Source organism: Paenibacillus chartarius (assembly GCF_042432825.1).
GTDB classification, from domain to species: Bacteria; Bacillota; Bacilli; order Paenibacillales; family NBRC-103111; genus Gordoniibacillus; species Gordoniibacillus chartarius.
The window spans coordinates 1-57,671 of record NZ_JBHLWN010000008.1 but is presented as its reverse complement, the minus strand read 5'-3'; the positions used below and the strand labels follow the sequence as shown (position 1 = coordinate 57,671).

The window sequence follows — 57,671 nt, the reverse complement described above, 5'->3', positions numbered from 1 at the left end:
GGCCAGGGGCAGTATGTTACGAACCCCGACGTCTATGCCTTCGCGGGCAATAGCTCTTACTTCATTCTCAATAAATTCGAGAATAATCAGGTGCTTCGGAACGAGCTCTATGTTGTACAGGTCACTGCGGACAAAACTTCGCGGAAGATCGCAACGTTCAAAACGCCGAATGGCCAAACACCGGAACACCTCGTCGTCGGTACGGACGGCACCTTGTATCTTGCATTTTCAGGGTACGGGATTTGGAAGAAAGGAACCGCCGATGCGGATTGGACTTGTTTGATCCCCGGAGGTGTAGGCCCGGATGTCATCCCGGACGGCACGAAGGCGGCGGACACCAAGATCAATAATACACTGAACCTCAGCGTGGACCGGGAAGGAAATCTGTATTTCGACGCCAGGGGAGGCTCAACCTTTAGTCAGTATGTTTACTACAGGCTTGATACGAGCGGATATATCAATAAAGACATTCATCGCGAGTACAACGTCCCCGGCGGGCCCGACAGCGGTCCGGCTACCCCGGCGAATCTCGTCAACAGCAATCTGATCAGCAGTCCGAACGGAATCCTTTACGCCATAGACGGAGTATGGGATAACTTGGGCGCCAAGACCCGCATTCGGAGAATCACAGAGGACGGCAAGCTGGAGCTGGTTGCCGGCAGCATCGACCGCACTACGGTGGAAGGTGCCCTGGCAGACGGCAAGAGCGCCAAGAAGGCGCGGTTCTATTCGGATGAGAAGTCGGTATTTATCGATGATTATGAGAATATTTATGTGTTCGTCATGAGGTATGAAGAGAAGCGGGGCTATGTTTACAAAATCTCTTCGGACGGCGTGGCTCACTACATCGATAATACGGAAGCTCTGGAATACGTAAGGAAAAACGGGTTCGACATGGACTATCTCAAGTTGGTAGGAATTGGGACGAACGGACAGCTGGTTTTCCGTGCGAAGAAAGAGATTTATCCGCGGTATGGAGGGCAATTCATTCAAGTTGTCGCCGGCGGCGTGAAGGCAGATATTCCGGCAGATGACGGAGTCACCTCCACCCGAATCGACCGGAAGACGGGACGCCACACCGAAACCGTCCATGCGATCACCGGTGCGGTTCTCGAGCAATTTGGCCACGATGACGCAGGTCGTCTGACCAGCATCGCCGATACGAACGGCAACGTGACGACGATCGAGCGCGATGCGCTAGGCTTGCCGACGGCAATCGTAGCTTCGGGCGGGCAGAGAACCGTGCTTACCGTCGACGATGATCGTCAGCTAAGGGCAGTGGTCGGACCGGGTAACGTACGGTACGACATGACCTATGATGACAAAGGCTTGCTCAAGACGTTCACCGATCCGAATCGGCAGCAGTCCGAGTATAAGTACGATGCAGAGGGACTGTTGATCGAAGCGAAGAACGCCGCCGGCGGCGTGAAGACGCTGGAGCGGCAGGAGCTGAGCGACGGCATGTCCGTGACATTCACGGATGCGGAAGGCCTCAAGACCATCTATGAGACGCGTAAAATCGAATCCGATACCATACTGACGATCACTTATCCCGGCGGCGCCAAGTCGATGGTGACCCGCAAAGCGGACGGTTCCAAGGAAATCGTCTATGCCGACGGCAGCAAAGCGGTTCAGAAGCTCGGAAGCGATCCTCAATTCGGCATGGATGCCCCGGTGCTTAGCGAAATGAAGATAACGACACCGGACGGACGCACGGTTGATTACAAAGAAATGCGTACCATCGAAAAGGATGCCGAGGGCAAACTGAAGAAGCTGACACTGTCCACCACCGCCAATGGAGCGACCTCAAGCATCAAGTACGATGCGGCTGCCGGCACCTATACGGAAACGACCGCCGAAGGCTATGTCAAGGTGTCTTATCTGGATGCCAAAGGGCGCATTTACCGCGAGGAATACCCGGGACAGTCGATTGAGCCGCTAAACTATACCTTCGATGAACGCGGAAGACTGAAAACGGTCCAGCAAGGGGCTCACTCTTTGACCTATACGTACAATACGTTGAATCAGCGGGTTAAAGAAACCGATGAAGCGGGAAATGAGAAGGAGTACGGCTACGATGACGCCGGACTTGTTGCCTGGATTAAGCAGCCGGACGGACAGATTTACCGCAAGGAATACGACGGCAACGGCAAGCTGAAGAAGCTGACGATGCCGGACGGTACCGTATATAACCAAAACTTTTCGAAACTGAATCAATTCGAAAGCTTCGATCAAGAAGGACGCTCGCCTTGGGTTACGCACGAGCATAATTCGGCGGGAGTGCTGAGCCGCTCGACTCTCGCAAGCGGGCGAGTGCTGCAATACGGTTATGAGGACGGGGGCGCGAAACGGATCAGTTCCATGAATGACAATGACCTGCTGCGCACGTTCAGCTATGAGGACGTGACGGATCGGGTAAGTCAGATCGTGGCGGAGCAGGCCGGCCAGCCGTCGCTCCGGCAGTCGACAGAGTTCAAATATTCCGGTACCGAGGTTCGTCAAATGAAGATGCAGGGCGCCGTCAATGCAACCTTTGACTATACCTTCGATACTGCCAGAAACATTACGAATATCACCAATATCCGTACGACTGTTACCGGCGAGGTGTATGGACAGACGACAACCGTTACGCAGGACACCGCGCTCGGCTGGGACCGCGATGAGCAGCTGACCAGGTTCGGCCCGTTCCAGTTCGTCCGCAAGCCTACGGGACTGGTCGAGTCCGTTACGGACGGGAAATTCACGATTTCGAATCAATACGATGAGGCAGGCAAAATCAAGCGCCGCGAGTATTTGTGGAACGGCCAGCTCCGCTCGAGCAGCGACTACACGGTCAATGGCCGCGGCCTTCTGCAAGATGAAACGGTAACGGTAGTTGGGGGCGGGGCGCAGCTGACACATTACGAGTACGATAAGAACGGCCAACTGAAGTCTGCGGCTTCCAGCGGAATCGACGGTACATTCAGCGAGAGTTATGAATATGACGACAACAAGAACCGCAAGTCCTCGCAGGTGAACGGATCCGCTCCGGTTGCGAGCAGCTACGACGCTCAAGGCAATCTGCAATCGGTAGGCGGGACGGAGTACGTGTTCGATGCCGATGGCTTCCTGCAGAAGAGGGGCGGCAATACGTTCCGTTACGGCATCAAGGGTGAGCTGCTCTCGGCAACAGTAACGGAAAGCGCGTACGGTACGGATGCACCCGGCATGTACAGCTATGCCTACGACGCCCTTGGACGCAGGACGGCTAAAGTGGACAGTAACGGGAAATCGGAAAAATATTTATACGGGCATCCGGACTTCACGAACCTAATCACGGCTTCTATTGACACAAATGGTGTAGTAACGAACTACTACTACAACGACGAAGGTCTGCTTCTCGGCTTCGACCGCGGCGGAGCGCGCTATTATACGGTGACCGATTCGGTCGGCACGCCGAGAGAGGTGCTGGACGGGAACGGCAATGTGATGAAGAAGCTGCGCTACGACAGCTTCGGCAAGCTGCTCAGCGATTCCAACCCTGACTTCGCTCTCTTGATCGGCTATGCAGGGGGACTGGAGGACCGGGCGACCGGACTCGTGCGCTTCGGCGCCAGAGACTACGACCCGTTGTCAGGCAGGTGGACGGCGCGCGACCCGATTCTCCTGGACAGCGGGGAGCCGAATGTCTACGTGTACGTAGGCAACAACCCGGTCAATCTGCGCGACCCGTGCGGCTTGTTCTGTATCGGTGCATCGGCCTATGAAGGGCTCGGCCTCGGAGCCAAAGTATGTATCGATAAAGAAGGGGTATCCGCATGCGGGGAGGCAGGCGTCGGTGTCGGCGGCGGTCTGGAGATTGACCCGTTCGAGGCTATAGCCGAGGGCGGGATTACCACTGAAGCGGCATTGAAAGTGCAGTACGGTCCGATCAAGGGCGAGCTCGGCGCTAAATATTTCAAAGCCTGGGACCCGTGCGCACCGGGCGAAGGCAAGCCGATTGCCAAGCTCGGTGCAGGCCCGTTCCAAGCGGATGTGACGGATCTGTCGAAATCGGCGCTAAAGACGAAGTTCTCGGATTTGGATAAATTGTTGGAATCGACGAAAGGAAAGGACATGGACGGCCTGAAGAAAACGATAGCGGGCTTGTTCAAGCCTTCCGTCAAGCTGGAAGCGGCGGCGAAGATTAAAATATGCGGTGCTCATAAATTCTAATTTCAGGGCTGTCCCGAGTCATCCAATATGGCTTGGGCAGCTTCTTTTCGTTATGCGTCTTTTGCCCCGTGAAAAGAATACCTGCGGACAAGCCGATTGCCGTCGCCAACGCCGCCAAGTCTATACCTGTCACCGTGACGAGTCACGGTCCAATCGATGACCAGTCATGTCGTGATTTGCGCTTTCAGTCTCTATTCGCATGACGCGCTCCCTTTCATAATGGGGAGAGATACATTTTGTTGCATGAGATAGCGGAATCGAGGAGGCTTCTATGAAATCCCGTTGGTTAAGAAGACAATGGTCCATTTGGTTTACATTCGTACTGCTGCTGCAGACGGCGGCTGTGCCGCCTGCGGCAATCGCTGCGGAGGCGGTTCTTCCGCAAGCGGTTCCAGGGGAAGCCCTTTCGGCTTCGGCCGGAGAAGAGCTGCCCGACTGGGCAAAGGCGGAGATTGAGGAGCTGCTGCGTCAAGGTCTCATCGAGCCGGCGGCCGGGCAAGCCGCTTTCCGGCCGAACATGGCTTTAACGAGAGGCGATGCGGCGCTATGGCTGCTGCATCTGGCGGAGGCGGCGGGAAAAACGGTGGTGAAGGCGGACAGCGCCGTCTTCACGGACCTTCTTGAGCATCCGCGCAAGGAGGAGCTCGCCCGCGCATCCCGTCTGGGGCTGATCGAAGGCTATGCCGACGGCACGTTCCGGCCGGGCCTTACCGTCACCCGGAGCGAGCTTGCCGTCATGCTGCAGCGGGTGCTTTCGCTCGACACGGGCGGTCAGCTCGATTTTCAAGATCGGACTGAGGTCCCGGATTGGGCAGCTTCGGCAGTTGCGGCGATGAGCAGGGCGCAGGTGATCCAGGGCTACGAGGACAACACCTACCGGCCTTCGAACAACGTCACCCGGGCCGAGGCGGCCGTCATGCTGCACCGTTCCTTGAAGAAGCTCGATGAGCGGAAGCCTGCTCAGGAGAAGAAGGAGGGCGTACTGCAGCTGCGCGTTACGACGCCGGATGCGAAGCCGCTTGCAGGGGCTTCGGTGCAAATCCATGCCAAAGGCAAACGGAGCTATGCGGCCGCAGGCACGACGGATGCGAATGGCCGATTCGAAACGAAGCTGCCTTATGGCGCCTACGACATTAACGCTGTCGCAGACGGTGTAGTCGCCTATCAGCAGGTGGAATTCAACAAGAACAGCACTAATGCGGACATCCGTACGACGCAAGCGGCGACCATAACGGGCAAGGTTACCGGGAATGGGGGTAAGGAGGAGTCTGGCGTTATTTTGACGCTGACGACGAATCCGACCTTCTATGCAGTTACCGGGCTCGACGGGACGTTCAAGGCACAGGTGCTGCCGGAGCGTACCTATAGGCTGACGATGATCGAGCTGGACGATTCGGTTTCTGCCGGAAGCGGCAAGGAGACGAATGCCAAGCTTTTGGAAAATGGAGAGGTTCGAGCCGTGCTGGCTGCTTTGGATGAAGGTAACGGCATTAGCAACAGCAGCAGCAATAGCAACAGCAACGGCAACAGTAACAGTAACAGTAACAGCAACGGCAACGGCAACAGCGGCAGTGGGAACGGCAAGCCGGATTGCTCCTGCCGCATCATCGACATTAAGGAAACGGTTCAGGCTCCCGCTGCCGGACGGTTGGCCGCAATGGGCGAGCTGTCCGTGCTGGACGGCAAAGTCAACCATAGTCCCGGCGGCGGAGGTGGAGGCGGCGGAGGCTCGCAAACACCGGGAGATACGACACCTCCGTCCGTACCGGCGGGGCTGCAGGCTGCGGCAGGCGACAGTGAGGCGAGCCTCGGCTGGACGGCCAATGCCGACGCGGATTTGTCGGGCTACAAGGTGTATGTGTCCGAGGACCAGGGAACGAGCTGGCGGAGCGGCATCGACGTCGGCAAAGTGACGTCCTTCAAGCTGCAAGGGCTGACGAACGGCGTCAGCTACCGAGTCGCGATTACCGCATATGACCACGTCGGCAATGAATCCGCCCGTTCCCCGGCGGTTGACGTCACTCCGAGCGCCGCTCCGGACCAAACGCCTCCGGACGTGCCGGCCAATCTTGCGGCGGAAGCCGGGGACCAGGCAGTGACGCTGACCTGGGACGAGGTGACGAGCAGCGATCTCGCGGGCTATAACATCTATCTCTCCACGGACGGCGGTGCGTCCTGGACCACGGCTGCCGAGGGTATTGCAGCAACGACATATGTGGTCGTCAATTTGACCAATGGCACTGAATACACTTTTGCGGTGACCGCCTATGACGAAGCAGGCAACGAGTCGGCCAAGTCGACTTCGGTTTCGGCGCAGCCGCAAGGGGACACGGGACCTGACACGACGCCGCCGGCCGTACCTGCAGGCTTCACAGGCTCGACAAGCGCGAACCAAGCGGATCTCACTTGGCAGGCAAATACGGAGAACGATCTGGCCGGGTATAATTTGTATGTTTCTTTAGACGGTACGACATGGACGCCGACTCCAATCCAAATCGAGCCGCAGCTTACCGCATACTCGGTGTCGGGCCTCCAGTACGAAACGACGTATTGGTTCGCTTTGGCCGCTTATGACGCAAGCGGCAACGAATCCGCAAAATCGGCCGGCGTGGAGCTTACCCCGCATGAAGAGCCGGACACGGTTCCGCCGGCAGCGCCGACCGGACTGACGGCAGCGCCGGGCAATACGACGGCGCAGCTCAATTGGAACGCCAATACGGAAGGCGATCTCGCGGATTATAAGGTGTACGTATCCGCTAACGGCGGGACGACCTGGAATGCGGGCATCTCGGTAGGCACCGCCCGATCTTATCAAGCGACAGGCTTGACGAACGGTCAGGCTTACACGTTTGCGGTAACAGCCATCGACACGTCCGGCAACGAGTCGCCCAAGTCTGCATCGGCGAACGCAACGCCGAGCAGCGGCGATGTGACGCCGCCAAGCACACCGGCGGGCTTGACCGGCAGTGCCGTCGACGGCAGCGCCGCACTCATCTGGAATGCCAACGAGGACAGCGACTTGGCAGGCTACAAGGTGTACACGTCAACCGACGGCGGAACGACGTGGAATGCCGGGGCCAACGCTAACAAACTGACCGCGTATACCGCAGGAGGCCTTACGGACGGATCCTCCTACAGCTTTGCGGTAAGTGCATATGATACGAACGGGAACGAGTCGGGCAAATCGAATGTTGTTACGCTCACGCCGCAGAAGCAGGCTATACCGGCAGATCCGGCCGCATCCGCGCCGGAAATCCCGATTACGGGCCAGACGTCGTTCGGCGAGCAGACGGAATTCCTCTACACCGGGCCTGAAGCCGTTCAAGCCGGTGTTATCCCCGGAGCGATTCGTCCGGCGGTGTCCGCCGTCCTGCGGGGCAAAGTGCTGGATGCGGACGGTCAGCCGCTGGCCGGCGCCAAGGTGACGATTCTGAACCATCCCGAGTTCGGCCAAACGCTGAGCCGAAGCGACGGGGCCTACGATATGGTTGTGAACGGTACGGGTATGCTTACGGTGCAGTTCGGCAAAGAAGGCTATATGACGGTCCAGCGTTCCGAGCAGGTGAAGCTGGAGGGGTATACGGCCATCGAGGATGTCGTGCTCCGTCCTTATGATACGAAAATGACCGTGCTGAACCTGACGGACGCTCAGGAAATGCAGGTAGCTCAAGGCACGACCGTCAGCGACGAGGACGGGGCGAGAACGTCTACCCTGCTGGTGCCGAAGGGCACTAGCGCAACCATGAAGCTGCCGGACGGCACAGTTCGGCCGCTGCCGGAAATTCATTTCCGCGCGACGGAATACACCGTCGGTGCGAACGGGAAGGAAGCGATGCCGGGCGAGCTGCCGCAGAACGTCGGCTATACGTATGCCGTCGAGCTGTCCGCCGACGAGGCGATTGCGGCGGGCGCGACGGAAGTGACGTTCAACCAGCCGCTCTATCATTATGTCGATAACTTCCTGGAGTTCCCTGTCGGCACCGCAGTTCCGAATGCGTATTACGACCGCAAAGCGGGCATGTGGATTCCTGCGCTGGACGGCGTCGTAATCGGCATTGTGAGCGTCGACGGAGGAACGGCCCAAATCGATACGGACGGCGACGGAACGGCCGATGACGCAGCCAAGCTTGGCGTGTACGGCATCACGGCTGAAGAGCAGCAGAAGCTGGCGACGCTGTATACGGCAGGGAAGAGCTTGTGGCGAGTACCGATTCCGCATTTTACGCCGTGGGATCATAACTGGCCTTATGCGCCGCCGCCGGATGCGGTAAGTCCGCCGCGCTGGGCGCCGAAGAACACGCAGCCCGACCCGCGGGAGGAGCCGTGCAAGCAGAAGGGCTCCATCATCGGCTGCGAGGATCAGTCGCTGGGCGAGGAGATCCCGATTCCGGGCACGCCATACAAGCTTACGTATCAGAGCAGCCGTACGCCGGGCTACACGAGCCGTTCGACCGTTGAAGTTCCAGTCACCGGAGCCTCCTTGCCGGCGTCGCTGAAGAGCATTACGGTCTCGGTGGAAGTAGCCGGTAAAATGGTGTATCGCACCCTTCCCAAGACGCTGAATCAAACCTTTACCTTCTCATGGGACGGTTTGGATGGCTTCGGGCGCAAGCTGATCGGCGATCATAGGTACCGCATCTCGGTGCAGTATCATTACAAGGCCCAATATGTCGGTACGGGAAGCGGCTTCCAGTCCAGCTGGGCGCAGGTGCCGACCGATTTTACGAGCATTATTGGGAACCGCGAATCGGAGGAAATCTCCCTTGGTCAAGATTATGAAGGCGTCATTTCCAGCCCGGTTAATCCTTACGAGGAAGTGGGGATTGCGGGATGGAGCTTCCATACTCACCATATGTTCGACGGCACAACATCCAAGCTGGTGAGAGGCGACGGCGAGACAGTGAGGAAGGTGAGCGGACAGTTTTCACCGCTTACGCCACAGGGCAGCGGACCGTCTACGCAGTATACGATTAACACGAATCTGTTCGCCTTCGTCGGATCCGACAAATACTTCTTGATGACCAATCAGCTGAATCCGAGAGAGCTGGTCGTCGTACGGGTGACTCCGGACAACATTGCGCTGAAGTATGCCGTGTATCCAAACCCGACTGTCAGCGAGCCGAAAGGGTTCGCGATCAGTCCGGACGGTACCGTGTACCTTACTTTCTTGGGAGAAGGGATTCTGAAGAAAGGTCCTGCGGATTCCGACTGGCAGCGTGTGGTCGGCAAAGGCAATTACGGGGGTCCGAAAATTCCTGACGGCTCGAAGGGGACGGACGTAGGCCTCTTTGAAGCGACAGCATTAACGGCAGACGCCGACGGGAACCTGTATTTTGAAAGCACTCATGCCCTGACTTGGCCCAACTCCGAGATCGTGTATTACCGGCTCGATGCGCGCGGATACGTCTACGTCGCAGGAGGCAATTCGTTCGGTCCGGACAGCGGGCCGGCCACGAGTGCGAACATAGGTTATGGCCGTATGGTCGTAAGCCCGAACGGTACTTTGTATATTGTGGATAATGTATATGACTATTGGGGCGGTAAGTCCCGCGTTCGACGGGTCACGAAGCAAGGTACTACCGAGCTTGTCGCAGGAGATGCCAGTATGAGCACGCGCAATCCAGATATCGTAGACGGCATGGAAGCGACAAAAGCAAGGTTCAATGTCAGAAATGTATTTATTGACGCTCAGGAAAATGTTTACTTGCTTATTTGGGCCGGAAGCGGCTGGGGGGATATTTACAAGATCACTCAGGATGGTATCGCGCACTTAGTCGACCAGACGGAAGCGTTTGATTTTGTCAAGAGAAGAAACTTCCCGACATCGAATATCAAACCGGTTGGCGTTGATCCGCAAGGCCAGGTCATTTTCCGGGCATTGGATAATTTCAAGCCGCTCTTCTTCCATGTCGGCCCTGACAGCGATCAGTCCATTCTGCCGGAAGATGACGGGCTGACGCTGAACCGAATCGATTTGGAGACGGGCCGCCACAATGAGACGGTGCACGCGGTGACCGGCGCTGTGATGGAGCGTTTTGGCTACGACGCGGAGGGACGGCTTATCACCTTGACGGATGCCAGCGGCAACGTGACGACTGTCGAGCGGGATGCCGAAGGCAAGCCGACGGCTATCGTGGCGCCCGGCGGACAGCGTACGACACTGACGGTCGACGAGCACAATCAGCTGCGCGCCGTAGCCGGAGCGGGACAGTTCCGCTACGATATGACGTATGACGGCAAAGGGCTGCTGAAGTCCGTGACCGACCCGAACCGCCATGTATCCGAGTACAGCTATGACGCCAAAGGGCTGCTGATTGAGGCGAAGACGCCGACAGGCGGGCTGAAGACGATCGCAAGAACCGAGCTCAGCGACGGCGTGTCGGTTACCTTCACGGATGCGGCGGGACGCCAGACGGTGTACGAGACCCGCAAGGTCGGCAGCGACACGATCCGCACTGTGACGGAACCGGGCGGCGCCAAGTCGATCGTCGTCTACAAGTCAGACGGCTCGAAGGAAATAACGTATACGGACGGAACCAAGATTACGCAGAAGTTCCTCAGTGATCCGAGGTTCGGCATGGACGCTCCGGTGCTGACGCAGATGAAGATTACGACGCCGGACGGACGTATTGTGAACCACACGGAGAATCGGGAAGTCGTGAAGGATGCCGAAGGCAAACTTCAGTCCTTGACGGTGACCTACACGACCAACGGGGCGGTATCGAAGATCAAGTACGACGCCGCGGCAAGGACGTATACGGAAACGACGGCGGAAGGCACCGTGAAGGTGTCGACCATCGATACGCTGGGGCGGGTCGTCCGCGAGGAATATCCGAATGAGCCGATTGAACCGGTCATCTATACGTTCGACGAGCGTGGGCGAATTGGCGGAATGGCGCAAGGCGACCATTCGATGACGTATCGTTACAATACGCTCAACCAGCTGATCGCCGAAGAAGACGAGAACGGGAATAAGAAGGAGTACACGTATAACGACGATGGGCTGCTGCGGACGATTAAGCTGCCGGACGGCAAGACGTATACGAAGGATACGGATGGCAACGGCCAAGTCGTCAAGCTGACGATGCCGGACGGAACGGTTTACGACCAGCAGTTCAACAGCCTGAACCAGTTCCAGGGCTTCGGGCCGGAAGGACAGCAGCCATGGCTCATGTTAACGCACGATAACGCTGGCATGCTGGACCATACGACGCTCGCCAGCGGACGTGTGCTGCAGTATGGCTACGAAACCGACGGAGCACGGCGCATCACTTCGATGAATGATGACGATGTACAGCGTTCTTTCGGCTATTCGGATGCAACGGATCGCGTCGCCCAGATTGCCGCCGCGCAAGCGGGCCGGCCGACGCTGAGCCAAAGCATAGGCTACACTTATGCAGGCACGGAAGTGAAGAAGATGACGCTGGCGGGAGCCGTCAACGCCACATTCGATTACACCTTCGACACGGCGAAGAACGTGACGAACATTACGAATGTTCATACGACGGTTAGCGGACTCGTTTACGGGCAGCAGACGACGCAGGTTCACGACACGGCGATCGGCTGGGACCGCGACGAGCAGCTTACCCGATTCGGGCCGTTCCAGTTCGAACGAGAGAAGACGGGACTGATCGACACCGTCACGGACGGCAAGTTCACGATCGACAACGAATATGATGAACTCGGCAAAATCAAACGGCGCGACTATTTGTGGAACGGCCAGCTGGTTACGAGCAGCGAGTACACCTACAACTCCAGAGGATTGTTGGAGAATGAGACGGTAACCGCGTCCTCGGGAGCGTCGAACCAGGCGCACTATGAATACGATCTGGCCGGGCAGCTGGAATCCGCCGTTCGAACCGGAACGGAAGGCTCGCACAGCGAGAGCTATGTATACGACGACAATAAAAACCGCAAGTCGCGGCAGATCGGCGGCGGTGCAGCGGTGGCGAGCAGCTATACCGCACAGGGAGTCCTGCAGTCCGTAGGCGGTACCCCTTACGAATTTGATGCCGACGGCTTCCTCCAGAAGCGCGGCGAAGATACGTTCCGCTACGGGATCCGCGGCGAGCTGCTGGAAGCGACCGTAACGGGGCTGTCTTACGGAGGCTCGGTAACAAGCGCAACCTACCGCTACGCTTACGATGCGATCGGACGCCGGACCGCCCGTGAGGACGGCAGCGGCATCACGGAGAAGTACTTGTACGGGCACCCGGAATTCATCCATATGATTACAGCCTCGATCGATAAGAACGGGGTCATGACGAATTATTATTACAATGACGAAGGGCTGCTTGTCGGCTTTGAACGCGATGGTCAACGCTATTATGTAGTGACCGATAATGTCGGTACGCCGCGGGAAGTGCTGGACAGCAACGGAACCGTCGTGAAGAAGCTGCGCTACGACAGCTACGGCGTTCTGCTGAGCGATTCCAACCCGAGCTTCGAGCTGATCATCGGCTTTGCCGGCGGGCTGGAGGATCGGGCGATCGGACTCGTCCGCTTCGGAGCGAGGGATTACGACCCGGCTTCCGGCAGATGGACGGCACGCGATCCGCTGCTGCTCGAGAGCGGCGAACCTAACGTCTACGCGTACGTCGGCAACAATCCGGTCGTACTGCGCGACCCGTGCGGCTTGTTCTGTATCGGCGCATCGGCCTACGCGGGACCTGGTATCGGCGGCAAAGTGTGTATTACTTCGGAAGGCATATCCTCCTGCTTGGAGGCCGGTTTCGGCGCCGGCGGAGGCTTGGAAGTCGATCCTTTCGAGGACTTGGCCAAGAGCGGTTCGACCTTTGAGGCGGCAGCCAAAGTGCAGTACGGTCCGCTGAAGGGTGAGCTTGGCGGGAAATACTTCAAGGCGTTCGATCCTTGCCAGGAAGGCGAAGGCAAGCTCATCGCCAAGCTCGGCGCAGGTCCGATCCAGCTAGATTTGACCGACTTGTCCAAGTCGGCGGTCAAAGGGAAGGAAGCCGATCTGGGGAAAACGATGAAGGAGCTGTTCAAGCCGTCGGTGAAGCTGGAAGCCGCGGTGAAAGTGAAGCAGTGTCTGCAAGCCAAATGGTAAAGGCGAAACCGGGCAGGGGTCACAACCTTGTCCGGTTTTTTCTTTGTTGAATTAAGAGCTGCCCGTATCGGAACGATCCGGTACACGGCTTGGACGTGAAGGACGAACGGAAGACTGGGTAAGGCGGATGGCCAAATAGCTAGCGGGAATTGTTACGCTTACATCCGGGGAATTACGGCAATTGCGAAGATTAGCGGGAATGGCTCCGCTTACATTTGTGCTTTCCCGGGCAAACCGACGTTTTTAAAGAAATTAGGCGGAGCTTTTCCCGCTTAAGCACAGTAATTAGAGTTTTTTGCTGAATTTGGTGGAGAATTTCCGTTTAGCTATCGAGGGGGCTGCCGGGTTCCGGCAGTTCTGTAATTAGCTTGAATGCCGAGGACGGCCTGATCAGAACGATAAACAGGATGGCATCGAAGCAGCCCCGCGCGGCTAGAAGCGGCTTCCCAGCTAAGATGTTGACGTCATGATGCGCCGCCCCATGCGCAAGTATCAGCACGAATTGCTTTCCAACCATTAAAAGTAAAGAAATTACGAGGAATGTTGACCCTGCCGGGTACGTCCGGAGCAAATGCATGCGAAAGTCTACCACTCCTTCCTGCGCATTTGCTGGCTTTCTTCTACAAATGTCTTATTGCTTCAAGCTGTATGGCAAAGCCGCTGATTTTTTGAACCGTTAGGCCGGTTATTGGAGCGGATTTACGCCAAACTGAAGAGCGGCCAACGAGGGGGATGAGAGCGCTCGTTTCACTCCACCCCCCACCCGCACAATCCTGCTCATCCCACCGCAAAATTGTGCTCGCAAAATTGTGCTATGAAATGAAAACGTTCTGCAAATTTTTCTGAAAGCGCAAACAAGTCTAGCATCATAACAAAAACGTGCAGACGTTACCCCCCCACAAAACGCAATTCCAATGCTACGATATACATGTAAGCGATTCCTGAGCGAAAACATAGGAGGGTTTAACAGATGAAAAAGAAGCAAGTAGTGGCAGTGCTCGCATTGATCGCGATGATCGGGTTGACTGCATGCGGCGGCAAAGATTCCGGAACGGCTACAAATAACGCAGGCGGCTCGAGCAGCAGCGGCGGCACGGCAGCGGCGCCGGCGGCAACGGGCACTCCAAACATCGGGGTAGCGATCTACAAGTTCGACGATACATTCATGACCGGCGTTCGTAACGCCATCTCCGACGCAGCGAAGGATAAGGCGAAGGTCGACATCGTTGACAGCCAAAACTCCCAGCCTACACAGAACGATAAAGTTGACCTCTTCATTACGAAGAAAGTAAACGCACTGGCGATCAACGCGGTAGATAACACGGCTGCCGGCGTTCTGATCGACAAAGCGAAAGCGGCTAACCTTCCGGTCGTATTCTTTAACCGCGAGCCAAGCGCAGCGGACCTGAAGAAATACGACAAGGCTTACTATGTCGGCGCGAAAGGCTCCGAGTCCGGTACGATGCAGGGCCAGCTGCTGGTTGACTACTGGAAAGCTCATCCGGAAGCCGACAAGAACAAAGACGGCCAGATGCAGTACGTCATGCTGACCGGCGAGCCGGGGCATCCGGACGCGGTAGCCCGCACGAAGTATTCCATCGATGCGATCACAGGCGCCGGCATTAAGGTGCAGAAGCTTGCCGAAGATACGGCGATGTGGGACCGCGTAAAAGGTCAAGAGAAGATGGCGGCGTTCCTCGCAGCCAACAACGACAAGATCGAAGCCGTTCTGGCGAACAACGACGACATGGCTCTCGGCGCGATCGAAGCTTTGAAGGCAGCAGGCTACTTCAAAGGCGACAAGTACGTTCCGGTCGTTTCCGTTGACGCTACGGCTCCGGGCCAGAAGGCGCTGCAGGACGGCACGCTGCTCGGCACTGTTCTGAATGATGCGAAGAACCAGGGCAAGGCGACGCTGGACCTGGCTGTAGCGCTGGCGCAGGGCAAGACGCCGGATAAAGCTACAGTCGGCTACGACGTCACCGACGGCAAGTATATCTGGGTTCCTTACAAGAAGATCACGAAGGACAACATTGCAGACGCGAAGTAATGTAACGGCACTATAGACAAAGAGGTAGGCAAGGGAGCGGCCGAATTCGCCCGGCCCTTGCCTCTTTCTATTCATCGGAAGAGCAAGGGGGCATGACTGTGACCAGCAATCACCCATATTTGTTGGAGCTGAAAAATATTTCAAAGCAATTCCCGGGCGTCAAGGCGCTTGACGGCGTTACGCTTCAGATTCGCCCCGGCACGGTGCACGCGCTGATGGGAGAGAACGGCGCCGGCAAGTCGACGCTGATGAAATGCTTGTTCGGCATCTATACGCCGGACGAAGGCGAGATTTACATCAACGGTCAGAAAATGAACATCACGAATTCCAAGGATGCCCTGGACAGCGGCATTTCGATGATTCACCAGGAGCTTCATCCCGTACCTCACCGCAACGTCATGGAAAATATTTGGCTCGGCCGGTTCCCGCTCAAGGGCTTCGGACCGTTCAAGTTTATCGACCATAAGAAGATGCACGCCGATACCGTCAAGCTCTTCAAGGACCTGGACATGGATTTGCAGCCGAAGACGCTCGTTGGCTCGCTCTCCGTATCGAAAGTGCAGTCGATCGAGATTGCCAAAGCGGTATCCTTCAATTCGAAAGTAATCGTCATGGACGAACCGACCTCCTCCCTGACCGGGAACGAGGTCGAGCAGCTGTTCCGCATTATTAACGAGCTGCGCAGCCGTGGCGTTAGCATTATTTATATTTCGCACAAAATGGAAGAAATTCTTCGCATCTCCGATGACGTCACCATTATGCGCGACGGCAAGAAGATCGGCACATGGCCGGCCAAGGAGCTGACGATGGACCTGATCATCTCGCGGATGGTTGGGCGCGACCTGAAGGAGCGATTCCCGGAGCGCACGCATAAGCCGGGTGACGTGCTGATGAAGGTCGAAGGGCTGACCTCGCCGCTGCCGCGCTCCTTCCGGGATGTGAGCTTCGAGCTTCGCAGAGGGGAAATTCTCGGTGTCGGCGGCCTGGTCGGCGCGCAGCGGACGGAGCTGATCGAGGCGCTGTTCGGTTTGCGGGCGGTATCGTCGGGACGGATTCTCATCAACGGCAAGCAAGTTAGCATCAAATCGCCGGGCGACGCGAAGAAGCACAAGCTCGCCCTGCTCACCGAGGAGCGGCGGGCGACGGGCATTTTCCCCGTACTGTCGGTGAAGGAAAATACGGTAATTGCCAACCTCGGCCGCTACGAATCGAAGCTCGGTCTGATCGACGACGGCAAAGTTCGCGCCGAAGTCAAGGAGTACACCGAGAAGCTGCGGGTAAAGACGCCGAACATCTATGCGATGATCCGAAATTTGTCGGGAGGCAATCAGCAGAAGGTGCTGCTTGCGCGGTGGCTGCTTACGGACCCAGACATTCTCATGCTCGACGAGCCGACCCGCGGCATCGACGTCGGCGCCAAGTTCGAAATTTACTCGATTATCGCCGACCTCGCCAAGCAGGGGAAGAGCATTATTATGATCTCGTCGGAAATGCCGGAGCTGCTGGGCATGTCGGATCGGGTCATGGTCATGAGAGAAGGGCAGTTGTCCGGTATCGTGGACGGCCGCACGACGAACGAAGAAGAAATTATGCGTCTTGCAGCGCAGGTTTAGAAGAGGGGGCACGAACTACATGAATAACAGTTTGAATAGAGCAGGAAATTTTGTAACTCAGAACGCGATTTATTTCGTGTTAATCGCACTTATTGCTGTCATTGCCATTAAAGATCCGAACTTCTTATCGATAGGGATTCTTCGCGATATCCTGCTGCAGTCGTCCACGAAGGCGATCATTGCGCTGGGGATGGCCTTCATCCTCATTACCGGCGGCACCGACTTGTCCGCAGGCCGCGTTGTCGGTTTAACCGCAGTCTTGTCCGCCTCTATGCTGCAGCTGCAGGACTATCCGCGGCGCTTCTTCCCGGATATGCCGGACCTGCCGCTGTGGCTGCCGGTTGTGCTGGCCATCGTCGCCGGGCTCGTGGTTGGATTGATTAACGGTTTCATCGTCGCCAAGCTGAGCGTACCGCCGTTTATTGCGACGCTCGGCACGATGGTTGCCGTGTACGGTGCGAACTCGCTCTACTTCGATATGAAACCGAATCAGTCGCAGCCGATCGGCGGACTGCGCAGCGATTTTACCGAATGGTTCGGTACCGGTTACATCGGACCTAGCGGACCTTACTCCATACCGTACATCGTTGTCATTGCGATTGCGGTGGCGGGGCTCGTATGGGTGATTTTCAACAAGACGCGTCTCGGTAAAAACATGTATGCAATCGGCGGCAACATTCAAGCGGCAAAGGTATCGGGCATCAACGTCAGCCGCAACCTGATGGCGATCTACGCGATTGCCGGCGCGCTGTACGGCTTGGCCGGCGTTATGGAAGCGGGACGTACCGGCGGCGCTACGAACAACTACGGCAACATGTACGAGCTGGATGCGATCGCGGCTTGCGTTGTCGGCGGCGTGTCGACTGCAGGCGGTATCGGTACCGTGCCGGGCGTTCTGGCGGGCGTCTTGATCTTCGGCGTCATCAACTACGGCCTCACCTTCATCGGTGTCAGCCCGTACTGGCAGCTGATTATCAAAGGACTTATCATCGTCGCTGCGGTAGCGTTCGATATTCGGAAGTATTTGAGCAAGAAGTAATCTAGCGTAGCCTGCGGTGCTGCCGGTTCGATCCGGCGGCATCGCTTTTGGTGCATGATCAAACAGAAATATAGGGGGAGCATGCATGCGTATCGGCTTCAGGCTTGGACGATCACTCTCGTGGAAAATGATGGGTACTTTCGCGGTCATTTCACTTCTTGTCGGTGCAGTCAGTGCGCTTGCGGTTACCTATTTGCAGCGGGTGGACAGCTCTTACGGCACACTGCTGAACAAGAATGCGAGGACTGCCCTGCTGGCTTCCGAAATTCGGGGACAAACGCTGCTGCAGAACGGCATGCTGTTCTCTTACCTGGTCCAACCGGATGCGGACAAGGTGAAAATGATGGAGGAGGCGAACGACAGACTGCAATCGCAGATCGCGCAAGTGTCTGCGCTGTTTCCGGGCGAGCAGGGAGAAGAGATCGTCAAGCAGATGGATGAAGGTGCGGCGAATTATACGCGGCTGACGCAGAAGGTCGTTGATTACGTCAATCGCGGACAGGCCGGGCTCGCCAAGACAGAGGCGGAGGCATGGGCGATTCCCGCCACCGAGATGTTGATCAAGGCGGCCGATACGTTGGAAAATTCGGCGGTCCAGGCACTTGCTGCAGGCGAGCAGGACAATCGTCAGCTGGTGCGAATGACGATCCAGACTCTTGTTGGTGCGAGTGTTGCTGCCTTTATTTTGGCGATCGGCATCGGGTTCCTGTTGTCGCGCCTTATCGTGAGACCGGTCCGCAGCTTGTCGGTAACAGCCGGACGCATTGCGGCCTGCGACTTGACCGCTGACGATGTCCGGGTGCGCAACCGTGATGAAATCCGCGATGTGGCGGAAGCGTTTAACCGGATGAAGGCGAATCTCCGGGAGGTCATCGGCCGGATGGGGGAGAACGCCCATCAGGTGGCCGGTACGGCGAGCGCGCTCAATGAGCATGCCCGCGGCATGCGCGATTCCGCCGAACGGATTGCGGGAGTCGTGGAGGAAATCAGCGCCGGAGCGGATATGCAGGCCGATGGCGTGCAGGCGGGCGTTACCGAGATGGAACGGATGCAGCAGGATACCGCAGACATTGCGGAAGCGGCGGCCATTGCCCAATCGACGTCAGCAGTTGCCGTGGAAGCGGCGAGCGTCGGACAAACGGCCGTGGACAAGACCATTGCGCAGATGGAGGTCATTCAGGGCCAAATGCGCGAGCTGGCGTCGCGGGTACAGCAGCTAGGCAGCCATTCTGAGCGGATTGGGACAGCGGTGGAGCTCATCTCGCATATTGCCCGGCAGACGAATCTGCTTGCTCTGAACGCCTCGATTGAGGCGTCCCGGGCGGGGGAAGCCGGCCGGGGGTTCGCCGTCGTCGCCGGAGAGGTCCGCAAGCTGTCTCAGCAGACCGAGCAGGCGGCGGCGGAAGTGGCGCAATGGGCGGGTTCCCTGCAGGAAGAGACTGGCCGCGTGGCAGCATCGACGGAAGCCGGCGTACAGGAGGCGGCGAACGGGATCGAGGCTGTGCGCCGCGCAGGCGAAGCGTTCGAGCGGACGCTCGGCGCGGTAAGCACGGCGGCCGGCCAGTTCGCGGCCGTATCGGAGCGGACCGCGCTGATCGTACAGCGCACGGCGCAGGCTACTAGCGCGATCCGCTCCATCGACGAAGTCGCCAGCCAGACGGCCGCCGGCGCGCGGGAAGTGTCGGGCGAGGTTGTCTCGCAAGCGGAGCGCATGGATGACATCGCCCGCGCCGCTGCGGAGCTGTCGGCGATGGCGGATGAGCTGAACAGGATGATGCTCCAGTTCCGGTTGTAGCGATCCGCCGTCTCAATAGGATCGTGAAGAAGCTCTCGAAGTCGGGGTCCGACGACGAGGGCTTTTTCCGTATGCTTCTGGGACGATAGCGACTAGGTTAGCCCCTGCATGATTTCGAGAGGACCGAAGCTTCAGCTCGGCGTCGCTGCTCGGAATAGTCCGTTGGGTTGAAGGAGCGTAAAGTCGTTGTTTCGGCAGGAATACCGACGGTAACAATCGCTTCGGAGGGTCTGGCTCCCCAGGGAATAGTTCAGATTCCATTCCACAGATTTTGTTCGAAATTTCGTTCAATCCCATATTGATTCGTATGTAAATCGGACGACTTGAACGGAATTTCGTACAAACACATCTCAATCCGTAGAAAATAGGACGGCTTTCTATGATATTTCGTTCAAACGGATAACAATCGGTGGATAGCTCGTGGGGGTTATGCGAAATATTGATCAATATAGAGGGGATGCCAACGCATGAGTAAAAATAGGCAGCGTGTAACATGAATCGATCACGGCGCAGAAATCGATCTTGTCGTGGATCCGGAATTTTTCTATTTTACCTGTTAGTTCGCATGAAGAGAAAAAACATTTTCGCATGTGATTATTTTCACAACCCCATCCATCCATCCGCGCTATACTAAAGCCATCAAGAGAACAAGGAGATGGATCATAATGATGGATTTCCTAAGAACGAACAAGTACGCGACTATGATGCTGACGCTGCTGAGACTATACGTAGGTTACGAATGGCTGACATCGGGCTGGCACAAAATTACCGGACCGAAGGCGTTCGACGCGGCGGGCTTCCTGAACAACGCAATCGCTAAGCCGGTGCTGGAGACGGGGACAACGGACGCGCTGTATCCGACTTATGTAGGCGTTCCTGAAGAACTTTGCGCTACCTAATGTGGATATCTTTAATGTAGTGGTGCCATGGGGCGAGCTGCTGGTTGGCCTGGAACTTATCCTCGGCTGCTTGACGACAACGGCGATGTTCTTCGGGATGATGATGAACCTGATGTTCATGCTGGCTGGTACCGTAAGCACGAACCCGTGGTTGTTCTTCCTCGGTACGTTCATCATCGTGGCGGGTGCGAACGCCGGGAGGTTCGGTGTCGACTACGCGGCGCTGCCGTACCAGCACAAGGTGTTCGACAAGATACGCGATCGCTTCTTCCACAGACCGAAATGGCGGCTAACTCATTAAATGACTAGTTCCTGTGAGAAATCTCACCCCGGCCTCAACGAAACACCGATACAATGGAGACATAAACAACAAGGAGATGGTTCAAATGATGAACTTCCTAAGAACAAACAAGTACGCTGCAATGCTGCTGACGCTGTTGAGACTATATGTGGGTTACGAGTGGCTGACGGCGGGCTGGCACAAACTCACCGGGCCGAAGGCGTTCGATGCGGCGGGCTTCCTGAAGAACGCCATCGCTAAGCCGGTGCTGGAGACGGGGACGACGGACGCGCTGTATCCGACTTATGTAGCGTTCCTGAAGAACTTTGCGCTGCCGAATGTGGATATCTTTAACGTAGTGGTGCCATGGGGCGAGCTGCTGATCGGTCTGGGACTCATCCTCGGCTGCTTGACGACGGCGGCGATGTTCTTCGGGATGATGATGAACCTCATGTTCATGCTGGCCGGTACCGTAAGCACGAACCCTTGGTTGTTCTTCCTCGGTACGTTCATCATCGTGGCGGGTGCGAACGCCGGTAAGTTCGGCGTCGACTACGCGGCGCTGCCGTACCTGCACAAAGTGTTCGACAAGGTCCGCGACCGCTTCTTCCACAGACCGAAAGGCCGGCTGACCCATTAAGATCACCGTAACAAACAGAAAAGCTCCAGCCAGCCGGGATTGCCGGCGGCCGGAGCTTTTTCCTATGACTGACTCGGCTCAAAGAAAATATGCTCTAGCGTGATCTGTTCCCGCTGCACTCCATATATTGCTACTTGCAGGGCAGCCAGCTTAAAGATGAGCTGGGGAATATCTTGCTCATTCTTTACCGTACATGTCATCAATGATTGATCGATCGCGATGTCGGAGCACAAGGATGCTAGCTCCTTGCGGATCGTGAGCTCCAGCTCCCGGGAAACCGATTGAATACGCAGCTGAACGGATATGGATTGCTTGTATGGGCCTCTTAGCTCATCGATAGTACCGAGCTTGCTGATTTTGCCATTTTCCATTATGGAGATTCGGGTACATAGCCGTTCCGCTTCGTGAAGGTTGTGGGAGGTGAGAAAGATCGTCTTCCCTTGCCGATTCAAGCTTTGAATGAGGCGAATGAATATCGGCGGCGGATTCCGGATCAAGACCGGAAGTCGGCTCCCGGCACTTCTTCAGTTGTGCAAAGAACATCATATGCCCAATGGCCGACAAATCGTAATAATAGTTTGCTGCGTCGGGCATGACGCCGATTCGCCGCTGAATCTCTCGAAGTCGCGTATGGGGATATACCAGGATATGGTAATTTCCTGCCGTCGGACGGACGATACCTGTTAGCATGTGGATGGTCGTTGATTTGCCGGCGCCGTTCTTGCCGAGGAAGCCGAATATTTCCCCTTGCTTCACATCGAAAGAGACGCCTTTCACTGCAGCAAAGGAACCGAACTGTTTGGTTAACCCGTGTACTTCAATAGCCGTCATTACAAATCCTTCCTCCTAAACAAGTAGATTGACGTTAGAAGGAACACCAGCGAGAAGAGAAGGGGAACGGCAGTCAGTCCATTAGGCTGCAGGATGTAATAGTAGGGAAATAGATATGCCAGCACTTTTAGCCATGCCTGTGTGGAGAAAGCACTCCATATTCCGATAACAGGAATGAGAATTCCCCCGAATACACTAATAAACATGGAATAACCAGGCTTGCGGACAACTGTCGTTAGCAGCATATTGAATCCGACGATATATCCGGTAAAAACTAGAACTTGAACAGCAGATCGGGGTTACTTTTTACAAAGCTGGACATGGAGAAGGCTACGATCACGAAGAGCAAGATGACCGCAATCGAACGAAAGCTTCGAAACATGTTGAGGAATTCTTTCCTTGCGATGGCATACAAGACTCCACTACCTCCTGTTGTCATGATTTTTGTTCGGCTTAACAATAAACGATAAGACAAAGCCGATTATCGTAACGGCCATAAAGATGTGATTGTAGGGCGGGGAATTGTGCATGATCAATTAGCCAACGATCCCGTGCCGAAGCCGAAGGCAAAGAGAAATCCGCATAGATCCGCGACGGCTTGGGCGGTTTGAGGCGGGACGGCAAATCGATGAACCAGGGAATGCACTTCCAGTACTTCATTCATCCGGATTTCATTGAATATATACAAGCTGATCAACATAGACAAGGTTAGCAGTGGATACGTCGATGTACTTTGCAGGATAGCGGAACTGACAGCAGTGTGTGTACGCTAGAACATACATATTCTTTCATAAATTACCAAAAATATCAATACCAGGTTATGATAGAAAGAAAGCAGCAGCCGAAGGCCGCTCCTTCGACTGCTGCGTATACACTGTCTTGCAAGTTAGTTTCCCCATCACCGCAAAATAATGGTCTTCGTTGGTTACTTCCGAAGCTCCGCCAGACGCTCCTCCAACCGATCCCAAGTCTCGGTAATCCCCTGCAGCATGCCCATATCCATAACCATCTTCAAGTTATCGGCCGTTGCATACTCCGCGCGGTTGATCAGCCTCGTCTTGCCGTCTTCCTCTTCCTCAAACAGCAGCGTGCAAGCCGTAGCAGGCATCTCCGTATTCAGATTGCCTTCCGCATCCGAGAAGTAGTCGTCGTACACAATGCGCTCCGGCGATTCGATGTCGTGGTACAGGCCCTTGCCCCACGATTCCATGCCGTAGAAATCGCCCTGATTCCTATCCATACACTTAAAGCAGTAATGCCACGCTCCGCCCGGGCGAAAATCCACCACGCAATGCGTGACCTCCCAGCCGCGCGGCCCCCACCAGTGCCTCAGATGCTCCGCCTCCGAGAACATGCGGTACACCAGCTCCCGCGGCGCATCGAATACACGCTCCAGCACCAGTACCTTCTCGTCTTCCACTCTCGATAACATTTGGCTCGTCATTCTCATTCATCCTCCTTAGTAGGTTGGTTGGTCCGCTGCCAGTCTTGAAGATAAGCAGCCATGCGCCGCATACGGTCGTCCCAGATGCCGCGGTAAGACTTCAGCCATGCATTCATGTCCTCGAACGGCTCGGGCCTCAGCTTGTAGATGCGCCGGTTGGCCTCGGGCTTCAGCTCGACGATGCCTGCCTCCAGCAAAATGCGGAGATGCTTGGATGCTTGAGGCTGACGAAGCTGCAGCCGGCCGGCGATCTCTCCCACGGTCAACGGGCCGCCGCGCAGCAGCTCGACGATCCGCAGGCGGTTCGATTCGGCAAGCGCACTCCATATCGTCGTATCCATAGGCATCCATTCCTTCGTAAGCGATTCGCGATCGTGCCGCTCTTTGCATTTTGAATATACCATAATAGGAATATTCCCGTCAAGGAATTTAATTGCGCAAATTTAGAATGTCCTCAGCCTAATTGGTGAAAATAGTACCGTCAGCCTCTCCCGCCAGTTGCAACAAGCCCGGACGGGCGGTACACTTAGAAGGAGTCCGCTGGTTCAGCGGCGATTTTTGTTTTTCATATAGAAGGGAACTTAAGCGATGAGCAAATTGCGCAGAGAAGATATAGAGCTGCTGGCGCCGGCGGGCGATTGGGACTGCCTGCGGGCGGCGGTGGCGAACGGGGCGAATGCGGTATTTTTCGGGGTGGAGAAGTTCAACGCCCGGGCGCGCGCCCACAATTTCAAGATGGACGAGCTGGCGGACATTATGTCGTTCCTTCATATGTATGGGGTTAAAGGGTTCCTGACCTTTAACATTCTCGTGTTCGAGGAGGAGCTGGACGATGCGCGGCAGCTGATCGAGGCTTGCATCGACGCCGGGGTGGATGCGGTCATCGTGCAGGATCTCGGACTTGTGAAAATGATTCGCGAAATCTCTCCCGATTTCCCGATCCACGGCTCGACGCAGATGACAATTACGTCGCCGGAGGCAGTTGAGTTCACGAAGCCGTTCGATATCGAGCGGGTCGTGCTGGGTCGCGAAAACAACCTGAAGCAGATCAAGCAGATCGGGGATCAGGCGAAGCTGCCGATGGAAGTGTTCGTGCACGGCGCGCTGTGCGTGTCGTATTCAGGCCAGTGTCTGACGAGCGAAATGTGGGGCGGCCGGTCGGCGAACCGCGGCGAGTGCGCGCAGGCGTGCCGCCTGCCGTACGATCTGATGGTCGACGGGGTGCAGAAGCCGATGGGCGACGTGGCGTATTTGCTGTCGCCGAAGGATCTAGCGGCTGTGGAGCTGGTGCCGGAGCTGATCGAGGCGGGCGTTACGTCGTTCAAAATCGAGGGCCGTTTGAAAAGCCCGGAGTATGTGGCCAACGTCGTCAGCAAGTACCGGGCGGCGATTGACCGGTATTTTGCGGGTTCGAGCGAGGGGCCGAGCGAGGCGGAGATGCGCGAGCTGCAGCAGAGCTTCTCGCGCGGGTTCACGCACGGCTTCTTGAAGGGGACCAATAATAAGAAGCTGGTTGAAGGAACGTTCCCGAAGAGCCGGGGCGTGTTTCTCGGCCGCGTGAAGCAGGTGCTGAAGGATGCGGCCGTCGTGGAGCTGGAAGCGCCGGTGAAGCGCGGCGACGGCATCGTGTTCGACGCGGGCGACCCGACGAAGAAGGAAGAGGGCGGCCGCGTGTACGATTTGCGCCGCCGCGGGCAGAAGCTCGAGGGTGAAGCGGAGGGCGGCATCATCGAGCTCGTTCCGGGACGGAACGACGTCGATCTCAGCCGCGTCCGCGTTGGGGATCGGGTGTGGAAGACGAACGATCCGCACCTCGACAAGCGTCTCCGTCAGACGTTTGAGACGGACAAGCCGTACCGCACGTTCCCGGTGCGGGTGAAGGTGTTCGGTGCGGAAGGCGGGCCGCTGCGCACCGTGTGGACCGACGTCGCCGGCGGACATACGGTGACGGTGGAGTCCGAGCTGCACCTCGTTCGGGCGGAGAAGCGGCCGATGGACGCGGCGCTGTTCGAGGAGCAGCTCGGCCGCCTCGGCGGCACGATCTTCGAGCTGGACAGCGTCGAGGTGCACCTGCAGGGCGAGCTGATCGTGCCGATGCGCGAGCTGAACGCGCTGCGCCGCCGCGCAGTGGAGCTGCTCGAGCAAGAGCGGCAAAAGCCGCCGGTGTACGTGAAGCGGGACGTCGACATCTACGCCGACGTTCCGGCGGAGGCCGGCGACAATGCGGCGTTCGTGCCGGTCAGCGAGCGCCGTCAGCAGGCGCGGCTGACCGCGCTGTGCCGGTCGCTGGAGCAAGTGCTGGCCGTGCTGAAGCATGCGCCTGATGTCGACCTGATCTACGCGGATTTCGAGTTTATTAAGCAGTTCCCGGCGGCCGTCGAAGCCGTACATGCGGCGGGGAAGAAGATCGCATTGGTGACGCCGCGCATTCATATGCCGGGGGAGACGGGATATTTCCGCAACATCCTGAAGCTGGGGCCGGACGCGGTGCTGGTTCGCAATACGGGGGCGCTGTACTTCTTCATGAAGCATTTCAGCGAGAACCCGGGAGAACCGCGCCCGCAGCTGATCGGCGACTTCTCGCTGAACATCGCCAACCATAAGACGGCGGCGCTGTTCCTGGACGCCGGCTGCTCGCTCGTGACGCCGTCGTACGACCTCAACATCCAGCAGATGGTCGATTTGCTGCGCCGCACCGACACGTCGAAGCTTGAGATCGTCCTGCACCAGCACTTGCCGATGTTCCATACGGAGCACTGCGTGTACTGCACGTTCCTGAGCGAAGGCACGGACTACACGAACTGCGGCCGCCCGTGCGAGGAGAAGCGGGTGTCGCTGCAGGACCGGATCGGCATGTCGCACCCGGTGCGCGTCGACGAAGGCTGCCGCAACACGGTGTACAACGCGATCGAGCAGTCGGGGGCGGAGTACCTGCAGCATTTTCTCGAGCTGGGCGTGACGTCGTATCGGATCGAGTTCCTCGAGGAAACCGAAGAAAAGGTTGCTGAGGTGCTCGGATTGTACTCGAAGGCGCTGCGCGGCGAGGTCAGCGGGTCACAGGTATGGAAGTCGCTGAAAGCGACGAACCAGCTCGGCGTGACGCGCGGACAGCTGGTGAAATAAAAATGAACGGTCTGCCGGGAGGCAGGCCGTTTTGCTTTGCCGGAACGGACTTTATTTGAAAGGCGCATTTGATCGGAGGATTCATGCGAAAGTGCAGGTATTGAGTTCATTAACCGGCTATCGGCGGCAAATGCCTGCAAAAGTGCAGCGATATACAGAAAAATGGCATGCGATTTCAGATGTCAAATCGCATGCCATTTGCTTGGCCGTTTTGAAGTTCCTGCTCCAGAATGGAGCCCATTAGCTCGATCCAGGACCCCTCCCCGTCTATTAAACGTATCCGCCGTTGACTCGAACCGTCTGGCCTGTAATCCAGCGGGCTTCCTCGCTAGCCAAGAACAGCACGGTGCCGGTGATGTCGTTCGTCTCGCCTAACCGCCCGAATGCGTTCATGTTCACGATCGCTTGAATTTGAGCCTCCGACTTCCCTTCCGTAAACAATTCCGTATTGACGGGGCCGGGAGCGACGGCGTTAATCGTAATGCCCTTCGGCCCGAACTCTTTGGACAGCTGGCGGGTGAACTGCTCGACCGCGCCCTTGGATCCGGCATATAGGCTGTAATTCGGGAAGATCGAGCCGGCTACGGAAGTGGAGAAGTTGATGATGCGTCCCCCCGGCTGCATATGCCGCGCAGCTTGCTGGCAGGCAAAGAACGTCCCTTTCACATTAATCGTAAACAATCGGTCAAAATCTTCCTCCGTAAACGCTTCGATCGACTTGGTCATCATGATCCCGGCGTTGTTCACCAGCACGTCGAGACGGCCGTACGTGTCCAGCGTGTCCCGGAAGAGCCGCTCCACTTCGGCAGGGCTGCCGATGTCGGCTTTGATGGCGACGGCCTCTCCGCCGCTGGCTTGGATGGCGGCGGCAGCCTCCTTCGCCATATCGGCGCTGCTGGAATAATTGATGACGACCTTCGCTCCCTGTTCCGCAAAGCTTTCTGCAATCGCGCGTCCGATCCCGCGGGAGGCGCCCGTAACGAGCACTGCTTTGTCTTTAAACTTGGTTTCCATTCGCCGCTTCCTCCTTGTCATTCCCGATTCGGAATTCGTTTTCCGATCTCATGCTCTAACGATAACCGCTGCGGATGTCATCGAACAAGAAGGCACTTTATTTTCGGATAGTTACTTTTTTGTTAGCTGGCAAGGCTGTATGAAAGTGCGTGTGTGTTATAAAATGGAATTGTTTCGGCAGCGAGGGATCGCGGCCGATTGTGCCGGGTGGAGCCGGCAAAATGGCGGAGGAGGAACGACCGATGTTCTTGGAATCGCTGCAAGCCGACCCGGCGTATGACGCGGAGGATATTGACTGTTATATCCACGTAACTACGACGATTCAAGCGATCGGCGGAAGGTGGAAAATGCTGATCCTATGGCATCTGCATGAAGGAGGACGGCGCTATAACGAACTTCGCAGGCTCATTCCCGGCATCTCGCAAAAGATGCTGGCGCAGCAGCTCAAAGAGCTGGAAGCGGACGGCCTGATTGAGCGCCGGGTATTTCCGGAGAAGCCGCCGCGCGTGGAATACGAGATGACCGAATACGGGAAGACGCTGGAGCCGATTTTTGACATCATGTACGAATGGGGCGTCCGGCATCGCACGCGGCAATCGGACCGTCCTGCTGCCGTCGAATAGACGTGCTCCCTATGGCGGTCTGCGCATTTTCCGACTAGCGCCGGGGTGCTTGTCGGTCTTGAGAATGATGACGAAGCGGCTGCGGTGCGGTAAGATGACCTCAGCAGAGTAAAAATATGGAGCGAAGGCGGTAATGGGATTACGATGAATAGAAACGCGTTATTGGGATTAGGGCTGATAGCCCTTGGGATTATTTTGTTTACGGTTCGAGGCGAGACGTACAGCGTCGGCACCTTGTTCGGCCTGTTCTGGCCCAGTATGTTCGTCCTGCCGCTTGGGGTGTTTTTCCACTGGCTGTATTTCGGCATGACGGGCCGGCGCGGAGCGGGGCTGCTTGTACCGGGCGGGATTTTGCTCGTATCGGGGGTCGTATGCCAGATTGCGATGCTCTTCGATCTGTGGAGCGTGATGTGGCCGGGCTTCCTGTTTGCCGTGTCGGTCGGCCTATTCGAGCTCTACTGGTTTGGCGGGCGCAACCGCTGGCTGTTGATCCCGATTAATATTTTGCTCGTCTTATCGCTGCTGTTCTTCGCCTTATTCTCGCTGGGGGCGCTTTGGAACGGGCTGTCCGCCGGCCAGCCGATTATCGCTGTCGTGCTGATCGCTGCGGGCGTGCTGCTCTTCTTCCGCACCGGAAGCAGCAGGAACGCTTAAGGAATGGCTTACGCTAATGTCCGCCTATGCTTGAAGCATTGGGCGGACGTTGCTATTTCATAAAGGAGAAGCGGGAGGGATATGGATGAAGCGGATTGTAGCGGTTGTAGGCGACTATTATCACGACGCGGCGTTGATTAAGGAATCGCTCGAGGCGGCTCAGCGGGAGCAGGACGTGCGGTGGCAGGTCGAATATGCGACGGTAGAGCAGCTGACGGGAAAACTAAGCGAAAATCCGGAAGCCGTTCTTCTCTTCAAGGAAGACCGTATTCAGCCGCAGGATGCGCCGGACCGGCTCTGGATGTCGGCGGACCTCGCGGCGCGCATTGTGAGCTATGTGGAGAGCGGAGGCGGCTGGCTTGCCTGGCATTCCGGACTTGCTTCCTATGCGGTTGAGGGGGCATACGTCCAAATGCTGCGGGGCTACTTCAAGTATCATCCCAGCGAGCATCAGACAGTTACCTACGTGGGCGGATATCCGGGGGACACTGCCGCCGGCGGTGCGGAGTGCAGGGAGCGTGCGGAGGACGGGAATAGGCGCGTGCAGTTCGCTATCGTTGACGAGCATTATTTTGTGCATTGCGATACGGAGCGGACGAACGTATTCCTTCGCTCCCGCTCGGTTGACGGCGAGTCGATTGCCGGCTGGTCGCACAGCTTCGGCAAAGGCCGCGTCTGCTGCCTGACCCCGGCTCACCTGCGGGACGGACTTCTCCATCCGGAGCAGCTCGGGCTGCTGCGGCAGTGCATTAGCTGGCTGGCCGGCTAGAACATTCCCGGGATGCACATCCTTGCTGCGGCTTACTGATCTTAAGACCGGAATTGATTCCGGGCTGTGAATGTCCAGGAAAATATCGATGAGGATGAGGGCTCTTCTAACGGGATACTGTTGGGAGGGCTTTTGATTTATGCTGCGGCGGCGGAAAAAATATTTTACACTATCAAGAAAATTCGACAAACTTTCTGCTTTCATAGAGTTATAGTGTAGACAAGCAGAAGTTACACATATTGTTAAGTATCTCGGTGATCCTATCCAATATCCACAGTTTCTGGCGGCTCCAATCAACCACTACGCTTCAGCTTTGAGGAGGCATGGGGATGGTTCTATTAGTCGAGATCATCATTGAAGAAATCGGGAGTCTTCGCAAGAATATGCATGACCGGTCGGATCAGCTGAACAGCCTATGCGACCCCGCTGTCGTGAAAGCGAGCACGAAGCTCGACGAGAAGCTGAATCGGTTTCAACGGCTCGTTCAGCTGTCTTCGGCGAAAGGTGTTGACCAATTGTATTTGCTGGCGAAGCTGTCGCCGGAGGGGCGTCGAGCCCAACATGGCGGGGCGAGGCGAAAGGAGGAGGACAATGATTCGGTTGGATGACGGAGAGACGGAACAGACGGTGAATGCGGCGGCAATGGAGTTTATTCTGGAGCTGAATAGGCAGGATGACGAGCTGCTGCGGCGATTTGTCCTCACTTACGAAGGCAGGGAGCTTAGTCTCGACGAGGCAAGGAGCTTCATTGCGTTCGTCCGGGAGCAGCGGTAAGACAAAGCCGCTTGAGGAAGCGGAAATCTCCATGCACCCCCGGCGAATCGAACAAGCCGGCGGCAAGCGGGAACGGATGCGAAGCAATCCAGCCACTCCGGTTACGGAGTGGCTTTACTCGTTTGAAAGGCCATGATGGTGCGGTACATGCGGCGGTCCTTCAACTGGCGGAACAGGCCGAGCATAGGGGTAAAATTCGCCTCAATCAGCCACACGCCTCCGTCCGTGCCGATCCCCATATCGAGTCCCATCGTACGAATGCCGGGGTAAGCAAGCTGCAGCTTGCGGGCGATCCGAAGCGCGTAATCATCGAGCTCCTTCTCGAGGTGTTCGAACGATACGGTATCGTTGACGGAAGAACGGCCGAAGGCCGACTTGACCGTGGCGACCGTGCCGCGGCTGCGCCTCGCATTGGTCACTTGATAGCCGCTGCCGGCGATTTTGGCCAGCTTGCCGGTGACGGTCCAGCTCCCGCCGCCGTGCCGGCGCTGCACCATCACGCGGATGTCGAAAGGCCGCTTATCGACGGTGGCGAGCGGAATGTACTGCTGAACAATATACCAGGGCGAGAGCTTGACCTTGTTGATATAGGCGTACGTCGCCTGCAGCGTACTCAGCTTCTTCGTTTTGTTATCGGTCTGCACCTCATAGCTGCCGTCATCGAGACGCGAGACGAATAAAATCCCTTGTCCGCCCCATTTGTGCGTCGGCTTGATGACGACCTTCGGGTACTTGCCCAGCATGCGGCGCAGCGAAGCCTCCTTCATCCACTCCGTTTCCGGCAGTACCGGACGAAGCTCGGCATGGCGCCGCAGCGCTTTATATTTGCTCCATTTGCTTGTATTCGGCATCGTGCGTCTCCTTTACGCAGGGGTTTTCCCCTACAAGATACGTTCATCACGGCAAAATGGTCCGTACACCTGCCCATCGGAGCCTGCGGTGTAGGTAGCTGCCGTCGCCGTTCTCTCCGGTTCTTATACAATGAAGAGATGCCTTGTTGCCGAAATGGCATAATCTCTGAAGGAACGGAGGCTCGTTATGGAGGCTTATGTGCTGCGTTGCTCCCGCTGCGGGTGCTCCCGGCCGTTTGAGACAATCGGCAGGTGCGATTGTGGAGGCACACTGCTTGTGGAGTACGATATCGAGCGGATCGGTGCCGGATTGCGGCGGGAGGATCTGCTGTCAAGAGCTTGGACGATGTGGCGGTATCGCGAGCTTCTGCCGGTTCGGGATCCGTTCAAGATCGTCACGCTCGGGGAGGGCGGAACGCCGCTCCTGAGGCTGAAGAGCCTGGAGCGGGAGCTGGGCCTGGGCGGACTGTACAGCAAGCGGGAGGAGCTGAATCCGACAGGCAGCTTTAAAGCGCGCGGCTTCTCGGCGGCGGTGACGCTGCTGCATGAGCGCGGCGTGCGGAGGGTTGCGGTCAATTCCAACGGGAACGCGGCCACCGCGCTTGCCGCTTATGCGGCAAGATGCGGGATGGAAGCGCATGTATTCGTGCCGCGCGATTGTCCCGGACTCATCCTCGAAGAGTGCCTGCTGTACGGAGCGCATACGTATCTGGTGGATGGCTTGATCCAGGATGCAGGTGCAATCATTAGCGAGGGCGTGCAGGAGCAAGGCTGGTTTCATGTCGGCACCTTGAAGGAGCCGGGTCGCGCGGAAGGGAAGAAGACGATGGGCCTGGAGGCGGCCGAACAGCTGGGCTGGGTGCTGCCGGACGTGATCGTGTACCCGACCGGCGGAGGCTCCGGTGTTATCGGGCTGTGGCGGGCGTTCGAGCAGCTCAAAGCGCTGGGCTGGGTGCAGGGCGAACTGCCGCGGTTCGTCTCCGTGCAGGAGATCGGCTGTGAGCCGGTTGTTCACGGCATGTCAAGCGAAGCGGGGGCCGGAATGCCGGAAGCGGAGGCGGAGATGCCGAAGAGAGACCGGTGCGCCGCTGACTCGCCACCGGATGTCGGCAGGGCTGCGGCGCTTCGGCCGGGTGAGGCTGCTCCCGGCAAGCCTGCCGTGACGTCGCAGCCGACCGGACTGCGCGTGCCGAAGCCGCCGGACTTGCAGCTGCTGCTAGATATATTGCGTACTACGGGCGGTACGGCCGTGGCGGTGTCCGCCGCCGACATTCGGGAAGCCGCCGGGCGGCTGGCGCGGCACGGCCTGTCCGCTTCGCCGGAGGGCGCCGCAGCGTGGGCGGGTCTCGTGCAGCTGCACGAGCAAGGCTGGCTGAGACCGGGCGAGACCGTCGTCATATTCAACACATCGCATGCGGCGAAATATTGGCCATGGAAGGTTACGAAGCCGGTGCCGGGCGTGCGGACGTATGAGGATTTTGTCCGGCTGCGGGGGCGGCCCGGGGGCTGACCAATAAACGCCGCTAGCCCGTAAAAATTGGGCTAGCGGCGTTTGAGCGAAGCGGCCTTGCAGAGTCATTAACGGTTTCGTGAGGGTGACCCTGACAGACCGTTATTTCCCGAGAAGTCTTGTTTCAGACCTAATTAGGTCCTTGGAGACCGCTATGGTTGGTCGGATAGCTGGTCAGCGGGAGCACTTGACCCCGCAGGAGCCCGAAGCCGTACATTGTATCGGAGAAGCTGTTTTACACTGCCCGAGATCCCCGTCCTCGTCAATGCAGCTGCAGCCGCTCCATAATCCGCCGCTTCCGGTACAGCATCTTCCCGGCTTCGGCTACTTGCGCCAAGGACTCGCGGTTGGAGAAGGCGCCGAAGACCGCGCCGGCGATCGGGACAAGCTGGAACAGCTTCTTCCACCCGTAGCTGTCGCGGTAAGCGGCCGCAACTTCCCGCCACCCTTGCAGCTGGCTCATCACCTGCACGTTCTTGTGCGGGTTGTCGTAATCGGCGAGCTCCTCGAGGATCGCCTTCTTGCCGACGATGTCGGAGGAAGCGAACTGCAAGCATTTTACGATGAACTTGCGCTCCCGTTCCTCCTTCGGATCGAAGCCGTAGCAGATGGCCGTCTCCTGCAGCACCTTCAAGGACAAGCCCAGCAGCGCCGGAATGTCGACCGCAAGCGTAAACATGCCGCCGAAGCCGGTCGTCGCCCCTTGAACCGTCGCGATATCGGTACGGCTGCTGCCCAAGTCGTCCGCCACCTTGTCCATGACGGCTAGCGGGAGCTCCCGCAAGGCAACCGTCCTTGAAAGAGTCTGTATTTCAGCATTTGCCGGGTCCTCGACATGGCCGCCGTCCTCCGCTTGTGACGTTTCGTCGGATTCCGTATCGTTCGTCCGGTTATTCCGCGTCAGGCTCAGCTCGACATGTTCACCGGTCGCCTCGCCAGCCGCCTTCTCCAGCCTCCGCACAATCGCTCTTTCGGAAACAAGGTAATCCCCGCCGTTTTGCAGGAACTTGCCGATTTCATCGAGCGCTGCGCCGATTTTGTCCTGAACGATTCGAGGCGTGAGCCGGTCCAGAAGCATGAAGGGCAGGCGGCCAAGCTTCTCCCAGAACCATAGGTCTTTCTGTTCCTTTTCCCATTTGGTAATGGTCTGCAGCTCCTGCAGCAGCGCTTCTCTCGATTCCGTCAAGCGTCACCACTCCTTTTTGCAGCACTATACGGGAAAGGCCGCCTGACGGTTTCGGACATTACCTGTATGGGGCCGGCAGCCCTGGCATCCCCGGTCTATTCCCTGCCCCTCACCAGCGGTAAGCTGAGCCGGACCGTCGTCCCTCGGCCCAGCTCGCTCTCCAGCGCAATGTCACCGGCAAAATGATCGGCCAGCTTCTTCACCATGAACAAGCCGATCCCCTGCCCGCTCTTCTCCGAGTTATCTTCCGGTACTTCCTAAACGGAATGCTGCGATCGGGATAAGGCTGCACGGCATGAACGAAGTTGTTGTAAATGGTTTCAAAGTGGAATGTCTCGCCGATCCTGTACAAGTCGTGCAATTCGAGAAAATAAATGAGGTGCAGCTGCTCCGCGAAGCCACGCTCCCGCAGCGCCTCGTCAATTCGTTGAAACCGTTCCTTGCTGTCTAATATTCGTTATACGACAAGGGGCTCCTTTGAGGATTGTCACAATTTAGACACATTTTTTTAATGGAAAATTCAGCTTTGCTTAAGGTTGCGTTATTGTTGGGCGGGTATGCTGAGGATGGTTTTCGGGGCTAAGGCCGAGGTTTCCCATCCATCATCATCTCATGAAACGGAGGAGCCGGTGTGCTCGAAGTGAAGCAAGTCAGCAAGCTGTACGAGAACAAGCGAGGGGTTCATAATATTGAGTTTTCGATGAGCCGCGGCGAGATCGTCGGCTTTCTCGGACCGAACGGGGCCGGGAAAACGACGACGATGCGCATGATTACCGGCTATTTGAACCCGACCAAAGGAAGCATTACCGTCGACGGCCTGTCGATGGCCGACCATCCGCGCAAGGCGCGCCGCAAGATCGGCTATTTGCCGGAGACGCCGCCGCTCTATCCGGAGCTGTCGGTGGAAGCGTATTTGAAGTTCATCGCCAATCTGCGCGATGTGCCGGCCCGCGAGCAGAAGGCGCGCATCGCCGAGACGATCGGGAAGCTCGGCCTGCAGGGGCGGGAGAAGCAGATCATCCGCTCGCTGTCGAAGGGCTATAAGCAGCGTGTCGGCTTGGCGCAGGCGATCTTGCATAAGCCGGATCTGCTTATCTTGGATGAGCCTACGTCGGGCCTCGATCCGAAGCAAATTATCGAGATTCGCGATTTGATCCGGGAGCTCGGCGAAAATCATACGGTGCTGCTCAGCACGCACATCCTGCCAGAGGTGAACGCGATCTGCAACCGCGTGCTGATCATCAATCAGGGACGCGTCGTGCTCGACGAGAAGCCGGAAAATCTCGGCAGCGCCATGGGCCAGCAATTCGAGCTGCGGCTGGAGGTAAAAGGCCCGGCGCACGAGGTGCGGACGGAGCTGAAGCGGATCGACGCCGTTGCGGAGATCAAGCTGGTGAACGAGGAAGCTCCGGCAGGACTGCCGGGCCTCCTGCTGGAGGAGCCGGAGGCTGCGGGCGCCGGGGCAATCGGCGCGGGCGGCGAGGCTGCCGGTGCCGACCGGGCGGATGCCGGCGGCTTCGGCGGAACGGCTGCGGCTGACGCCGACGGCGCGGGCGACGCCGCACAGCACGCAATAGCGGCCGACGCCGCACAGCGTGCAGCCGTCGCGCATGGCGCAGCCGGCACGTCGACAGCAGCAAGCGCATCGACAACCAAGCTGCTTGTCACCGCCAAGGACCGCACTGACATCCGTGAGGACGTGTTCTTTACGCTGGCGCGTGCGGGGTACCCGATTCTCGAGATGAAGCGCGAGTCGCTGAGCCTCGAGGACATTTTCCTCAAGCTGACGACGGAGGAACCGGGCGCGGCCGAACGAGCGGCGGGCGAAGACGAGGAGGTGGAAGACGATGCGTAGAGCGCTGGCCATGTACCGCAAGGAGCTGCAGCTGTTTTTCTATTCGCCGACGTCCTATGTGGCGTTCGCCGTTTATGTGCTCATGTCGAGCATCTTCTTCTGCTTGGCGTTCGTTCTGTCGCAGCCGAGCATCGTCGATATCCGGGGGATCGTCGGCAATACGACGTTCATCTACCTGTTCATCGTGCCGCTGCTGACGATGCGACTCGTTGCGGACGAATTCCGTCACGGCACGGACGAGCTGCTGCTCACGTCGCCGGCGTCGCTGACCGAGATCATCCTCGGCAAATACGCAGCGGCGGTCACCGTATTGTTCATGCTAGTGGTCACTTCGCTCGTGTATCCGCTCATTATGTCGCAGTACGGCACGCTCGATCAGCCGGTGCTCTGGCTGTCCTATCTCAGCATGTTCCTGCTCGGCGCTGCGATGATGGCCGTCGGTTTGTTCGCTTCGTCGCTGTCGTCCAACCAGATGGTGTCGGGGATCGTGGCGTTCGTCCTGCTGCTGGTGCTGTGGCTCGTGGAGTGGGTAGGCGAAGCGTTTGGCGGCAATGTGAAGGACATTTTCGCCCAATTCTCGCTGAATGCCCGCGTCATCAACCTGCAGAAGGGCGTCCTGAATTTTGCCGACGTGCTCTTCTACGTGACGCTCGCGGCGCTGTTCCTGCTGCTGAGCATTCAGACGCTCGAACGGAAGCGGTGGAGGTAAGCATATGAAAATGAACAAGTGGATTCGAGGCACCAACGCCGCTGTCGTATCGATCGCCGCCATCGGGATTTTCATCGTGCTGACGCTGTTCCTGAACTCGCTCAAAGGGTTTCAGGTCGATATGACCAAGAACAAGAACTACTCCTTGTCGGACCAGACGATTACGACGCTGGCCGGTTTGAAGGAGGATGTCAAAATCGTCGCCTTCACGAATCCGCAGACCGCGGATCCGGTCATTACCCGCCAGGTGAACGATCTGGTGCAGGAATATAAGAAGCGCAGCAGCCACATTACGTATGAGGAGTACGACATTCTCCGCAACCCGTCGGCGGCGCAGCAGTATCAGATTAGCGACGGCAGCGGCGTCGTGCTGTTCTTGAGCGGCGACAACCGCAAGGAAGTGAGCTTCTATGAGATTTTCAACGTGCAGCAGGACGGTTCGTATACGTTCAGCGGCGAGGAGAAATTCACGCAGGCGCTTGTGTCGCTGTCAAGCAAGACGAAGCACACCGTCTACTTCCTGTCGGGGCATAACGAGATTCCGCTGTCGCAGATGTATACGTTCCAGACGGCGCTGACGAATCAGAACTACGATGTGAAGGAGCTCAACCTGCTGCGCGAGGGCAAAATCCCGGACGACGCCGAGGTGCTCTTCATCGTCGGCCCGACGACCGACCTGACGGAGAAGGAAGCGGCGCTGATCGGCGACTATGTGAAGGGGAAGGGCAAGCTGTATTTTGCCTTCGGCTTCAATAAGGACATGGCGACCGGCTGGAAAAATATCGACGGCTTGCTGGCGGCGTACGGCATCCAGGACCAGCATGCGATTGCGATCGAGACGAAGCAGACGACGCTGTTCGATCCGCTGACGATCGTACCGGAGTTCGGGAGCCATCCGATTACGGATAAGCTGAGGTCAAAAAACCTGCTGACTCAAATTACGCAAGCGATCCCGATGACGAGCGACTCGGCGAATGCGGCGTACGATGCCAGCGTATTGCTGAAGTCGACGGACAAGGCGTACGGGGAGACGAACATTGCCGACTTGCTTCGCAGCCGGACGGCGAACGATGCGAACGACATCAAGGGGCCGCTCAATCTGGCTTACGCCGTAACCGCGAAGGACGGCGGCAAGCCGAAGGCGATCGTGCTCGGCGGCTTCTCGCTGCTTGATGACCGCGTTATCGGCCAGCAGGGCAACCGCGATTTCGCCCTGAACTCCGTAAGCTGGCTGAACGAGCAGCAGGATCAGCTGACGATTCGACCGCGCCAGGGCGACGCTTATCAGCAAGCGATGCTGATGCCGGGGCAGGCGAATACGATCTTTATTTTCACCGTGATTCTTATGCCTCTGCTCTTCCTGCTCGTGGGCGGCTGGATCTGGTGGAGGAGGAGAAAAGGATGAAGCGCCTGATTCCGACCTTGTTGCTGTTGATCGTTTGTATCGGCGGGTTCTGGTACGCGAAGAGCCAAGACTTCTTCCGCGAGAAGCAGGATGATGCCGTGAAGACGCTCGCCGCTTCGGTGAAGGCGGAAGACGTGCAGACCGTGTCGCTCCTCGGTGCGGACGGCAAGGTGACGGAGCTGCAGCGGAATGCGGACGGGAAGTCATGGACGATGACGAAGCCGGGTGCGCTGCCGGTTGAAGGGGGCCTCGTGGACGGCTGGATATCCAGCTACAGCCTGCTGACGTACGAGGCGAAGGTCGAGGACAATGCCGATCTTGCCAAGTATGGGCTCGATAAGCCGAAGCAGCAGTATAAGATTACGCTGAAGGATGGTACGGCTCGTTCGGTGACGGTCGGCAATCCGGTGGCCGTCCCGGGCTACAGCTACGTCAGTGTGGACGACGGCAAGACCGTATACCAGGTAAGCGACCAGTCGCTGTCCGGGATCGGCAAAGCGCCGGTCGATTTTCAGGTGAAGGGGCCGGTCAAGCTTGATTATGACAAGGTGACGGGTCTGACGGTAACGTGGAAGGGAGCTTCGTGGTCGCTGACGAAGACGGATAAGGACAAAGCTGCGGCGGAAGCGGCCTGGAAGCTCGGCGACAAGGAGCTGAAGGGCGCCGATGCGACAACGGTATTAAGCTCGTTCCTGTTCCTGGAGACGAAGCTGGAAGCGAAGCCTGCCGGAAACGTGGGTACCGCAGCTCCGGACTTTACGGCTGAGCTCACCGAGTCCGGCGACGGCGGCGCGGCGGTGACAACGAAGTATACCGGCCGTGCGGACGGCGACAACGTTTGGCTCGTCAAGGAAGGCGACGCCTGGGCCTACGCGATTCCGGTAACGTCCGTGCAGGAGCTGGCGGATCAAGGCAAGAAGTAGAAGTTACGGTAAATAGGGCTGTCCCGTTAGTTGTCATCGACTGCGGGCGGCCCTTTTTGTATGGCGTGCATTCAAAGAGGACGAGAGGAGTATTGGACCATACAGCTTATGATGCCGATAGTTCCTCCGGTAAACGCGATCATTGGCACTGTTTTGTAGGCGGGTTGGGCATACAAACGGACGGCGCCTACTATCAGCAATAGCACGGCAGCTGCCGGACTTGCGTAAAAGCGGTCAACCTCGGCTTCGATCCGAAGCGCAGGGAGAGGGGAAGCGAATATCCGGTGGCTGACATAGCGGCTGTAATGAAGGAAAGCAGGAAGGGGCTGCCCGGCGGGGCGGCTTCTTTATTTTTGTTTGATGGGGTTGGAAATCCTTGCACATAAACAGGGCGGGGACGGGGCATCCTAACCTTGGAAAATCGAAAGGAGTGCGACCTATGCAGACTAACCAGCAACGCGGCCTGACCGCCAAAGAATTCGAGTACTTGTCCGACTCGATGAAGAATGAAGAGCTGTTGACGAAGCTGTGCGCCCAAGGCGCCGCTGTAAGCCAGAATGCGCAGCTGCGGCAGACGCTGTCGCAGATGGCGCAGGACCGGCTGCAGACGTTTAATCATTTGCTCGGCACGCTGCAGCAGCAGTCGACGCTGACTCACTAATTGATCGGAGGGATCGCGATGTACCCATTGCAGAATACGTTCAACCAGCAGCAGTACGGACAGCAGTCGCAGCAAGACCGCCAGAACCCGTCCGTACAGCAAAGCTACGACAGCTCGTACGGCTTTCAGACGGGTCAAGGTCAAACTTATGGCCGCGGGCAATACGTATCGGCGCCGTCGTACGGTCAGCAAGGACAGAGCTATATGGGTGAGCAGCAGCATGCGTACGGCCAGCAAGAGCAGCATGCGTACGGCCAGCAAGAGCAGCAGGGGACGCTGAACGAGCAGGACTACGCCAACTTCGTTCTCAGCGAAATGAAGCGCGTATCCCGCGAATATACGACAGCCGCGCTGGAGGCGGCAAATCCCCAGTTGCGGCAGACGTTCCAAGCGCTGGCGCAGAAGACGATGGAGGATCAGGCACAGCTGTTCCAGGTGATCCAGCAGCTTCGCGGTTACGGCGATATTCCGCAGGCTCAGCAGCAGGATGTTCAGCGCGAGCTGCAGTCGCAGAGCCAGAAGGCGTCCAAGCTGCAATCGCTGCTTGAGCAAACGCTGGGCGGAGGCAGCTTGTTCCAAGGCTCCAGTATGGGACAGTCCTCCTATACGCAGCCGATGTTCCGCAATGCCGATCCGATGAGCACGGGCATGTACGGCGCCGGGGCGGCATACGGCGGACAAGGCAATCAGGGCGGCTATGCGCAGACGGATCTTGGCGAAATGGGCGGCTACGGCAGCCAGACAAGCATGAGCGGCCAAGCAGGCGGCTACGGCAGCCAGACAAGCATGGGCGGCCAAGCGGGCGGCTACGGCAGCCAGACAGGAATGAGCAGTCAAGCGGGCTTCGAACCCCAGAGCTATTCGCACGGCTATGGTACGCAATCCGGCCAAAGCGGCTACGTGAACCAAACCGGCTCCCAGTCCGGTCAGCAGAGCTACCAGAGCCAGCAAAATTATCAGCAGCAGGGCTACACCGGCCAGCAAGGCTATGGCCAGCAGCAAGGCCGTCAATCCGCGCAAAGCGGACAAGGCTACGGCTCCGCTTACGGCAGAGAGCAGCAAAGCTCCGGTTATATGATGAGTGCGGGCTCGCAAGGGGAACAATCCTACGGGCAATCTGCGGGCGGCGGCTCCTATGGAGCGGGTTCGACCGAAGGTTCGGCACGCAGCATGTCGTACTCCGGCTCCAAATCGGCCAAGGATTCAGCCGATGTGTTCGCTTCTTCTAATGAAGGCTCGGCCGGCGGCAATTCGTACCGCGGTGGAAACCAGCAGCAATCGACACAAGGCGCAAAGTTATTGATGTAATTCGAAGAGGGGGTGCCCGGCAGCGAGCGAAACGGCTGCAGGCACCCCTTATTGTTGTGACCATTTGAGCCCGCCCCAAAACGACGGTCCCCTTCACTCCCAAGATCGGCCGCGACGACGGACGGCGCAAGCCGTACCCGACGCAACCTTATTCCCCGTTCGGGGCGGATGAAGCAGCGGAGAGACCAAGGCGGCTGACAACGCTGTCAGGTCCAAGGAAAAATGAGCTGCCGGACTCGACCGCTTCGCGCCACAGGCGTATGACCAGCTCTTTGTCGAACTGCAGCGATTGGAACCAAACGTCCGGCGCTTTCGGATCGGCCAAATTCATGGATCCCCAGACGGCAATTTCATATACGATGGGGATCGCGCGCAGGCCCTTCTCCGTTAACGAATAATTAAACTTTCGTTTGTCGGCTTCATCGGGCTTCTTGACGATAATTCCCTTCTTCTCGAGGTGGACCAGTCTTTCCGCCAGTACGCTGGGACCGATCCTCTCCTCCGAATCGAGAAATTCGCCGAACGTTTTCTTCCCGAGCGCCAGCATGTCGCGCACAATAAGCAGCGACCAGGTATCGCCGAATATTTCGACAGTCATGTTAATCGGACATCGTGATTTGTTTTCGCTTCTTTTCATGGCTCAAGTATACCGAATTTTAATTTGATTATCAAAGTAATCTGTGCTACAGTGAACTCACTACGATGATCGAAGTAAAATTCGACCGACAGCACGTGTGTAATTATTTTCAAAGGAGATGAACCTATGGCAAGCAAAGTAACGAAAATCGCTCCGTGTCTATGGTTTAATACCGAAGCGGAGGAAGCGGCACAGCTGTATACCTCGATATTTAAGAACTCCTCCATCGATAATGTCATCCGGTACGGCAAGGAACGCCATGAAACTCCGGGCATAGCCGAGGGAGATGTTATGACGGTCACCTTCACGCTGGAGGGTCAGACGTATACGGCGCTGAACGGCGGCCCGCAGTTCCGGTTCAACGAAGCGATTTCCTTTGCAGTGCACTGCGATACTCAGGAAGAGATCGATTATTTTTGGGAAAAGCTTTCCGAAGGCGGCGACGAGAGTGCGCAGGTGTGCGGCTGGCTGAAGGACAAATTCGGCGTATCGTGGCAGGTTGTTCCGACCGCTTTATTCGCCATGCTGAACGACCCCGATTCGGGCAAATCCGAGCGGGTCACGAAAGCGATGCTGAAGATGAGGAAGATGGACATCCGCAGGCTCGAGGAAGCGTATGCAGGGTAAGCGTTAAGCCGCAGCAGAGGCTGAAACCCGAGACCCGGACAACGTATCCGGAAAGGTCATGGTATGAGGCTAGGTTTCCATGAGCCTAGCAGCGTTTTGTTCGCAGAAATGAGTAATGGCCGTTTTTTCGTGAAGATGCAAAACTGCGTGTAGATCCGTTAGTCCGGCGCGAGGTTCACAGGATCGAAGGACTCTGCATGTGGAAAATGGGGAAGCGTACGAAATTACGTTCAAAATGCAGGAAAACGGGTAAGAATGCATCGGCGCTGGATGAAAGATCGTTCAAAATACGGAAAGTACGTCATCGAACCCGAACAGAACCGCAATCCGACCCCTCAAACCCCTTGCAGCAAGCAAGTCAATGCAGCCCCCGCCGTTCCCGCGATTTGCGCGTCCGGGGTACGGTGGCAGCCGGCTGCTTGCGGATCCATTTCAGGAACCGGGCGATTTCCCCGTTTGCCTGCAGCGCCTCAATCGTGTTCAAGCCGTCCGCAAGCTGATCGTTCGTAAACAATGCATGCAGCTGCTTGTGGCATGGGATGCACAGATCGGCAGTAGGCAGCTTGGCGCCGCCCTTCTCGCGCGGGGTCAGGTGGTGCTCCGTCGTTTCGACGCCTTCCCGGCCGCATAGCGCACAGGTGCCGATGTTCATTTTACCTTGGCCGAAGTTCATCACGATTTGCCTACCTTCCGCTGTACTCGTGCCTTCCGGTTACTATGCCCTGCGGTGGAATCAATTATTTTCTCGTTGGGCACGCGGGGCTTGTCATGAATCGGGCTTGTTCCACATATACAAGGTAGCAAGGATGCAAGGCTGTCCAAACTATCGCAAAGGTGGTAACGGGACTAATGAACAGAAAAATGATGCTGAGCGCTGCGGCGCTTGTAGCTGCGGCAGTAATCGGCACGGCATGCGGGAAGAGCGAGAGCACGGGGGCTCCGGAGGCCGGGGGCGCATCACCGACGAAAGCTTCGTCGATCAGCACGAATGACGCGAAGCCGACGCTGACGGCGGATCTGGTGCAGGACGGGCATAGCGTTACGATTACGTACAAGGTCGAGAACATGCATATTTCCTCTGAGCATTACGGCCATCAAGCCGTGCCGGGCGAAGGCCATTTGCATGTATATGTGGACGGCGTGCAGAAGGCGGGCCTCAAGACGGATGCACCGGTGCGTCTCGAGAACTTGCCGGCGGGCAAGCATACGATCAAGCTCAATCTGCAAAATAACGACCACACCTCCCTCGGCGTCGAGAAGTCGTGGGAGATCGAAGTGAAGTAAGACGGCTTCCGCCGGCAGAAGCTCTGCCCTCCCTTGTGCTCGGAGGTTGCAGGGCTTCTTCGCGTATCTCTATAATAAAAGAGATATGATTTGTACGGACGATGAAGGGGCGTTAGGCGGCATGGCTAAGATTTTGGTAGTGGATGACGAGGAAGCGATTCGCCAGTTGATACGCGTCTCGCTTCGCGGCGAAGGCTATGACATCGTAGAAGCGGCGGACGGGGGAGATGCGCTGCGGCTGATGGATACGGAAAAGGCCGATCTCGTCATCCTGGATATTCTCATGCCGGACATGGACGGCTGGGCGCTGTGCGAGGAGCTGCGGCGTCACTATGACGTGCCTCTGCTGATGCTGACGGCGCTTGGAGATAATGCTCAGGTGGTCAAAGGATTTCAAGCGGGTACAGACGACTATATGACGAAGCCGTTTCATCCGAACGAACTCGTGCTGCGGGTGAAAGCGCTGCTGCGGCGGTACCGTATCGAAGTGTCGAACCAGCTCCATGTCGGCCGGCTTGTGGTGGACCGCTCCTTGTATGAAGTGAGAATCGGCGACCGGAGGCTGACGATGCCGATGAAGGAGTTTGAGCTGCTGTACCAGCTGGCGAGGGGCGGAGGGCAGATTTTGACCCGAAACCAGCTCGTCGAGCAGGTGTGGGGGGTTGATTTTCGCGGGGACGAGCGTACGGTTGACGTGCATATTAAGCGGCTGCGGGAGCGGATCGACGAGACGGAGGCGGGCGTGGCGATCGTAACGGTGCGCGGACTCGGCTATCGCCTCCAGGTGCTGCCATGATGCGGTCGCTGTATGTGAGGGTGGCTCTGACGTTCCTGCTCACGGTTATGCTTAGTCTGGTCCTGCCCTTCCTCGTCGGCAGCCGGATCAACCGGGACGCGCTGCTCGATCGGGTGCATGACGATATGGTCGATTTCGCCAATAGTACCATTTATATTGTCGGCAAGCTGCAGCCCCCCGATATGAATGAAGCGCTTCAGAAGATGGCGACAGTGAAGCATTACGGGCTTTGGCTGTATGGAAGCGGCGGAGATGCTCAGGTGTTCAATGCGGCGGATGGGATGGCGGAGATTGATGACGCTGCGGTAAAGCAGGTACTGGGCGGCGCTGTGTACGACAGCCTGCAGGAAGGGCGGGAGGTCACGCTGAACGAGCTGATCGTCGGATTCCCGCAGGAGGTGAACGGCAGCCGATATGCGCTGTTCGTCGTTGCCCATCCGCGCAGAGACATGGGCAACAATGCGCAGCGCGATTTGATAAAGGTGCTGCTGACGGTGCTGGTGCCGGGGGGGCTGCTGATTTTGCTGGCGGCCCGTTATATCGTGAAGCCGCTTCAGAAGCTGACCGAGGCGACGAAGCGTATTTCCCGGGGGGACTTCCGGGTGCGGGTCGATATCGATCGTAAGGACGAGATCGGACTGCTGGCGAAGACGTTTAATCATATGGCCGGCGAGCTGCAGCAGATGGAGACGATGCGGCAGGATTTTGTCTCGAATGTGTCGCACGAAATCCAGACGCCGCTCACTTCGATCCACGGCTTTGCGATCGAGCTGCAGCAGCCCGGCATGCCTGAGGAGGAGCGGCTGAAGTATTTGCGCATTATGGAGCGGGAAAGCGCCCGGCTGTCCCGGCTCGGCCGCAATTTGCTGAAGCTGGCTTCGCTGGAGTCGGACCAGTATCCGTTGCATCCGCGGGAGCTGGAGCTGGACGAGCAGCTGCGTCGCGTTGTCGTCGCTTGCGAGCCGCTATGGGCGGGGAAGGACTTGCTCATGGACCTGGACGAGCTGGAGCGGACGAAGATCGTCGCGGACGAGGATGCTCTCGGCCAGGTGTGGATCAACCTGCTGCACAACAGCATCAAGTTCACGCCGGCAGGCGGGGACATTCGGGTGGAGCTCGATAGTACGAAGCCGGGCTGGGTCGAGGTGCGGATCAGCGACAGCGGGATCGGCATTGCGCCGCAGGACCGGGAACGGGTATTCGAGAGATTCTTTAAGGCGGACAGGTCGCGCAGCAGCGGGAAGGGGCCTGCGGACGGCACGGGGTACGCCGCCGTCGGAAGTGCCGAGGACGAATGGACCGCCGGCGGTGCAGCGCAGCTGAGCGGAAGCGGGCTTGGGCTGGCCATTACGAAACGAATCGTCGAGCTTCACGGCGGTCAGATCCGGCTGGACAGCGAGCTGGGCAGCGGCACGACGGTTACGGTGACGCTGCCGGTTATTCGGCCGCAGGCATAGGCGGGGGCGAGGCCGCCTTCCATGTTAAACGCGTGACCCCACGGAAACCAAGGAAAACAGCAAGGCGAGGCATCCGCGGTAAGCTCCCCCGGCTCTGCGGCGCTCACGGCTTCCGCAGAACCGTCCGCCACTGCGAGGCCAGCTTCTTCAGATCCCCGCAGTGCTGCTATCCCGTCGCCGCAGCGCCGCCCGCCAACGAGGCACCTCTGCCCCGGCAGCTCTTCTGCCGCGGGTCCCCTATCGCTGCAGCTATTCCGCCCCTGCGGCTCCTGCCCCAGAGGCTCGCGTGCCCACGAAGCTCCCTCCTCCCGTACACCTATATAAGCCGGAAGAAATCCCAGGCGTACAAATAAGCGACGAAGATCGCTGTCGAGATTGCAGCCCCAACCTGAAGCTTGGCGACGGGCCGCTTACGAACGAAGTTGCCTGCAACCCGCACTGCCAGCACAACCAGCAGCAGGAATGGCGCATACAAAACCGGATAGATCCATCCGGGAATCTCATTGATCAGCAGCTCCGGCAGCGACACGACGAATAAGAAATAGACGACAAAGAGAACGGATACGAGCGTGCCCAGCCAATCGAAGCTCGGCCGCCGGCGCCGAATCAGGCCGACGAGCCATGCCGGCACCGCGCACACAGCCTGCAGCGGATACACCAGCGCCAGGCCCAGAACGATAGCGATATGCAAGTAGGGGTGGTACAAAGCCGACCGCTCGCGTTCATACATCATCGTGGGGATAGAGCTCAGCGCCAGTGTACCTTGGACGGCATTTACGTAAATCGCTTCCTGCGACCGCTCATGGCGGAACAGACCGGGCTCCGTTTGCCGGTAGCGCTCCCCTCTCATCGTAATGACGCCGTCCTCCACGGCTTGCACACGCACCGCGGACAAGTGCTGCCCGAGGTTCAGGGGCCCTTTCAGCCGCGAGCGGTTCGGCAAATAATAGCCATCGACCTGCTTCAATTCCCGAACCGAAGCGGGTTTTGCGTCGTATGCAGCCGCCTGACGAACGGGATAAAACCGATCCAAATACCCGTCGATCAGCCGTTCCCGTACCTCGGCGCCGCCGGAAGCGTTGGTCGCGATGAAGATGCCCGTGTTCTCGGACGGAATCAGGTACAAGTACGATTCGAAGCCGTCAATGCTGCCGTCATGCTCAATCAGCCGCAAGCCGTTCTGGTACCGCTCGTAGAAGCCGTAGGCCATGCCCGGCATCCGGGTATGAGCCGCGAATTGGGTGCGGTGCATGAGCGCCGCCGTCTCCGCCTGCAGGATGCGGGTTTCCCCGTAACGGCCGTGCTGAAGGTGCGCGAGCATGTAATGGGCGATATCCTCGGCGGTGGACTGTAAGGCGCCTGCGGGTAGATGGTGAATGTAAGAATAGGGGAGAGGGCTGTACGCGCCATTTTCATACGAGTAGCTCTTGGCCAGCTCCGGGTCGGACTCCTGTAGTCGGAAGCCGGACCGGTTCATATTCAGCGGCTGGAAAATGCGGGCTTGAACGGCCTGCTCGTAAGGAACGCTCAGCTTCGATTCCACCAAGTAACCGGCCAGAGACATCCCTTGGTTGCTGTAGGCGATCTGTACGCCGGGTTTGCGGCACTGGCTCGGCAAATAGCGGGTCAGCGCAGCGGAGAGCGGCAGCTGCCGCTCCCGGTCCCGGCCCACCGCGAACACGGATTCGCAAAGTCCTGCCGTATGCGTGAGCAGATGGTGCAAAGTGACCGGCTGCCCTACTATGTCCGGCAAGCGAACGTCCGGCCAGTAGCTCCGGATATCTTGATGAAGATCGATAAGCCCTTCCTCGTAGAGCTGCATAACAGCTGTGGCGGTTACCGATTTGGAGATCGAGCCGAGCCGGAATACGGTCCGATAAGGATTGGCGGCAGCCTGACGCTCGAGGTCCGCATAGCCGTACCCCTTCATGAGCGCGATCCGGCCATCCCGGACGATCGACACGACCGCACCGGGGACATGGTGCTCATTCATGCTGCGCTGCATCAGCTCGTCGGTGAATGCTTCCAAATCTTGCGGGTGCGATACGGCTGCAGCAACGGCAGCGGGTACGAGCAACCACGGCGCCGGCACCATAAACAGCACAAAGCTTAGCACTAAGCACCCCAAACTGTAACGTAACCTGCACCGCAACCTGCACCATACCATGCATCGCACCGTGCTGTGCACCATGGGCCGCACCGTGCACCGAAACATGTGCCGGACCGTGCATCGCAACCTGCACCATACCATGCATCGCACCGTGCGCCGTACCATGGGCCGCACCGTGCACCGAAACATGTGCCGGACCGTGCACCGCAACCTGCACCATACCATGCATCGCACCGTGCGCTGCACCGTGCACCGCAGCATGTGCCGGACCGTGCAACGCAACCTGCACCATACCATGCATCGCACCGTGCGCGGCACCATGCACAGCAATACGCATATCATCATACTCACCACCGCTCCAGCCAACCTCCCGGCATTTTCCCATCGCAATAACATGCATATCCTCCTATCCTGCGTAACCTTCCAGACATGGGATCAGTATATCCATCCTCTCTTACCCGCACCTGTCTCTATTCTTACATCTACCTTAAATTGCAGGAATTGCAGGCCAAGGCGAGAATGTCAAAGACAGGAACCGATAGGAAGGGAACATTCGGAATGCAGTCATGGATATTAATTGTCGAAGATGACCGGGAGATCGCAGCGCTCGTGAAGCTCTTCCTGGAGAAGGACGGGCACCGGGTCATTCAAGCGTTTGACGGTCAAGAAGCGTGGGAGCTCATCACGAGCCGGCAGGTCGATCTTGCCGTAATCGATATAACGATGCCGCGAATGGACGGCTTCGAGCTGCTGAAGCGGCTGAGAACGCAATACAAATTTCCGGTCATCGTCATTTCGGCAAGAAACAGCGACAACGATAAAATACTGGGACTGGGCCTTGGCGCGGACGACTTCATCGCCAAGCCGTTTAATCCGCTTGAAGTGGTGGCGCGGGTTCAGGCTCAGCTTCGCCGCGCATTCGAATTCAATGAACCGCGGGAAAGGAACGGCGCCGAGGATACGACCGAGATCGGGCATCTGGTACTCAATCACGCTTCCTGTACGTTGTACCGGAGGAACGAGGCGATTCCGCTCACGTCATTGGAATACAAGCTGCTGCGGACGTTCATGCACTCGCCGGGGAGAATTTTCACAAAGCGGGAGCTGTTCGAGCTCGTCTGGTCGGAGACGTATCTGGAGGACGATAATACCATAATGGTGCAAATTTCGCGTTTGCGGGATAAAATCGAGGAGCATCCGAAGCAGGCGGGCTACATTCGAACCGTCAGAGGCCTCGGCTATAAGTTCGCAGCGAAGGAGGATTGGCTTGAACCGTGAACGCAGGCTGTTTACTACGCTGACGAGAACGTATACGCTGTTCGGTCTGACGATCATTCTCATCCAGGCGACATTTGGATTTTTCATAAAAGACCTCGTGACGATGGGCAGGGCTCCCGAGCTGTCGGCGGGAACGCTGGTGAGATCCGATTACGAGAACCTTCCTTACGAGGACGTCCGTGCGGCCGGCGGTACGATCCGGATTTTGGACGAGAACGGGCGGGTAATGATGGTGAAAGGTCTTGAGGAGGGGGGGCCGGACGCTTATTCGGAGACTGAGCTGCTTCAGCTGCTGGAGGACCGGGAGGACAGCCCGTACCGCCATACCTTTGCAACATTCCGTACGGAAGCCGGGCAGACGTATACCCTTCTCGTTACGATGCCGAAGCAGGGAAACTATGTGCTGATCTACATTCATGCCGCCCTGCTGCTGATGTTCTTTGTGTGCGTGTACTTGTTCAGCAGGTGGACGGCGAAACGCATTACCGGACCGATTGAGCAAATTGTATCGGCGATCCGAAGGATGAAGGACGGCCAATACCACGAACGGCTGAATTACCGGTCCGATTATGAATTTGCGCAAATTCAGGAGCATTTTAACCGGATGGCGGCTACACTGGAGCGAACGGAACGCGAGAAAATGGAGATCGAAGAGGTCAAGCAGCGGGTGCTTCTCGACTTGTCGCACGATTTGAAGACGCCGGTCACGACGATTCAAGGCTATGCCAAGGCGCTGCAGCTCGGCATGGCGGATAGCCCGGAGAAGCTGAAGGAATATATCGATATCATTCACAATAAGTCCCGTATCGTCGCTTCCTTGATTGAGGACATGTTTCAGCTGGCCGCGCTTGAGAGCCCCGTGTACCCTTTCGCCTCTGAGGCCGGAGATTTGACGGAGCTGCTGCGCCGGATTGCCATTGAATACTACGATATTTTCAAGCATAGAGGCTTTCATCTGGACATCCAAATTCCCGACGGCCCGATCGATATCCGAATGAACGCCAAGCTGCTGCACCGCGCCGTGGCCAATTTGCTGACCAACGCCCTGCAGCATAATCCCGAAGGGACGACCGTCATCCTGCAGCTTGAGGAGACGAACCGCTTCGCCCGAATGAAAGTGTGCGACGACGGGAAGGGAATTCCCGAGGAGCTCAAGGAAACGCTGTTTCAGCCCTTCATCCGCGGGGAGCCTTCGCGAAGAAGCGGCGACGGCACCGGATTGGGACTGGCCATCGCCCACCGGGCGATCGTACTGCATGAAGGAACGCTTCGGCTGCATGAGACGGAGAGGTACACGGTATTTGAAATCGTGCTGCCCAAGTGTTGAGGTTTAGTTGAGGTCCGGCCCGCTGAGGCGCTTGTTCCGCAGCGAGCCGGGCAGGGGGAGTCGTCGCCAGCTAGTCGTTTAACTAGCAGGTCCACCCGCATCCGGCGGACATGCCCAATACGGTGGCGAAACGGAAGGTTATCGAGTTCGGACTCAAGCACCATCCCTCAGCTTTTGTCTTGGTTATTCCGTACAGAGAGATCGGCCGCAGCGGCGTATCCTCGGTACAGAACCTCTCTTTCTTCCCCGATCCTATAACCGCTGTTTGTTGTCGGATAGATGACCATTCCGCGGATAACCTCGAACAGCCTGCTCAACCGGTAACATGTACATTTGCCGCCAGCCCAGCCGCCGCCTTTATTTTACACGAGCAAAAGGCATCCAAAAACCCCGAAATCCGCCATAAGCAAGTTCCGTTCATAAATAATCTTTAATACGCAGTCTTGGTCGACAAACCTTGAATTCCTTACTTTTCACTGTTCTCTCAGCCGATTTTCAGCTTGCTTTAAGTCTCAGTTCATATGAAGTTCATAAAACTTCCCTAAGCTAGTACTATCACATCAACTGCGACATTGTGGGAGGAGAAAGAGACGATGGCAGGGCTTCGCAACAAAAAATGGATCGCAATCATCGCGCTGATCGTCGTCTGCGGAGGCGGTACGGCGGCATACGTCACATGGAAGCCCGGTACCAGCAAGCCTGCAGCCGGCCAGCAGCAGCAAAGGGTCGTTCAGGTGACCAAAGGGAATATCAAAGTGGCGGTGTCGGGGACGGCGCAATTCGAGCCGAGGGATTTGCAAAATATTATCGCTCCCGCCGACGGCACGATCAAGACGATGAACATGACCCGTTACCAGGAAGTGAAGAAAGGCCAGCTGCTGTTCGAGCTCTCCAGCTCCTCGCAGGAAGCTTCTCTGAAGCAGGCCCAGAATCAGCTGGTGACGCTCGAGCAAGAGCTCGCCGACCTGATCGCCCAGCAGGGCCGCATGACGATTACGGCAACGGCCGACGGCGTGATTACGCTGGCGAACAACCTTGATGCCGGAAGCAGCGTCAACAAGAACGGCAAGATCGGAACGATCTCGCCTAGCGGCATTCTGACCGTCAAGCTGCTGTTCCCGGCGGCTGAAGGACTGCAAGCGAAGAAAGGCGACGTGGTCGACCTCAGCATTACCGGACATATGCTCACCCAAACCGGCATCGTCGAGTCGGTAGACAAGAACCTGAAGGCCGACGCGAACGGCAACAAGCTCGTAACGGTCATTGTGAACGTGCCGAATGACGGGACGTTAAGCGCGGGGACAATGGTGAAGGGATCGTTATCGATCGGCGCGAGCAAGGTTGAGGCAAGCAGTGAGGCGGCATTGGAATACATATCGACCGTAACGCTTCTGTCCGAGGCGCAGGGAACGGTCAAGAAGCTGAATGTGAAGACGGGCGACACCGTTCACGCGGGAGATGTGATCGCGGAGCTGGCCAACGATACGCTGGCCAACAGCATCACCGCGAAGCAGAACGACATCGAGCGCCAGAAGGTGCTTGTCAGCGACAGTGAAGACAAAATCAAGACGCTGCAAGTATTCGCTCCGTTTGACGGGATATTCTCGACAGACTTTGCGAACAAGCGGACGAACGTGCTGAACAGCTATCCGGTCGGAGCGACGATCGAATCCGGGACGCAGCTCGGCGCGGTCGCCAGCTTCAACAGCCTGCAGCTGCCGATCCAGGTCGACGAGCTCGATCTGCCGAGCATTAAGGTCGGTCAGAAGGCGAACGTGACGGTCAGCGCGATTGCGGGCCGGACGTTCGAAGGCGAGGTTACGCAAATTTCCAGCGTCGGCACGACCACGAACGGCGTAACGGCATACGACGTCGTCGTCGCTGTGAATAACAACGATCAAATCATTAAGAACGGCATGACGGCAACCGCAGAAATTCTCGTGCAAAATAAAACGAACGTTCTGGTGCTCCCGGTCGAGGCGCTGCAGACGCAGCGCGGCCAGCGGTTCGTCACGCTGCAGAAGGAGGACGGCACCCTCGAGCAGCAGCATCCGATCAAGATCGGCGTACGCAGCCAGACGCAGGTGGAAGTGACCGAGGGCCTCAGCGAAGGGGATAAAGTCTTCATCCCGCAATCCGCCCAGCGGAGCAACTTGACGCAGGCGCAGCAGGATCAGCTGCGCCAGCAGTTCCAGGGCGGAGCCGGCGGCGCAGGTGCAGGCGCGGGGGGCGGCAGCTTTGCACCTCCTGCGGGCGGCTTTGGCGGCGGAGGCACTGGCGGTACCGGCGGCGGCCGGGCTGGCGGCAACTAAAACTCCCTGCAGGGATAGAGAGGAGGCTGGCGCCATGAACATGATCGAACTGAACAACATTGTCAAAACGTACGGCAGAGGCTCTCAGCAGCTGACGATCCTGAACGGTGTTTCCCTGTCGGTGGAGAAGGGCGATTTCGTCGCCATCGTCGGTCCGAGCGGATCCGGCAAGTCGACGCTGATGAATACGATCGGACTGCTCGACATGCCGACCTCCGGCACCTACACCTTGGACGGCGTCGCGACGGAACGGATGTCCGACAATCAGCTGGCCGATTTGCGAAATCAGAAGATCGGGTTTATTTTCCAGCAATTCAACCTGCTGCCGCGCCTTACTGCAATTGAGAACGTGGAGCTGCCGATGATCTATGGCGGCTACAGCCGCAAGCAGCGGCGCGAACGGGGGATGGCCATGCTGGAGCTGCTCGGGATGGGGAAGCGCTGGGACCACAAGCCGAGCGAGCTGTCCGGCGGCCAGCAGCAGCGGGTGGCGATCGCCCGCGCGCTGGCGATTTCTCCGTCGCTCCTGCTCGCCGACGAACCGACCGGTGCGCTCGACTCGCGGACCGGCAACGAGGTGCTGGAGCTGATTCTGAAGCTTAACGAGCAGGGCAATACGATCGTGCTGATTACCCACGATCTGCATATCGCGAACAATGCCCGGCGCGTCATCTCTTTGCGGGACGGCAACATCATCAGCGACGAGCGACTCCGCCCGCTGGAGCCGGCGTCGCCCGGCGCAAGCGCCGTCCAAGAGCCGCCGCTGCATGAGGTGGTCTCATGAGAACGATAGAGCTTGTGATGATGGCCCTCAAGACGGTCGTCGCCAACCCGATGCGCACCATCCTGACGATGCTCGGCGTCATTATCGGCGTCTGCTCCGTCATCGTGCTCGTCTCGATCGGCCGCGGCACGTCGGAACAAATCGCCAAGCAGTACGAGCAGCTAGGCGCTAACCTGCTTGTCGTCAACGTACTGAACAACGGCCGCGCGACGCAGCTGGATTACGGCGAGCTGATGCAAATCGAGCAGCTGCCGGAGTTCGGAGCGATCGCGCCGACGCTGACGAAGAACAATTCCAATATCAAGGTCGACCGCCAGAAGGAAACGTACAACGTCCTCGGTACGAACGACCGCTACTTGGAGGTCGTCAAGGCGCAGGTCAACACGGGGCGCTTCATCGTGGAGGCGGATATCGAGTTCCGCAACCACGTTGCCGTGCTCGGGAGCGAAGTCGCGAAAAAGTTTTTCGGCGAGGAAGACCCGGTCGGCCAGCAAATCAACATCGACGGTTACTTCTACGATGTCGTCGGCACGATGAAGCCGCAGGGCTCCAATATTAACGGGACTTCGGTCGACAGCACGATTTTTGCGCCGCTTGAGACGGTCCGCCGTGATTTCAAACTGGGCGTTATCCGAACCACTTACGTTGAGGCGGCCAGCGAAAATGACATCACAACCGCCCAAAACACGATCACTCAGTATTTAACGCGCAAATTCAAGAGCAGCAGCGGCTTCCTGATTTTGAACCAGGAGCAGCTCAAGAACGCCCGCGTTGCGGCTTCCAGCTCGCTCACGAGCCAGCTCGTCGCGGTGGCCTGCATCTCGCTGCTCGTCGGCGGCATCGGCATTATGAACATTATGCTTGTAACCGTGACGGAGCGGACCCGCGAGATCGGCATCCGCAAATCGATCGGCGCCAAGCGGCGCAACATCCTGCTGCAGTTTCTCGTCGAAGCGACGGTCATCAGCGGTCTCGGCGGCCTCCTCGGGCTTCTGCTCGGGGTCGTCATCGCCCTTGCCTGGCCGATGATCAACCCGACGCAGCCGACGAAGCTGTCGCTCGATATCGGCTTGTACGCCTTCGCGTTCTCCGCGCTGGTCGGCATCATCTTCGGCCTGTATCCGGCGAACAAGGCATCCAAGCTGCGCCCGATCGACGCCCTTCGCACCGACTAAATCATGTACCTACATAAGGAGGCATCCCTGTGAAAATCAAGCTGCGCGTACTCCACACGCTGCAACGCTGGATGAAAGCCGCCGCTCCCGCCGCCATGCTCGGTATGCAGCTTGCGGTGCCGACCGCTCAGGCGCAGGCCGGCGTTTTCATCGATTCGAATACGTATTTCACGGTCCGTGACGTGTCGCTCTCGAGCGGTACGGACGCCGCATATTTGCAATTCGGAGTCGCCCTGCACAACGGCAGCGGCGGCGATGTGAATATGAACGACTTCGGGGTGAAAATCAGCGACGGAGCCGGACACAGTTACTCGGCTCAGCTGACGAGCCGCCAGTCGGCCCGGGTTACGCCGGGCGCCGACGCGACGTTCCGCTTCTCCTCGCAAATTCCGGCGCAGGTCGCCGATATTGGACGGCTGCAGGTCGTTGTCTTCCGCTGGGATTCGTCGCAGGATGATTTGATGAACGAGCTGGGCGCCCTGCCGGCGGCGGATGCGGCCACGTCCGCAGCCGTCCGGCAGACGACGGTGCAGGCCGATGAGGCCGATGCGTCGCTGCCCGCCGATGCGGCGGTCGACTTCCAGGCGGTGCGAAGCTTCATCGTGCATCAAGACGAGCAAGCGTACCTGTATACGGACGTGCTTGCGACCAATACCGGCAGCACGAGCTTCTCGCTGCCTGCAGGCTTGAAGTACCGCTTCGTCGGCACGAAGACGGACAGCTACAGCGCCACGATCGTGGCGGGAACGGACACGGCTCTGCTGCCGGGCGAGACGCGCAAGGTAACGGTACGTGCTGCAATACCGTCGGGATTGCCGCGTGCGGCGGACGGGTACAGCCTGCAATTTTACAGTGAAACGAGCAGCGGCGGTGTCTCGGTACTGGGCAGCGTCGATGTGGCGACGGTGACGACCGAATCCGTTATCGGCGAAGCCCAGCCGGTATTCAGCCGCACCGGTACGAAGCCGCTGACGGTAACGATAACGGGGGCGAAGGTCAGCTTGCAGACGGACGGTCTGCATCTGTCGGCCACCGTCGTTGTCAAGAACGAAGGGACCGAGATTACGGCGCTGCCTGCGCTGACCGGACAGTATCAGTTCGGAGGAAGCGGCTCGGCCGTTTCCTCGAGCGATACATCGTCCCATCCGCAGTACTTGGCGCCTCAAGAGACTTCAGCGTACCGGTTCGACGCGGTGCTGCCGAGCGGCCTGAAGCCGGAAGACGTACGGCTGGCGCTGCTGGCAAGCGTAACCGGAAGCTCCTCGACGAAGTCGGGTACGACAACGTCCACGACAGCTTCCTCGGGTTCGGCGGCAAGCACGGCATCGTCGTCCACGTCGACGGCGGCTGCGACGGGGGGCTCGACGGCTTCCGCCGCTTCGACCGGTGCGGCAGTTTCGACGGGAGGCTCCGCTCCGATCGCCGTCGTGCTGCTGAAAGGGGCTGCGGACGGCTCGGACGTATTCGCTACGGCCGCGGAATACAAGCTCGGCGACAGTCTGAAGCTGGCAGGCAGCGCCTTCGACGCCGACCTTGACTTCAAGCTCAGCGGGTTCCAGGTGAATCCGAACGAAGAGGACGGCTTCCGGCAGGCGACAGCTAAATTCGTCATTACGAACAATGGGAAGGAAAGCATCGCGATGCCGAGCTTCCAAAGCGTGCTGACGACAAGCAGCGGCGTCGATTACGCCGGAACGCGCCAAGCCGCCGTCGTATCGACGCTGATGCCGGGCATGAGCTACGTGGTGCAGTATGCATTCACGCTCCCGGGCACGGCGCCGACCGAGAAGCTGGCCATGACGATCCAAGGCGGCAGCTCCGCCGTAGCGGCAGCGAACATCGCGCTTGTTCCGCCAAAGGTCGACACGAATCCGCTGAACGATAACATGCTGCTGGAGCTTTATCCGTTCAAGGTAACCCTGAACAAGTTGGAGCCGACCTGGACGTACAACAACGGAACATTTACGTATAAGCTGGGTGTCGACGCGAAGGTCGAGAAGGAAGATCCGAATGTCGCCGTAGATACGAACTTCTCCTCCTTGCAGTTCGATCTGGTCGACGCGCTCGGCCGGGTGCAGGCGACGACAACGCTGCCGTTCACCGGCGCTAATAAAATCGCGAACGGCTTGCAGCATGTGTCATGGGGCTCGTTGACGGAAATTAACGATCCGCTCAGCATCTATATTTACGAAGTTTTCACCACTCCGACCGGACAAGCGAAGCGCTTGCTGAAGGTGAATTAATTCGCTAGGGGCTATCGTGGTAATTGCTTGCCTGACAAGGGCGCGGCCCGACCTGTAATACGAACTGTATTATGTACAAAAGGACCTCAATTTCCGCTGCAAAGCGGGGAATGAGGTCCTTTTATTTCTATGCCAGCCAGTATAAATTTCACTTTATGCTTTGGCTGATTCCGCTACGGTGGCGTTACTCCGGAGTGTTTGAGCCGAGCAGTAAGCAGTACGTTTCACAGCTAATTTACCGCCGTAAACGTACCTGGCATAGTATCGGCGTTAGGCATTATTAGAAGAGGAAAGGAGCGGGGAAGCCGCAACAAGGCCCAAAAGGGCGTTGTTGGAGGTGGAAAGGAGCGGGGAGGTCGCAACCGGTCAGGCCCCCTAATTCCGGAGTTACCATCATAAAAACTTGGTTAGTCTTAGTTTCGCT

The 57,671-nt window shown here is 57.8% G+C and carries 42 protein-coding genes and 2 pseudogenes (1 of these 44 running past the window's edge); 33 read left to right on the top strand and 11 right to left on the bottom strand.

All coding sequences use genetic code 11. The annotated features are described in order from the left end of the window. From ACFFK0_RS01030 to ACFFK0_RS00995, 8 genes and pseudogenes are all read left to right on the top strand, one after another. Window positions 1–4,194, top strand: the 3' end of a protein-coding gene (locus tag ACFFK0_RS01030) for a fibronectin type III domain-containing protein (protein WP_377467741.1). 4,914 nt of this gene lie to the left of the window's left edge; only the last 4,194 of its 9,108 coding nucleotides appear in the window; its start codon lies beyond the left edge, outside the window; the stop codon is at window positions 4,192–4,194. A 271-nt stretch (window positions 4,195–4,465) separates the two neighbouring features. Further along, a complete protein-coding gene (locus ACFFK0_RS01025; RefSeq protein WP_377467739.1) occupies window positions 4,466–13,261 on the top strand; it encodes a fibronectin type III domain-containing protein in 8,796 nt (2,931 codons plus the stop codon). A 970-nt stretch (window positions 13,262–14,231) separates the two neighbouring features. Further along, on the top strand, window positions 14,232–15,311 hold the full coding sequence (locus ACFFK0_RS01020; protein WP_377467737.1) for a galactose ABC transporter substrate-binding protein: 1,080 nt from the start codon (window positions 14,232–14,234) through the stop codon (window positions 15,309–15,311). 98 nt (window positions 15,312–15,409) lie between these two features. After that, on the top strand, window positions 15,410–16,924 hold the full coding sequence (locus ACFFK0_RS01015; RefSeq protein WP_377467735.1) for a sugar ABC transporter ATP-binding protein: 1,515 nt from the start codon (window positions 15,410–15,412) through the stop codon (window positions 16,922–16,924). 19 nt (window positions 16,925–16,943) lie between these two features. Then, a complete protein-coding gene (gene mglC / locus ACFFK0_RS01010) occupies window positions 16,944–17,963 on the top strand; it encodes a galactose/methyl galactoside ABC transporter permease MglC (protein WP_377467732.1) in 1,020 nt (339 codons plus the stop codon). Window positions 17,964–18,048: 85 nt separating this feature from the next. Then, window positions 18,049–19,758 (top strand): methyl-accepting chemotaxis protein, encoded by a 1,710-nt coding sequence (locus tag ACFFK0_RS01005; protein WP_377467730.1) that lies wholly within the window; start codon window positions 18,049–18,051, stop codon window positions 19,756–19,758. Window positions 19,759–20,423: 665 nt separating this feature from the next. Beyond that, window positions 20,424–20,958, top strand: a pseudogene (locus ACFFK0_RS01000) (DoxX family protein). An 85-nt stretch (window positions 20,959–21,043) separates the two neighbouring features. Continuing rightward, on the top strand, window positions 21,044–21,577 hold the full coding sequence (locus tag ACFFK0_RS00995) for a DoxX family membrane protein (protein WP_377467727.1): 534 nt from the start codon (window positions 21,044–21,046) through the stop codon (window positions 21,575–21,577). A 330-nt stretch (window positions 21,578–21,907) separates the two neighbouring features. Here the strand turns inward: ACFFK0_RS00995 and ACFFK0_RS00990 are convergent, their stop codons facing one another. The 4 genes from ACFFK0_RS00990 to ACFFK0_RS00975 form a co-directional block, all read right to left on the bottom strand. Next, window positions 21,908–22,408 (bottom strand): ATP-binding cassette domain-containing protein, encoded by a 501-nt coding sequence (locus ACFFK0_RS00990; RefSeq protein ID WP_377467725.1) that lies wholly within the window; start codon window positions 22,406–22,408, stop codon window positions 21,908–21,910. 274 nt (window positions 22,409–22,682) lie between these two features. Further along, a complete protein-coding gene (locus ACFFK0_RS00985) occupies window positions 22,683–22,823 on the bottom strand; it encodes a hypothetical protein (RefSeq protein ID WP_377467723.1) in 141 nt (46 codons plus the stop codon). Window positions 22,824–23,333: 510 nt separating this feature from the next. After that, a complete protein-coding gene (locus tag ACFFK0_RS00980) occupies window positions 23,334–23,852 on the bottom strand; it encodes an SRPBCC domain-containing protein (protein ID WP_377467721.1) in 519 nt (172 codons plus the stop codon). A gap of 2 nt (window positions 23,853–23,854) precedes the next feature. Beyond that, window positions 23,855–24,193: an ArsR/SmtB family transcription factor gene (locus ACFFK0_RS00975; protein ID WP_377467865.1), complete on the bottom strand. Its 339-nt coding sequence runs from the start codon at window positions 24,191–24,193 to the stop codon at window positions 23,855–23,857. Between the two features lie 247 nt (window positions 24,194–24,440). Between ACFFK0_RS00975 and ACFFK0_RS00970 the strand changes: the two genes are divergently transcribed. Further along, window positions 24,441–26,975, top strand: coding sequence for a U32 family peptidase (locus ACFFK0_RS00970; RefSeq protein ID WP_377467719.1), 2,535 nt, complete (start codon window positions 24,441–24,443; stop codon window positions 26,973–26,975). Between the two features lie 270 nt (window positions 26,976–27,245). On the opposite strand, the gene ACFFK0_RS00965 is transcribed toward ACFFK0_RS00970, so the two are convergent. Beyond that, window positions 27,246–27,989: an SDR family oxidoreductase gene (locus ACFFK0_RS00965; protein ID WP_377467717.1), complete on the bottom strand. Its 744-nt coding sequence runs from the start codon at window positions 27,987–27,989 to the stop codon at window positions 27,246–27,248. A gap of 242 nt (window positions 27,990–28,231) precedes the next feature. Between ACFFK0_RS00965 and ACFFK0_RS00960 the strand changes: the two genes are divergently transcribed. The 5 genes from ACFFK0_RS00960 to ACFFK0_RS00940 all read left to right on the top strand — a co-directional run bounded on the left by ACFFK0_RS00960 (window position 28,232) and on the right by ACFFK0_RS00940 (window position 30,809). Next, window positions 28,232–28,612: a winged helix-turn-helix transcriptional regulator gene (locus tag ACFFK0_RS00960; RefSeq protein ID WP_377467714.1), complete on the top strand. Its 381-nt coding sequence runs from the start codon at window positions 28,232–28,234 to the stop codon at window positions 28,610–28,612. Window positions 28,613–28,756: 144 nt separating this feature from the next. After that, on the top strand, window positions 28,757–29,266 hold the full coding sequence (locus tag ACFFK0_RS00955) for a hypothetical protein (RefSeq protein ID WP_377467713.1): 510 nt from the start codon (window positions 28,757–28,759) through the stop codon (window positions 29,264–29,266). 85 nt (window positions 29,267–29,351) lie between these two features. Beyond that, on the top strand, window positions 29,352–30,035 hold the full coding sequence (locus ACFFK0_RS00950) for a ThuA domain-containing protein (RefSeq protein ID WP_377467711.1): 684 nt from the start codon (window positions 29,352–29,354) through the stop codon (window positions 30,033–30,035). A 329-nt stretch (window positions 30,036–30,364) separates the two neighbouring features. Continuing rightward, window positions 30,365–30,643 (top strand): aspartyl-phosphate phosphatase Spo0E family protein, encoded by a 279-nt coding sequence (locus ACFFK0_RS00945; protein ID WP_377467709.1) that lies wholly within the window; start codon window positions 30,365–30,367, stop codon window positions 30,641–30,643. Continuing rightward, a complete protein-coding gene (locus tag ACFFK0_RS00940) occupies window positions 30,627–30,809 on the top strand; it encodes a hypothetical protein (RefSeq protein ID WP_377467706.1) in 183 nt (60 codons plus the stop codon). The genes ACFFK0_RS00945 and ACFFK0_RS00940 overlap by 17 nt, the downstream gene beginning before the upstream one ends. Before the next feature lie 101 nt (window positions 30,810–30,910). On the opposite strand, the gene ACFFK0_RS00935 is transcribed toward ACFFK0_RS00940, so the two are convergent. Next, on the bottom strand, window positions 30,911–31,660 hold the full coding sequence (locus ACFFK0_RS00935) for a YheC/YheD family protein (protein WP_377467704.1): 750 nt from the start codon (window positions 31,658–31,660) through the stop codon (window positions 30,911–30,913). Window positions 31,661–31,847: 187 nt separating this feature from the next. Between ACFFK0_RS00935 and ACFFK0_RS00930 the strand changes: the two genes are divergently transcribed. Beyond that, complete coding sequence (locus ACFFK0_RS00930) at window positions 31,848–33,170, top strand: threonine synthase (RefSeq protein ID WP_377467702.1); 1,323 nt, start codon at window positions 31,848–31,850, stop codon at window positions 33,168–33,170. Between the two features lie 262 nt (window positions 33,171–33,432). On the opposite strand, the gene ACFFK0_RS00925 is transcribed toward ACFFK0_RS00930, so the two are convergent. Both ACFFK0_RS00925 and ACFFK0_RS00920 read right to left on the bottom strand, forming a co-directional pair. Then, window positions 33,433–34,356 (bottom strand): EcsC family protein, encoded by a 924-nt coding sequence (locus ACFFK0_RS00925; RefSeq protein WP_377467701.1) that lies wholly within the window; start codon window positions 34,354–34,356, stop codon window positions 33,433–33,435. 95 nt (window positions 34,357–34,451) lie between these two features. Then, window positions 34,452–34,586: pseudogene (locus tag ACFFK0_RS00920) on the bottom strand (ATP-binding protein); the annotation flags it as partial. Window positions 34,587–34,651: 65 nt separating this feature from the next. Here ACFFK0_RS00920 and ACFFK0_RS00915 point away from each other — a divergent pair. The 7 genes from ACFFK0_RS00915 to ACFFK0_RS00885 all read left to right on the top strand — a co-directional run bounded on the left by ACFFK0_RS00915 (window position 34,652) and on the right by ACFFK0_RS00885 (window position 41,217). Then, window positions 34,652–34,807, top strand: coding sequence for a hypothetical protein (locus ACFFK0_RS00915; protein WP_377467699.1), 156 nt, complete (start codon window positions 34,652–34,654; stop codon window positions 34,805–34,807). Window positions 34,808–34,987: 180 nt separating this feature from the next. Next, window positions 34,988–36,211 (top strand): ABC transporter ATP-binding protein, encoded by a 1,224-nt coding sequence (locus ACFFK0_RS00910; protein WP_377467697.1) that lies wholly within the window; start codon window positions 34,988–34,990, stop codon window positions 36,209–36,211. Beyond that, on the top strand, window positions 36,204–36,920 hold the full coding sequence (locus ACFFK0_RS00905; RefSeq protein WP_377467695.1) for an ABC transporter permease: 717 nt from the start codon (window positions 36,204–36,206) through the stop codon (window positions 36,918–36,920). The genes ACFFK0_RS00910 and ACFFK0_RS00905 overlap by 8 nt, the downstream gene beginning before the upstream one ends. Before the next feature lie 4 nt (window positions 36,921–36,924). Continuing rightward, window positions 36,925–38,325 (top strand): GldG family protein, encoded by a 1,401-nt coding sequence (locus ACFFK0_RS00900; RefSeq protein ID WP_377467693.1) that lies wholly within the window; start codon window positions 36,925–36,927, stop codon window positions 38,323–38,325. Beyond that, window positions 38,322–39,248 (top strand): DUF4340 domain-containing protein, encoded by a 927-nt coding sequence (locus tag ACFFK0_RS00895; protein ID WP_377467691.1) that lies wholly within the window; start codon window positions 38,322–38,324, stop codon window positions 39,246–39,248. The genes ACFFK0_RS00900 and ACFFK0_RS00895 overlap by 4 nt, the downstream gene beginning before the upstream one ends. A 439-nt stretch (window positions 39,249–39,687) precedes the next feature. After that, window positions 39,688–39,909, top strand: coding sequence for a hypothetical protein (locus tag ACFFK0_RS00890; protein WP_377467688.1), 222 nt, complete (start codon window positions 39,688–39,690; stop codon window positions 39,907–39,909). 18 nt (window positions 39,910–39,927) lie between these two features. After that, window positions 39,928–41,217: a spore coat protein gene (locus ACFFK0_RS00885; protein ID WP_377467686.1), complete on the top strand. Its 1,290-nt coding sequence runs from the start codon at window positions 39,928–39,930 to the stop codon at window positions 41,215–41,217. Between the two features lie 148 nt (window positions 41,218–41,365). On the opposite strand, the gene ACFFK0_RS00880 is transcribed toward ACFFK0_RS00885, so the two are convergent. Further along, complete coding sequence (locus ACFFK0_RS00880) at window positions 41,366–41,815, bottom strand: winged helix-turn-helix transcriptional regulator (RefSeq protein ID WP_377467684.1); 450 nt, start codon at window positions 41,813–41,815, stop codon at window positions 41,366–41,368. Window positions 41,816–41,980: 165 nt separating this feature from the next. On the opposite strand from ACFFK0_RS00880, the gene ACFFK0_RS00875 reads away from it, so the two are divergent. Next, window positions 41,981–42,481 (top strand): VOC family protein, encoded by a 501-nt coding sequence (locus tag ACFFK0_RS00875; RefSeq protein ID WP_377467682.1) that lies wholly within the window; start codon window positions 41,981–41,983, stop codon window positions 42,479–42,481. A gap of 358 nt (window positions 42,482–42,839) precedes the next feature. Here ACFFK0_RS00875 and hlpB read toward each other — a convergent pair whose 3' ends face one another. Continuing rightward, complete coding sequence (gene hlpB, locus ACFFK0_RS00870; RefSeq protein WP_377467862.1) at window positions 42,840–43,154, bottom strand: HNH nuclease-like protein HlpB; 315 nt, start codon at window positions 43,152–43,154, stop codon at window positions 42,840–42,842. A gap of 176 nt (window positions 43,155–43,330) precedes the next feature. On the opposite strand from hlpB, the gene ACFFK0_RS00865 reads away from it, so the two are divergent. From ACFFK0_RS00865 to ACFFK0_RS00855, 3 genes are all read left to right on the top strand, one after another. After that, window positions 43,331–43,765 (top strand): DUF6130 family protein, encoded by a 435-nt coding sequence (locus ACFFK0_RS00865; RefSeq protein WP_377467680.1) that lies wholly within the window; start codon window positions 43,331–43,333, stop codon window positions 43,763–43,765. A 121-nt stretch (window positions 43,766–43,886) separates the two neighbouring features. Further along, window positions 43,887–44,561: a response regulator transcription factor gene (locus ACFFK0_RS00860; protein ID WP_377467678.1), complete on the top strand. Its 675-nt coding sequence runs from the start codon at window positions 43,887–43,889 to the stop codon at window positions 44,559–44,561. Beyond that, the gene (locus ACFFK0_RS00855; protein WP_377467676.1) at window positions 44,558–46,018 is read left to right on the top strand and encodes a sensor histidine kinase; all 1,461 of its coding nucleotides are present in this window, start codon (window positions 44,558–44,560) and stop codon (window positions 46,016–46,018) included. The genes ACFFK0_RS00860 and ACFFK0_RS00855 overlap by 4 nt, the downstream gene beginning before the upstream one ends. A gap of 316 nt (window positions 46,019–46,334) precedes the next feature. Here the strand turns inward: ACFFK0_RS00855 and ACFFK0_RS00850 are convergent, their stop codons facing one another. Next, on the bottom strand, window positions 46,335–48,134 hold the full coding sequence (locus ACFFK0_RS00850) for a serine hydrolase domain-containing protein (RefSeq protein ID WP_377467674.1): 1,800 nt from the start codon (window positions 48,132–48,134) through the stop codon (window positions 46,335–46,337). A 552-nt stretch (window positions 48,135–48,686) separates the two neighbouring features. Here ACFFK0_RS00850 and ACFFK0_RS00845 point away from each other — a divergent pair. The 7 genes from ACFFK0_RS00845 (at window position 48,687) to ACFFK0_RS00815 (ending at window position 57,247) form a co-directional block, all read left to right on the top strand. Then, complete coding sequence (locus ACFFK0_RS00845; RefSeq protein WP_377467673.1) at window positions 48,687–49,406, top strand: response regulator transcription factor; 720 nt, start codon at window positions 48,687–48,689, stop codon at window positions 49,404–49,406. After that, window positions 49,396–50,733: a HAMP domain-containing sensor histidine kinase gene (locus ACFFK0_RS00840; RefSeq protein WP_377467672.1), complete on the top strand. Its 1,338-nt coding sequence runs from the start codon at window positions 49,396–49,398 to the stop codon at window positions 50,731–50,733. Before ACFFK0_RS00845 ends, ACFFK0_RS00840 begins: the two co-directional genes overlap by 11 nt. A gap of 122 nt (window positions 50,734–50,855) precedes the next feature. Beyond that, a complete protein-coding gene (locus ACFFK0_RS00835; protein WP_377467670.1) occupies window positions 50,856–51,167 on the top strand; it encodes a hypothetical protein in 312 nt (103 codons plus the stop codon). A gap of 159 nt (window positions 51,168–51,326) precedes the next feature. Beyond that, window positions 51,327–53,045, top strand: coding sequence for a permuted SH3 domain-containing protein (locus tag ACFFK0_RS00830; protein ID WP_377467668.1), 1,719 nt, complete (start codon window positions 51,327–51,329; stop codon window positions 53,043–53,045). Between the two features lie 34 nt (window positions 53,046–53,079). Then, a complete protein-coding gene (locus ACFFK0_RS00825; RefSeq protein ID WP_377467666.1) occupies window positions 53,080–53,829 on the top strand; it encodes an ABC transporter ATP-binding protein in 750 nt (249 codons plus the stop codon). Then, entirely contained in the window at window positions 53,826–55,004 is a 1,179-nt protein-coding gene (locus ACFFK0_RS00820; RefSeq protein ID WP_377467664.1) for an ABC transporter permease, read from the top strand. The genes ACFFK0_RS00825 and ACFFK0_RS00820 overlap by 4 nt, the downstream gene beginning before the upstream one ends. A gap of 29 nt (window positions 55,005–55,033) precedes the next feature. Continuing rightward, the gene (locus ACFFK0_RS00815; protein WP_377467662.1) at window positions 55,034–57,247 is read left to right on the top strand and encodes a hypothetical protein; all 2,214 of its coding nucleotides are present in this window, start codon (window positions 55,034–55,036) and stop codon (window positions 57,245–57,247) included. Window positions 57,248–57,671: the final 424 nt, after the last annotated feature.

Excerpts from the sequence above, each read along its gene's own strand:
- ACFFK0_RS00865 (WP_377467680.1), top strand. The coding sequence starts at position 43,331 with ATGAACAGAAAAATGATGCTGAGCGCTGCGGCGCTTGTAGCTGCGGCA.
- ACFFK0_RS00935 (WP_377467704.1), bottom strand. The coding sequence starts at position 31,660 with ATGCCGAATACAAGCAAATGGAGCAAATATAAAGCGCTGCGGCGCCAT.
- ACFFK0_RS00915 (WP_377467699.1), top strand. The coding sequence starts at position 34,652 with ATGAACGAAGTTGTTGTAAATGGTTTCAAAGTGGAATGTCTCGCCGAT.
- ACFFK0_RS00825 (WP_377467666.1), top strand. The coding sequence starts at position 53,080 with ATGAACATGATCGAACTGAACAACATTGTCAAAACGTACGGCAGAGGC.
- ACFFK0_RS00950 (WP_377467711.1), top strand. The coding sequence starts at position 29,352 with ATGAAGCGGATTGTAGCGGTTGTAGGCGACTATTATCACGACGCGGCG.
- ACFFK0_RS00895 (WP_377467691.1), top strand. The coding sequence starts at position 38,322 with ATGAAGCGCCTGATTCCGACCTTGTTGCTGTTGATCGTTTGTATCGGC.
- ACFFK0_RS00830 (WP_377467668.1), top strand. The coding sequence starts at position 51,327 with ATGGCAGGGCTTCGCAACAAAAAATGGATCGCAATCATCGCGCTGATC.
- ACFFK0_RS00905 (WP_377467695.1), top strand. The coding sequence starts at position 36,204 with ATGCGTAGAGCGCTGGCCATGTACCGCAAGGAGCTGCAGCTGTTTTTC.
- ACFFK0_RS01005 (WP_377467730.1), top strand. The coding sequence starts at position 18,049 with ATGCGTATCGGCTTCAGGCTTGGACGATCACTCTCGTGGAAAATGATG.
- ACFFK0_RS00880 (WP_377467684.1), bottom strand. The coding sequence starts at position 41,815 with ATGACTGTCGAAATATTCGGCGATACCTGGTCGCTGCTTATTGTGCGC.
- ACFFK0_RS00900 (WP_377467693.1), top strand. The coding sequence starts at position 36,925 with ATGAAAATGAACAAGTGGATTCGAGGCACCAACGCCGCTGTCGTATCG.
- ACFFK0_RS00845 (WP_377467673.1), top strand. The coding sequence starts at position 48,687 with ATGCAGTCATGGATATTAATTGTCGAAGATGACCGGGAGATCGCAGCG.
- ACFFK0_RS00990 (WP_377467725.1), bottom strand. The coding sequence starts at position 22,408 with ATGACGGCTATTGAAGTACACGGGTTAACCAAACAGTTCGGTTCCTTT.
- ACFFK0_RS00975 (WP_377467865.1), bottom strand. The coding sequence starts at position 24,193 with ATGGATACGACGATATGGAGTGCGCTTGCCGAATCGAACCGCCTGCGG.
- mglC (WP_377467732.1), top strand. The coding sequence starts at position 16,944 with ATGAATAACAGTTTGAATAGAGCAGGAAATTTTGTAACTCAGAACGCG.
- ACFFK0_RS00960 (WP_377467714.1), top strand. The coding sequence starts at position 28,232 with ATGTTCTTGGAATCGCTGCAAGCCGACCCGGCGTATGACGCGGAGGAT.
- ACFFK0_RS00855 (WP_377467676.1), top strand. The coding sequence starts at position 44,558 with ATGATGCGGTCGCTGTATGTGAGGGTGGCTCTGACGTTCCTGCTCACG.
- ACFFK0_RS01020 (WP_377467737.1), top strand. The coding sequence starts at position 14,232 with ATGAAAAAGAAGCAAGTAGTGGCAGTGCTCGCATTGATCGCGATGATC.
- ACFFK0_RS00930 (WP_377467702.1), top strand. The coding sequence starts at position 31,848 with ATGGAGGCTTATGTGCTGCGTTGCTCCCGCTGCGGGTGCTCCCGGCCG.
- ACFFK0_RS00945 (WP_377467709.1), top strand. The coding sequence starts at position 30,365 with ATGGTTCTATTAGTCGAGATCATCATTGAAGAAATCGGGAGTCTTCGC.
- ACFFK0_RS00965 (WP_377467717.1), bottom strand. The coding sequence starts at position 27,989 with ATGGAAACCAAGTTTAAAGACAAAGCAGTGCTCGTTACGGGCGCCTCC.
- ACFFK0_RS00970 (WP_377467719.1), top strand. The coding sequence starts at position 24,441 with ATGAGCAAATTGCGCAGAGAAGATATAGAGCTGCTGGCGCCGGCGGGC.
- ACFFK0_RS00995 (WP_377467727.1), top strand. The coding sequence starts at position 21,044 with ATGATGAACTTCCTAAGAACAAACAAGTACGCTGCAATGCTGCTGACG.
- ACFFK0_RS00955 (WP_377467713.1), top strand. The coding sequence starts at position 28,757 with ATGAATAGAAACGCGTTATTGGGATTAGGGCTGATAGCCCTTGGGATT.
- ACFFK0_RS01025 (WP_377467739.1), top strand. The coding sequence starts at position 4,466 with ATGAAATCCCGTTGGTTAAGAAGACAATGGTCCATTTGGTTTACATTC.
- ACFFK0_RS00890 (WP_377467688.1), top strand. The coding sequence starts at position 39,688 with ATGCAGACTAACCAGCAACGCGGCCTGACCGCCAAAGAATTCGAGTAC.
- ACFFK0_RS00875 (WP_377467682.1), top strand. The coding sequence starts at position 41,981 with ATGGCAAGCAAAGTAACGAAAATCGCTCCGTGTCTATGGTTTAATACC.
- ACFFK0_RS00820 (WP_377467664.1), top strand. The coding sequence starts at position 53,826 with ATGAGAACGATAGAGCTTGTGATGATGGCCCTCAAGACGGTCGTCGCC.
- ACFFK0_RS00980 (WP_377467721.1), bottom strand. The coding sequence starts at position 23,852 with ATGACGAGCCAAATGTTATCGAGAGTGGAAGACGAGAAGGTACTGGTG.
- ACFFK0_RS00860 (WP_377467678.1), top strand. The coding sequence starts at position 43,887 with ATGGCTAAGATTTTGGTAGTGGATGACGAGGAAGCGATTCGCCAGTTG.
- ACFFK0_RS00885 (WP_377467686.1), top strand. The coding sequence starts at position 39,928 with ATGTACCCATTGCAGAATACGTTCAACCAGCAGCAGTACGGACAGCAG.
- hlpB (WP_377467862.1), bottom strand. The coding sequence starts at position 43,154 with ATGAACTTCGGCCAAGGTAAAATGAACATCGGCACCTGTGCGCTATGC.
- ACFFK0_RS00940 (WP_377467706.1), top strand. The coding sequence starts at position 30,627 with ATGATTCGGTTGGATGACGGAGAGACGGAACAGACGGTGAATGCGGCG.